At 71.7% G+C, this 56,712-nt stretch carries 52 protein-coding genes and 1 pseudogene (2 of these 53 cut by a window edge); 25 read left to right on the forward strand and 28 right to left on the reverse strand.

Going from position 1 to position 56,712, the window contains the following annotated elements:
• A protein-coding gene (locus tag AMK31_RS31005; RefSeq protein ID WP_385312075.1) for an ABC-F family ATP-binding cassette domain-containing protein crosses the window boundary here: on the reverse strand, positions 1-1,617 show its 5' portion. It extends 150 nt beyond the left edge of the window; only the first 1,617 of its 1,767 coding nucleotides appear in the window; its start codon is at positions 1,615-1,617; the stop codon falls past the left edge of the window.
• A 16-nt stretch (positions 1,618-1,633) separates the two neighbouring features.
• The gene (gene abc-f, locus AMK31_RS31010) at positions 1,634-3,268 is read right to left on the reverse strand and encodes a ribosomal protection-like ABC-F family protein (RefSeq protein WP_073944033.1); all 1,635 of its coding nucleotides are present in this window, start codon (positions 3,266-3,268) and stop codon (positions 1,634-1,636) included.
• A 361-nt stretch (positions 3,269-3,629) separates the two neighbouring features.
• Between abc-f and msrA the strand changes: the two genes are divergently transcribed.
• The 4 genes from msrA to AMK31_RS31030 all read left to right on the forward strand — a co-directional run bounded on the left by msrA (position 3,630) and on the right by AMK31_RS31030 (position 7,065).
• Positions 3,630-4,145, forward strand: coding sequence for a peptide-methionine (S)-S-oxide reductase MsrA (gene msrA, locus AMK31_RS31015; RefSeq protein ID WP_073944034.1), 516 nt, complete (start codon positions 3,630-3,632; stop codon positions 4,143-4,145).
• Positions 4,146-4,386: 241 nt separating this feature from the next.
• A complete protein-coding gene (locus AMK31_RS31020) occupies positions 4,387-4,659 on the forward strand; it encodes a hypothetical protein (protein ID WP_073944035.1) in 273 nt (90 codons plus the stop codon).
• Positions 4,660-4,857: 198 nt separating this feature from the next.
• A complete protein-coding gene (locus tag AMK31_RS31025) occupies positions 4,858-5,769 on the forward strand; it encodes an alpha/beta fold hydrolase (protein WP_241842768.1) in 912 nt (303 codons plus the stop codon).
• Positions 5,770-5,868: 99 nt separating this feature from the next.
• Positions 5,869-7,065, forward strand: a complete 1,197-nt coding sequence (locus AMK31_RS31030; protein WP_073944211.1) for a DNA gyrase subunit B — start codon at positions 5,869-5,871, stop codon at positions 7,063-7,065.
• 9 nt (positions 7,066-7,074) lie between these two features.
• Here the strand turns inward: AMK31_RS31030 and AMK31_RS31035 are convergent, their stop codons facing one another.
• Entirely contained in the window at positions 7,075-7,683 is a 609-nt protein-coding gene (locus tag AMK31_RS31035; RefSeq protein WP_073944036.1) for an SUKH-4 family immunity protein, read from the reverse strand.
• A gap of 140 nt (positions 7,684-7,823) precedes the next feature.
• Here AMK31_RS31035 and AMK31_RS31040 point away from each other — a divergent pair, with 140 nt between their 5' ends.
• Positions 7,824-9,095, forward strand: a complete 1,272-nt coding sequence (locus AMK31_RS31040; RefSeq protein WP_073944212.1) for an ROK family transcriptional regulator — start codon at positions 7,824-7,826, stop codon at positions 9,093-9,095.
• A 33-nt stretch (positions 9,096-9,128) separates the two neighbouring features.
• On the opposite strand, the gene AMK31_RS31045 is transcribed toward AMK31_RS31040, so the two are convergent.
• The 4 genes from AMK31_RS31045 to AMK31_RS31060 are packed head-to-tail and all read right to left on the reverse strand — an operon-like array spanning position 9,129 to position 13,616.
• Positions 9,129-10,517 carry a GH1 family beta-glucosidase gene (locus tag AMK31_RS31045; RefSeq protein ID WP_385312068.1) on the reverse strand — a complete coding sequence of 463 codons (1,389 nt, stop codon included), beginning with the start codon at positions 10,515-10,517 and terminating at the stop codon, positions 9,129-9,131.
• Between the two features lie 28 nt (positions 10,518-10,545).
• The gene (locus AMK31_RS31050) at positions 10,546-11,373 is read right to left on the reverse strand and encodes a carbohydrate ABC transporter permease (RefSeq protein ID WP_073944214.1); all 828 of its coding nucleotides are present in this window, start codon (positions 11,371-11,373) and stop codon (positions 10,546-10,548) included.
• A 5-nt stretch (positions 11,374-11,378) separates the two neighbouring features.
• Positions 11,379-12,332, reverse strand: a complete 954-nt coding sequence (locus AMK31_RS31055; protein WP_073944037.1) for a carbohydrate ABC transporter permease — start codon at positions 12,330-12,332, stop codon at positions 11,379-11,381.
• Between the two features lie 12 nt (positions 12,333-12,344).
• Positions 12,345-13,616 (reverse strand): ABC transporter substrate-binding protein, encoded by a 1,272-nt coding sequence (locus AMK31_RS31060; protein WP_073944038.1) that lies wholly within the window; start codon positions 13,614-13,616, stop codon positions 12,345-12,347.
• Positions 13,617-13,898: 282 nt separating this feature from the next.
• Between AMK31_RS31060 and yicI the strand changes: the two genes are divergently transcribed.
• From yicI to AMK31_RS41125, 3 genes are all read left to right on the forward strand, one after another.
• On the forward strand, positions 13,899-16,169 hold the full coding sequence (gene yicI / locus AMK31_RS31065) for an alpha-xylosidase (RefSeq protein WP_073944039.1): 2,271 nt from the start codon (positions 13,899-13,901) through the stop codon (positions 16,167-16,169).
• Between the two features lie 160 nt (positions 16,170-16,329).
• A complete protein-coding gene (locus AMK31_RS42195; RefSeq protein ID WP_274535982.1) occupies positions 16,330-16,461 on the forward strand; it encodes a hypothetical protein in 132 nt (43 codons plus the stop codon).
• 48 nt (positions 16,462-16,509) lie between these two features.
• The gene (locus AMK31_RS41125) at positions 16,510-17,589 is read left to right on the forward strand and encodes a hypothetical protein (RefSeq protein ID WP_073944041.1); all 1,080 of its coding nucleotides are present in this window, start codon (positions 16,510-16,512) and stop codon (positions 17,587-17,589) included.
• 94 nt (positions 17,590-17,683) lie between these two features.
• Here AMK31_RS41125 and AMK31_RS31080 read toward each other — a convergent pair whose 3' ends face one another.
• Positions 17,684-18,487, reverse strand: coding sequence for a restriction endonuclease (locus tag AMK31_RS31080; RefSeq protein WP_073944215.1), 804 nt, complete (start codon positions 18,485-18,487; stop codon positions 17,684-17,686).
• A 107-nt stretch (positions 18,488-18,594) separates the two neighbouring features.
• Between AMK31_RS31080 and AMK31_RS31085 the strand changes: the two genes are divergently transcribed.
• Complete coding sequence (locus tag AMK31_RS31085) at positions 18,595-19,074, forward strand: hypothetical protein (RefSeq protein ID WP_385312063.1); 480 nt, start codon at positions 18,595-18,597, stop codon at positions 19,072-19,074.
• Here AMK31_RS31085 and AMK31_RS31090 read toward each other — a convergent pair.
• The 5 genes from AMK31_RS31090 to AMK31_RS31115 form a co-directional block, all read right to left on the reverse strand.
• The gene (locus AMK31_RS31090; protein WP_073944042.1) at positions 19,016-19,648 is read right to left on the reverse strand and encodes a glyoxalase; all 633 of its coding nucleotides are present in this window, start codon (positions 19,646-19,648) and stop codon (positions 19,016-19,018) included. The two genes, AMK31_RS31085 and AMK31_RS31090, sit on opposite strands and share 59 nt — an antisense overlap.
• A gap of 128 nt (positions 19,649-19,776) precedes the next feature.
• Positions 19,777-20,709, reverse strand: a complete 933-nt coding sequence (locus tag AMK31_RS31095; protein WP_073944043.1) for an NAD-dependent protein deacetylase — start codon at positions 20,707-20,709, stop codon at positions 19,777-19,779.
• 74 nt (positions 20,710-20,783) lie between these two features.
• A complete protein-coding gene (locus tag AMK31_RS31100; protein ID WP_073944044.1) occupies positions 20,784-21,533 on the reverse strand; it encodes a class I SAM-dependent methyltransferase in 750 nt (249 codons plus the stop codon).
• A gap of 87 nt (positions 21,534-21,620) precedes the next feature.
• Positions 21,621-22,676: a hypothetical protein gene (locus AMK31_RS31105; protein ID WP_143204273.1), complete on the reverse strand. Its 1,056-nt coding sequence runs from the start codon at positions 22,674-22,676 to the stop codon at positions 21,621-21,623.
• Positions 22,677-23,129: 453 nt separating this feature from the next.
• On the reverse strand, positions 23,130-24,089 hold the full coding sequence (locus tag AMK31_RS31115; protein ID WP_073944216.1) for a DUF1152 domain-containing protein: 960 nt from the start codon (positions 24,087-24,089) through the stop codon (positions 23,130-23,132).
• 185 nt (positions 24,090-24,274) lie between these two features.
• On the opposite strand from AMK31_RS31115, the gene AMK31_RS31120 reads away from it, so the two are divergent.
• From AMK31_RS31120 to AMK31_RS31130, 3 genes are all read left to right on the forward strand, one after another.
• Positions 24,275-25,690 (forward strand): FAD-binding oxidoreductase, encoded by a 1,416-nt coding sequence (locus AMK31_RS31120; protein ID WP_241842769.1) that lies wholly within the window; start codon positions 24,275-24,277, stop codon positions 25,688-25,690.
• A 121-nt stretch (positions 25,691-25,811) separates the two neighbouring features.
• Positions 25,812-26,285, forward strand: a complete 474-nt coding sequence (locus AMK31_RS31125; protein WP_073944048.1) for an SRPBCC family protein — start codon at positions 25,812-25,814, stop codon at positions 26,283-26,285.
• Between the two features lie 257 nt (positions 26,286-26,542).
• Positions 26,543-27,193, forward strand: coding sequence for a lytic polysaccharide monooxygenase auxiliary activity family 9 protein (locus AMK31_RS31130; RefSeq protein WP_079186996.1), 651 nt, complete (start codon positions 26,543-26,545; stop codon positions 27,191-27,193).
• A gap of 67 nt (positions 27,194-27,260) precedes the next feature.
• Here the strand turns inward: AMK31_RS31130 and AMK31_RS31135 are convergent, their stop codons facing one another.
• A complete protein-coding gene (locus AMK31_RS31135; RefSeq protein ID WP_073944050.1) occupies positions 27,261-27,488 on the reverse strand; it encodes a hypothetical protein in 228 nt (75 codons plus the stop codon).
• A gap of 320 nt (positions 27,489-27,808) precedes the next feature.
• Between AMK31_RS31135 and gdhA the strand changes: the two genes are divergently transcribed.
• From gdhA to AMK31_RS31155, 3 genes are all read left to right on the forward strand, one after another.
• Positions 27,809-29,155, forward strand: a complete 1,347-nt coding sequence (gene gdhA / locus AMK31_RS31145; protein ID WP_073944052.1) for an NADP-specific glutamate dehydrogenase — start codon at positions 27,809-27,811, stop codon at positions 29,153-29,155.
• 267 nt (positions 29,156-29,422) lie between these two features.
• Positions 29,423-30,238 (forward strand): class I SAM-dependent methyltransferase, encoded by an 816-nt coding sequence (locus tag AMK31_RS31150; protein ID WP_073944053.1) that lies wholly within the window; start codon positions 29,423-29,425, stop codon positions 30,236-30,238.
• A 162-nt stretch (positions 30,239-30,400) separates the two neighbouring features.
• Positions 30,401-30,820, forward strand: coding sequence for a TOBE domain-containing protein (locus AMK31_RS31155; protein ID WP_073944054.1), 420 nt, complete (start codon positions 30,401-30,403; stop codon positions 30,818-30,820).
• Positions 30,821-30,847: 27 nt separating this feature from the next.
• On the opposite strand, the gene AMK31_RS31160 is transcribed toward AMK31_RS31155, so the two are convergent.
• The 4 genes from AMK31_RS31160 to AMK31_RS31175 form a co-directional block, all read right to left on the reverse strand.
• Positions 30,848-32,788: an ABC transporter permease gene (locus AMK31_RS31160; RefSeq protein WP_073944055.1), complete on the reverse strand. Its 1,941-nt coding sequence runs from the start codon at positions 32,786-32,788 to the stop codon at positions 30,848-30,850.
• Positions 32,789-32,863: 75 nt separating this feature from the next.
• A complete protein-coding gene (gene modA / locus AMK31_RS31165; protein ID WP_073944056.1) occupies positions 32,864-33,679 on the reverse strand; it encodes a molybdate ABC transporter substrate-binding protein in 816 nt (271 codons plus the stop codon).
• 88 nt (positions 33,680-33,767) lie between these two features.
• Positions 33,768-34,163, reverse strand: a complete 396-nt coding sequence (locus AMK31_RS31170; RefSeq protein WP_073944057.1) for a TOBE domain-containing protein — start codon at positions 34,161-34,163, stop codon at positions 33,768-33,770.
• 169 nt (positions 34,164-34,332) lie between these two features.
• Positions 34,333-35,271: a DUF2199 domain-containing protein gene (locus AMK31_RS31175; RefSeq protein ID WP_158074560.1), complete on the reverse strand. Its 939-nt coding sequence runs from the start codon at positions 35,269-35,271 to the stop codon at positions 34,333-34,335.
• A gap of 236 nt (positions 35,272-35,507) precedes the next feature.
• Between AMK31_RS31175 and AMK31_RS31180 the strand changes: the two genes are divergently transcribed.
• The 3 genes and pseudogenes from AMK31_RS31180 to AMK31_RS31190 all read left to right on the forward strand — a co-directional run.
• Positions 35,508-36,719, forward strand: a complete 1,212-nt coding sequence (locus AMK31_RS31180) for an NAD(P)/FAD-dependent oxidoreductase (RefSeq protein WP_073944059.1) — start codon at positions 35,508-35,510, stop codon at positions 36,717-36,719.
• Between the two features lie 80 nt (positions 36,720-36,799).
• A complete protein-coding gene (locus tag AMK31_RS31185) occupies positions 36,800-37,753 on the forward strand; it encodes a sigma-70 family RNA polymerase sigma factor (protein ID WP_073944060.1) in 954 nt (317 codons plus the stop codon).
• Between the two features lie 21 nt (positions 37,754-37,774).
• Positions 37,775-37,965, forward strand: a pseudogene (locus AMK31_RS31190) (PPOX class F420-dependent oxidoreductase); the annotation flags it as partial.
• Between the two features lie 23 nt (positions 37,966-37,988).
• Here the strand turns inward: AMK31_RS31190 and AMK31_RS31195 are convergent.
• Entirely contained in the window at positions 37,989-39,545 is a 1,557-nt protein-coding gene (locus AMK31_RS31195; protein WP_073944061.1) for a serine hydrolase, read from the reverse strand.
• Positions 39,546-39,739: 194 nt separating this feature from the next.
• Between AMK31_RS31195 and AMK31_RS31200 the strand changes: the two genes are divergently transcribed.
• The gene (locus AMK31_RS31200) at positions 39,740-40,834 is read left to right on the forward strand and encodes an LUD domain-containing protein (RefSeq protein ID WP_073944062.1); all 1,095 of its coding nucleotides are present in this window, start codon (positions 39,740-39,742) and stop codon (positions 40,832-40,834) included.
• Between the two features lie 47 nt (positions 40,835-40,881).
• Here the strand turns inward: AMK31_RS31200 and AMK31_RS31205 are convergent, their stop codons facing one another.
• From AMK31_RS31205 to AMK31_RS31215, 3 genes are all read right to left on the reverse strand, one after another.
• The gene (locus tag AMK31_RS31205; protein ID WP_073944063.1) at positions 40,882-41,085 is read right to left on the reverse strand and encodes a hypothetical protein; all 204 of its coding nucleotides are present in this window, start codon (positions 41,083-41,085) and stop codon (positions 40,882-40,884) included.
• Positions 41,086-41,528: 443 nt separating this feature from the next.
• On the reverse strand, positions 41,529-42,725 hold the full coding sequence (locus AMK31_RS31210; protein WP_079186999.1) for a serine hydrolase domain-containing protein: 1,197 nt from the start codon (positions 42,723-42,725) through the stop codon (positions 41,529-41,531).
• A 130-nt stretch (positions 42,726-42,855) separates the two neighbouring features.
• The gene (locus AMK31_RS31215; protein WP_073944064.1) at positions 42,856-43,704 is read right to left on the reverse strand and encodes a hypothetical protein; all 849 of its coding nucleotides are present in this window, start codon (positions 43,702-43,704) and stop codon (positions 42,856-42,858) included.
• Between the two features lie 257 nt (positions 43,705-43,961).
• On the opposite strand from AMK31_RS31215, the gene AMK31_RS31220 reads away from it, so the two are divergent.
• Entirely contained in the window at positions 43,962-44,846 is an 885-nt protein-coding gene (locus AMK31_RS31220; protein ID WP_079187015.1) for a universal stress protein, read from the forward strand.
• Between the two features lie 765 nt (positions 44,847-45,611).
• Here the strand turns inward: AMK31_RS31220 and AMK31_RS31225 are convergent.
• On the reverse strand, positions 45,612-46,592 hold the full coding sequence (locus tag AMK31_RS31225) for an alpha/beta fold hydrolase (protein ID WP_073944065.1): 981 nt from the start codon (positions 46,590-46,592) through the stop codon (positions 45,612-45,614).
• Between the two features lie 297 nt (positions 46,593-46,889).
• Here AMK31_RS31225 and AMK31_RS31230 point away from each other — a divergent pair, with 297 nt between their 5' ends.
• Positions 46,890-48,302: an FG-GAP repeat protein gene (locus AMK31_RS31230; RefSeq protein WP_073944066.1), complete on the forward strand. Its 1,413-nt coding sequence runs from the start codon at positions 46,890-46,892 to the stop codon at positions 48,300-48,302.
• Positions 48,303-48,336: 34 nt separating this feature from the next.
• Here AMK31_RS31230 and AMK31_RS31235 read toward each other — a convergent pair whose 3' ends face one another.
• The 4 genes from AMK31_RS31235 to AMK31_RS31250 all read right to left on the reverse strand — a co-directional run bounded on the left by AMK31_RS31235 (position 48,337) and on the right by AMK31_RS31250 (position 50,764).
• Entirely contained in the window at positions 48,337-48,978 is a 642-nt protein-coding gene (locus tag AMK31_RS31235; RefSeq protein WP_073944067.1) for an Rv1733c family protein, read from the reverse strand.
• Between the two features lie 122 nt (positions 48,979-49,100).
• Positions 49,101-49,952, reverse strand: coding sequence for a rod shape-determining protein (locus AMK31_RS31240; protein ID WP_073944068.1), 852 nt, complete (start codon positions 49,950-49,952; stop codon positions 49,101-49,103).
• Positions 49,949-50,320 (reverse strand): TraR/DksA family transcriptional regulator, encoded by a 372-nt coding sequence (locus AMK31_RS31245; protein WP_073944069.1) that lies wholly within the window; start codon positions 50,318-50,320, stop codon positions 49,949-49,951. The genes AMK31_RS31240 and AMK31_RS31245 overlap by 4 nt, the downstream gene beginning before the upstream one ends.
• 114 nt (positions 50,321-50,434) lie before the next feature.
• Positions 50,435-50,764, reverse strand: a complete 330-nt coding sequence (locus AMK31_RS31250) for a TraR/DksA family transcriptional regulator (RefSeq protein WP_073944070.1) — start codon at positions 50,762-50,764, stop codon at positions 50,435-50,437.
• A 376-nt stretch (positions 50,765-51,140) separates the two neighbouring features.
• Between AMK31_RS31250 and AMK31_RS31255 the strand changes: the two genes are divergently transcribed.
• The 4 genes from AMK31_RS31255 (at position 51,141) to secD (ending at position 55,785) form a co-directional block, all read left to right on the forward strand.
• On the forward strand, positions 51,141-52,103 hold the full coding sequence (locus AMK31_RS31255) for a HAMP domain-containing sensor histidine kinase (RefSeq protein ID WP_073944071.1): 963 nt from the start codon (positions 51,141-51,143) through the stop codon (positions 52,101-52,103).
• A 2-nt stretch (positions 52,104-52,105) separates the two neighbouring features.
• Complete coding sequence (locus AMK31_RS31260; protein ID WP_073944072.1) at positions 52,106-52,813, forward strand: response regulator; 708 nt, start codon at positions 52,106-52,108, stop codon at positions 52,811-52,813.
• Between the two features lie 116 nt (positions 52,814-52,929).
• Positions 52,930-53,358 (forward strand): hypothetical protein, encoded by a 429-nt coding sequence (locus AMK31_RS31265; protein ID WP_073944073.1) that lies wholly within the window; start codon positions 52,930-52,932, stop codon positions 53,356-53,358.
• 90 nt (positions 53,359-53,448) lie between these two features.
• A complete protein-coding gene (secD, locus tag AMK31_RS31270) occupies positions 53,449-55,785 on the forward strand; it encodes a protein translocase subunit SecD (RefSeq protein WP_241842770.1) in 2,337 nt (778 codons plus the stop codon).
• A 37-nt stretch (positions 55,786-55,822) separates the two neighbouring features.
• On the opposite strand, the gene AMK31_RS31275 is transcribed toward secD, so the two are convergent.
• Positions 55,823-56,712, reverse strand: the 3' portion of a protein-coding gene (locus AMK31_RS31275) for an MFS transporter (RefSeq protein ID WP_198948604.1). 484 nt of this gene lie beyond the right edge of the window; the window shows 890 of its 1,374 coding nt (coding positions 485-1,374); its start codon lies beyond the right edge, outside the window — the gene reads right to left on this strand; the stop codon is at positions 55,823-55,825.

Consider the following 56,712-nt stretch of genomic DNA (forward strand, 5'->3'; position numbering starts at 1 on the left):
CTCGTCGCACAGTCGTGGGGAGAGGTGGTTCGTCGGCTCGTCGAGCAGCAGCAGCTGGGGCGGGCGGGCCACCAGCAGGGCCAGGGCCAGGCGGCGACGCTGGCCCACGGACAGCTGTCCGACGGGTTTGTCCAGGTCCGCCTCGTGCATCAGGCCGAGCGAGCCCAGCGGCACCCTCTCGGCCCGCGCCGGACCGAGCGACAGTTCGTAGGTGTCGCGGACCGTGCGCTCGGGCCGCTCGAACACGGTGTCCTGGGTGAGCAGGCCCACGGTCAGCCCGCGCCGCCTGCGTACCTCGCCCTCGGCCGTCACACGTCCGGCGAGCACGGCGAGCAGCGTCGACTTGCCCGCCCCGTTGCCTCCCGTGACCAGCAGCCGGTCGGTGGCCGACACGTCGAGGCCGTCCAGCGCGAGCCTGCCCGGCACCCGCACGTCACGCAGGGCCACCAGAGGCCGCTGACTCTCCTCCGCCCGCGGGCTCGCCTCCGCCCGCGAGCTCTCGTCCGCCTGCGCGGCCAGGTCCCCGGGCGCGAAGCGCAGCGGGCGCGGCGGCTCGGCGACCTGGGTGCGTTCCAGTTCCTCCAGCCGCCGGGCGGCGTTGCGCACCCGGCGGGAGATCTGCTTCTGCACCCGGCCCGCCCTGCGGCCGTACCCCATTTTCTCGTTGTCGCGCCGGCCACGGTCCGGTGCCACCCGGTGCGCGGTCACGCCCGCCGAGTGGCGCAGCTCCTCCAACTCCTGCTGCTCCTCGGCGTACCGCCGCTCCCAGCGCTCCCGCTCCGCGCGTTTCTCGGACAGGTAGGCGCTGTAGTTGCCGCCGTAGCGGACCGGGCCGTCCACCGCCGGATCGAGGTCGATCACGTCGGTGCAGACGGCGTCGAGGAACGCGCGGTCGTGGCCGGCGACGACGACTGTCCCGGACAGTCCGCGGACCTGCTCCTCCAGGAAGGCGGCGGCATCGTCGTCGAGGTGGTTGGTCGGCTCGTCCAGCAGCAGCGCCGACGGCCGCCGCACGAGCAGTGCGGCCAGGGCGAGCCGGACGCGCTGCCCGCCGGAGAGCGAGCCGAGTGTGCGGTCGTGCCCGACCGCGCCGAGGCCCAGGCCGTCCAGCACCAGGGCGGCGCGGCGGTCGGCGTCCCAGGACTCACGGTCCTGGGCCTGTTCCAGCCGCCTGCCGTAGGCGTCGAGGAGTTCCTGGTGGAAGGGGTCGTCGTCCGGGACGCGGGCCAGCTCCTCGCCGAGCCGGTCCAGTTCCGCTAGGTCCTCGCGGGCTTCCCGCAAGGCCTCGTCCAGCACCGCGGCGATGGTCGAGCCGGCGTCGTACGGCATCTCCTGGTGGAGGAAGCCGAGGTCGCCCGGGCGCGAGACGCTTCCCGCGTCGGGTTCGTCCACGCCGGCCAGCACCCGCAACAGGGTGGACTTGCCGACGCCGTTCTCCCCGATCAGGCCGATCCGGTGGCCGGGGGAGGCGGTCAGGGAGATGCCGTCGAGGACTCGGCGGCCGCCCAGGGAGCGGACGAGGTCGTGGGCGCGCAAAGTGGTCTGATGGGGCACGGGTGTCCGTCCGGTGTGAGGGATGGTCGGCCCGCCGGGCACGCGGCCTCGGGCGCGGGCCATTGCGCACTCCGGCGGCTCACACCGCTGGGGCCCCGGTCTCCCTGAGGACCCCGTCGGCCAGCCGCAGCCAGCGGCTGATCCCGATCTCGGCGAGGAACCGCTCGTCGTGACTGACCACCATGAAGGCGCCCTGGTAGGAGTTCAGCGCGCTCTCCAACTGCCCTGCGCTGACCAGGTCGAGGTTGTTGGTCGGCTCGTCGAGCAGCAGCAGATGGGGAGCCGGCTCCGCGCACAGCACGCACGCCAGGGTGGCGCGCAGCCGCTCCCCGCCGGAGAGCACCCCGACCGGCAGGTGCGCCCGCGGGCCCCGGAAGAGGAAGCGGGCCAGCAGGTTCATTCGCTCCGCCTCGGGCCGCTCGGGCGCGAACTCGGCGAAGTTCTCCGCCACGGTGCGTTCCGGGTCCAGCAGGTCCAGACGCTGGGACAGATAGGCGATCCGGCCGTCGTTACGCTTGATCTCCCCGCTGTCGGGGGCGAGTTCGCCGGTGACGAGACGCATCAGCGTGGTCTTCCCGGCGCCGTTGGGGCCGGTCAGCGCGATGCGCTCCGGACCTCGCACGGTCAGGTCCACACCGTCCGCCGCGAACACGGCCTTGTCTCCTAGGCGGACCTGCATCGCCTTGGCGAGGAAGAGGTTGCGACCGGCGGGCACCTGGGTTTCGGGCAGTTCCAGGGCGAGGCGCTGGTCCTCGCGCAGTGCCCGCCCCGCCTCGTCTAGGCGGGCCTTGGCATCGCTCACCCGGGCCGCGTGCGTCTGTCCGGCCCGGCCCGCGGACTCCTGGGCACCACGCTTCATGTTGCCGGCGAAGATGCGGGGCAGACCGGCGTTCTTGAGGTTGCGGGCGGCGTTGCTCGCGCGGCGCTCGGCGCGTTCGCGGGCCTGCTGCATCTCCCGCTTCTCCCGCTTCAGCTCCTGCTCGGCGTTGCGGACGTTCTTCTCGGCGACCTCCCGCTCGGCACGCACCGCCTCCTCGTACTCGGTGAAGTTCCCGCCGAACAGGCGCAGTTCGTCGCTGCCGAGTTCGGCGACGCGTTCCATGCGGTCGAGCAGCGCCCGGTCGTGGCTGACCAGGAGCAGACAGCCGCCGAAGTCCGACAGCACGTCGTACAGCTTGTGCCGGGCCTCCAGGTCGAGGTTGTTGGTGGGTTCGTCGAGCAGGAGGACGTCGGGACGCTTGAGCAACTGGGCGGCGAGGCCGAGTGAGACGACCTGGCCGCCGCTCAGCGTGCTCAGGCCGCGGTCCAGGGTGAGATCGGCCAGGCCGAGGCGGTCGAGCTGGGCACGGGTGCGCTCCTCGATGTCCCAGTCGTCGCCGATGGTGGTGAAGTGCTCCTCGCTGACGTCGCCGGACTCGACGGCGTCGAGAGCCCGGATCACTTCGGCGACGCCCAGCACCTCGGCGACCGTGAGGTTCCCGGTCAGGGGCAGGCTCTGCGGGAGATAACCCAGCGTTCCGTTGACGGTCACCGAGCCGCTGACAGGCTTGAGTTCACCTGCGATCAGCTTCAGGAGGGTGCTCTTGCCGGAGCCGTTCGGGGCGACCAGGCCCGTACGACCGGGGGACACGGTGAAGGACAGGTCGTGGAAGACAGGGGTGTCGTCGGGCCAGGCGAAGGACAGGTTCGAGCAGACGACGGCAGCGTCGGACATGGATGGCCACCTCGGAGGTACTGGGGCAGAGCTTGGACCTCTGCCCTGGGCAGACGGGGAAAAGTGGGTACGACGAAACGGACCACCTCAGCAGCGCCCCTTGGCGCCGGCCGGTGGCCGTCAGATCCGGATCTCACCCGGAGATGTCGTCTTCACCCACCACGTCTGTGACTCCTCGATAGACGATCTAGGTCAATCACGAGCGTAGCAGCTTGTGTCCCGTTGCCGGGAGGGAGGCGGTTGCCATGACGCCGCGCCTTGCGTCACCTGTCAAGGCGGTGATGCAGCGATGAGGATCCAGCAGTGTGCGAGGCTGGGTCCGAGCACGAGTGCATGGACACGCAGAGGAGGCTGAAGGGTCATGAGTGACGTGGAGGAAAAGGCACTGCTGGCGGGCGGGTGCTTCTGGGGCATGCAGGAGCTCATCCGGTCGCTGCCCGGCGTGGTGCGCACCCGTGTGGGCTACACCGGCGACAACGACAAGCCCCGTCCCACCTACCGCGATCACGGCCGGCACGCGGAGTCGATCGAGATCGTCTTCGATCCCTCGGCCACCGACTACCGCACGATCCTGGAGTACTTCTTCCAGATCCACGACCCGACCACGAGGAACCGGCAGGGCAACGACGTCGGCCTCAGCTACCGCTCCGCCATCTTCTACCTCGACGACGAACAGCGGCGCGTCGCGCAGGACACCATCGCCGACGTCGAGGCGTCCGGGCTGTGGCCGGGACCGGTGGTGACCGAGGTGGAGCCGGCCGGTGAGTTCTGGGAGGCCGAGCCGGAGCACCAGGACTACCTGCAGCGCTACCCGGACGGCTACACCTGCCATTTCCCGCGTCAGAACTGGCGCCTGCCCAGGCGCGACGAGTCCTGACGACCGGCGCGGCCGGGAGGAGCACCGCTCCTTCCGGCCGTGAGATGACTCTCATGCGCGTGCCGTCACCTGTCAAACCGGTGACGCAAGCTGGTCGCCGTGCCCGGCTGGAGCCGGCTCCTCTCGTTCCCGGCCGGCGCGCGACGCCTGCCGGCCCAGGTCCGCCGGTCTGCCACCTCCGCCGGGCTGCCACCTCATGAGCGGACCCGCACTGTCAGTGGTGCCTGCGAGGCTTGCCGGCATGGACAGCGAGGATGAGCAGCTGCTGCGCGGCCGGGTCTACGGCGCCGACCACGACCACCCGGGCCCGAAGCCGGGCCAGCGCTACGTCGAACTGGTCGGCGGACCGCTGGACGGGCTGCTGCTCGACATCACCGGTTGGACTCAGGACGAGATCGACACCGGCGTCGCCCTCCCCACCGAGCTGGGCCGGTTCGGCGCGGGCGGACGAGCACTGTACGACCCACGCCGCGGCGAGCCCCACCGCTTCGACTGGACCGGCGACACCCCGTGAAGTCCGCCCGTCAGTTCGCGGGGCGTGACCGAGCAGCCACGGCGGGGATGCCGGACGCCCGCAGCCTGCGGGCCAGGAGCTCCATCTCAGGGAGGGTCCCTGAGTAGTCACCGCTCAGCACGCGGCGCAGTACAGAGGGCTTGGACACCGCAGCACTCCAGCTCCGCACCGCAGTCCTGTGGCCCACCGCCGGTGCCGATGGCCCGCATCGCACAGGAGACCTGGTGCGCGGCGGTCTTCGCGTCCCGGCCGGAAGCCGAGATCATGGCGTGGGAGGTGTATTCCATGGGCGAGTACGTCGAAGTCAACGGAACCACGCTCTGGACCGAGACCCGTGGTGAGGGGCCGGACGTCCGGCTGATCGCAGGGCTGAGCGACCCCGCCGAGGCGTGGCAGGCGCAGCTCGACGGGCTGTCGGACCGGTACCGGCTCATCGCCTTCGACAACCGGGGGTCGGGGCGGACGCCGTTGCCCGAGGGGCCCATGAGCGTGGCCATGATGGCGGACGACGCCGCGGAACTGCTCCGGGCGCTCCGGGTCGACAAGGCGCATGTCGCCGGTTTCTCGGGCGGCAGCGCGATCGCTCAGGAACTGGCACTCCGTCACCCGGACGTTCTCCGCAGCCTCGTCCTGATGAGCACTTGGGCGAGGGCCGACGCGTACTTCACCGCCATGACCCGCTTCTGGCACTGGCTGGCGACGGAGGCGCCCGACGAACGCGCCATGCAGGAGGCGTTCTTCCTGTGGATCTACACGCCACGCGCCCACGCCGACGGCACGGTGCAGCGGATTGTCGACGAAGCGCTCGCCTTCCCGTATCCGCAGCCCGCCGAGGCATTCCAGCGTCAACTCGAGGCGTTCGTCCCGCACGACACCCTTGAGCGGCTGCCCACCATCACGGCACCGACCCTCGTCCTGGCCGGCGAACTGGACAGGGCCACGCCGCCTCGGCTCGGGCGGGTCGTGGCCGACGCCATCCCGGGCGCCCGCTTCGAGGTCATGACGGGGGAGGCCCACCAGCCGTTCCAGGAGTCCCCGGACGCTTTCAACGCACGGGTCGACGCCTTCTGGCGCGAGGTCGACGGCGGTCGCGGGACTCTACCGTCCTGATCGCCCACGGGCCCTTTGGCCGACCGGAGTCGGACCGGAGTCGGAGGGGTGCTCACCGGCCCGAGGCCTCCCGCCGGTCCCTTCTCTCAGGGGGCCTTCGTGAGTGAGGACTGGGCCGAGTACGACACCGCCCACATCCAGGTGCTGGAGGGGGCGGCAGCCATCCGGAAGCGGCCCGGGATGTATGTCGGCTCGACCGGCGAACGCGGACTGCACCACCAGGTGTTCGAGGTCTCCGACTGGGCGGTCAACGAGGTTCTCGCCGGTCGTGCCGGCCGCGTCGACGTCGAGCTGACAGCCGACGGTTGCGTACGGGTCGGCCTCGACGGGCCGGGGATTCCCGTCGAGGCCGACGGGGACACCGGCGGTCCCAGTCTCGAAGCGCTGCTGACCCGCGCGCACGCCGGGCCGCCGCCCGGCGGCCGCCACTCCTTGCCCTTGGGCCTCTTCGGCATCGGGCCCCATGTCGCCAACGCCCTGTCGAGCACCCTGACGGCAGAGGTACGGCGCGACGGTGTCCGCTGGGTGCAGCATTACGAGCGAGGCGTCGCGGTCGGCCCGCCCGCCCCGGCCGGGCCGGCGAACGGAAGCGGCACCACCATCCTCTTCCGGCCCGACACCGGCATCTTCGCCACGGTGGATCACTCGTTCGACGCGCTGGCGGAGCGCTTCAGGGAACTGGCCTTCCTGAACCGCGGACTCGCCGTCTCACTGACCGACCGGCGCTCCCCGAGCCGGCCCCGCGAGGCGCGTTTCCTCTTCCCGGGCGGAGCCCGGGACTTCGTCGCCTTCCTCGACGCGTCGGCCGGGACGTCCGCTCAGACGGATGTCCTCGGCTTCGAGCAGGAGTGCCCGCTGATGGCCGGCTCGGTGGAGGTGGCGCTGAGGTGGAACGACACCCCCACGGAACGGATCCGGAGCTTCGCCAACAGCGCACCCACCCCGGACGGAGGGTCGCACGTGGTGGGCTTCCACGACGGGATGGCGGCCGCGATCAACGCCTTCGCCCGGCAGCGACAGCTGCTGACGGACCCGGACCCGGACCCGGACCCGGACCCGAACCCGGCCCCCGACCTCACCGCCGACCGAGTCGGCGCGGGGTTGACCGCGGTCATCTCGGTGAAGCTCGACCGTCCCGAGTACCTGGGCTCCACGCGCGGTGTGCTGGGCAATCCCGCGGTACGTGACTGTGTCGCGCACGCCGTCCGGGAAAACGTGGGCGCTTGGTTGGCGGACGCGCCGCAGCCGGCCGCGGCCGTCGTCAGCCGAATCGTCCGAGGTGCCGACTGCGACTGACCCCTGACCTCACTGGTCCGGTTCCCACCCCAGGTTCTCGAAGATCTCGTCCCAGAACGCGGAATCGTCCACGTTCAGGTCGCGGCGGATCATGCGCTCACGCAGATCGGTGACGGCGGCCGTGCGTACCGCGTCGTCGTCCGATCGCAGGGCGTCGCTCGACTCGGCGATCAGCCCGAGGAGCACGGCCAGCACGGGGAGGGAATCGGCGGCCGGTCCCTGCCACCCTTGCCCGTGGTCCCACCCGTTGGGGTCGTAGTGGGTGATGCCGCCGTCCGCCGCGTCGAGCATCAGATGCTGGTCGCCCGAGGTGGCGACGGCGAAGCAGAAGTTCTCGGGCGGGCTGTCGTCGTCGGGGTAGCGGTTGCCGTAGATCTCGTCGGCATCGAACGCCTCCAGCCCGTCCTTGTGGCGCACGTGCCTCGTGTCGATCCCCGCGACGTCGAGGCGGACGGCGGGAAAGCCGACCTCGAGCAGGAACTCCCTCGACTCGGCATCGGTCAGCTCGGCCGGCAGATCGGCTTCGTCCGGCCGCCAGAGGGTGCCCGCGCCCAGCCGTTCCTCCAGCCATACGGCGTCCGGTATCACCGGTATCAGCGGAGTGTCGTTGCTCTTCACCGCGTGGCCCCCATGAGTTCCGCGTGTTCGATCATTGCCGGCCCCAGTCAATCGCACCGCCGCCGGCCCGCGGCGGGCGGGAGGGCGTGCGCCCCCGGCGCGGCCGTTTCACCAGCCCCGTCGCTACGCTCGACACCGAGATGAAGAGCAACGTGATCCCGCTGGGGCCGAAGGCCGACAAAGTCACCGTCAGACGGCACAACCTGAGCCTGGTGCTGAGGACCGTGCACGACACCGGCGAGGTGACCAGGGCCGGGATCGCCGCGCGTGTCGGTCTGACCCGGGCCGCGGTGTCGTCCCTCGTCGAGCAACTGCTGGACTGCGGCTTCGTCACCGAGTGGGGCAAGACGAGCAGCGGCCAGGCCGGACGCCCCGGCACGGTCCTCAAGGTGGCCCGTACCGGTCCGGCGGGGCTGGGCGTGGAGATCAACGTCGACTACATCGCCGTATGCGTCGTCGACCTCGCGGGCACCGATCGCGTAAGGCTCGTGGAGCACGTCGACAGCCGCGGGGTGCAGCCGTCGCAGGTGCTGGCGCGGGCGGCACGGCTGGCCGCGCGGGCACTGGGCTCGGCCGCCGAGCAGGGCCTGGAGCCGGTGGGCGCCCATGTCGCGGTGCCGGGTCTGGTCGCCGGGGGCACCGTCCGCCAGGCCCCCAACCTCGGCTGGAAGCGGGTCGCCGTCGAAGGTGTCTTCGCCCAGGCACTGCTGGCGCTGTGGCCCGCCCGGGCACTTCCGGTCAGCTCGGACAACGAGGCCAACGCCGCCGCGCTCGCGGAGCTCTGGTACGGCGCCGGGACCGGGGGCGTGCGAAGTTTCCTGTATCTCACCGGCGAGATCGGGATCGGCGGAGCCCTGGTCCTCAACGGGGAGCTGCTGCGCGGCGCCCACGGCTTCGCCGGCGAGATCGGGCACATGGTCGTCGATCCGGACGGGCAGCCGTGCCGGTGCGGGGCCCGCGGGTGTCTGGAACAGTACGCCGGGCAGGCCGCCCTGCTGAGCACCGCCGGCATCGACGCGGACGCGGGCGTGCCGGGCGTCGCCGAACTCCGGCGCATGGCCCGGCAGCAGGATCCGTCCGCGCTGGCCGCGATGGAGGGCGCCGGACGGCAGCTGGGCGTGGCGGTGTCGGGCGCGGTGAACCTCTTCGACCCGGACGCGGTGATGCTCGGCGGTGTATACCGGGAGCTGTACGAGTGGCTTGCTCCCGCCGTCGACCGCGAGCTCGCGCGCCGGGTGGTGTCCGGGCTGTGGAGCGAGGACCGGACCCGGCTGCGGGCGGCCTCCCCGCTGGGCGACGCGGCACGGGGCGCGGCCGGTGTCGTGGTCAGGGAGGTGCTTGCCGATCCGGCGGCCTACGCCGAGCGAGGCGACAGCGGACCGCGGAGCGAAGCGAGCACGGCCGGGGAGTAGGCGGGGGTGGGCGAGCCGTCAGCCCCACCCCCATCAGCCGCCCTGCGCAGCGATCATCGCCCTGTACCAGTGGTAGCTGTCCTTCGGAATGCGCCGCTGCGTCTCGTAGTCGACCCGTACGATCCCGAAGCGCTTGGCGTAGCCGTAGGCCCACTCGAAGTTGTCCAGCAGTGACCACACGTAGTAGCCCCGGACGTCCACGCCCGCGTCCATCGCGGCCCGCAGCGCGGTGAGGTGGTCCCGCAGGTAGGCCACGCGGTCGGTGTCGTGGACCGCGCCGTCGGGGCTCACGGCGTCGTCCTCGGCGGAGCCGTTCTCCGTGATGTGGACGGGGGGCAGCGCGTCGCCGTACTGGTTCTTCAAGCGCACCAGCAGGTCGGTGAAGGTGCCGGGGACGACCGGCCAGTCCATCGCGGTGTGCCGCACGCCGGGGAGCCGTACTTCCTCGTAGCGGTTGTCCGTGGCCACGCGCCGCGCGGGGTCGTGCTCGCGGTGCGGGGCGTCGGCGACGACGATCGGCCGGTAGTAGTTGATGCCGAGGAAGTCCAGCGGCTGGGAGATCAGCTCCAGGTCGCCGTCCCGCCGGAAGTCCTGCCCGTTGATCAGTTCGCCCCAGGTCTCCTCCTCCGTGGCCGGGTAGCGGCCCGCCAGGAGCGGTTCGGTCCACACCAGGTTGTGCTGGGTGTCCGCGCGGACGACGGCCGCCACGTCTGCGGCGGAGTCGGTGGCCGGCAGGTTGTGGTCGAGGTTGAGCGTGATGCCCACCTCGCGTGCTCCCGCCGCGCGCAGCGCCCGTACGGCCAGACCGTGGCCGACGAGGAGGTGGTGGGCCGCGGCCAGCGCGCCCCTGCCCTCGCGGGCACCCGGCGCGTGCCGTCCGACGGAGTAGCCGAGGAAGGCACTGCACCAGGGCTCGTTGAGAGTGATCCAGCGCGGTACGCGGTCGCCCAGGTGCTCGGCGACCACCGCCGTGTACTCGGCGAACCGCTCCGCCGTCTCCCGCACCCGCCAGCCGCCCCGGTCCTCCAGCGCCTGCGGCAGGTCCCAGTGGTAGAGGGTGGCGGCGGGTTCGATGCCGGCCGACCGCAGCTCGTCGACCAGCCGGGAGTAGAAGTCCAGCCCTTTCGGGTTCACCGGGCCGGTACCGTCCGGCACGATGCGCGGCCAGGCGATCGAGAACCGGTACGAACCCACGCCCAGTTCCCGCAGCAGGGCCACGTCCTGCGGATAGCGGTGGTAGTGGTCGCAGGCGACGTCACCGGTGTCGCCGCCCGCCACCAGGCCGGGGGTGTGGCTGTAGGTGTCCCAGATCGAGGGGCCGCGGCCGTCCTCCCGCGCCGCGCCCTCGATCTGGTACGAGGCGGTCGCGGCGCCGAAGACGAAGCCGGGCGGGAAGCTGGGAAAGTCGTTCAGGTCACTCATGTGATGAAGCCGTTTCCAGGAGTGCGGGTCACTTGACGGAACCGCCGGTGATGCCGGCGGCGATGTACTTCTGGGCGAGGACGAGCAGGATCGCCGCGGGCACCGCGGACAGCACGGACGCGGCCATCACCGAACCCCAGTCGCCGACGTGCGCGCCGATGTACTGGTAGATGCCGAGCGTGACCGGCTTGACGTCGTCGGTCGTGTTCAGGGTGAGCGCGAACATGAAGTCGCTCCACGAGAACAGGAAGGCGAACAGGCCCGAGGTGATCAGCGAGTTGCGGCTCATCGGCAACACCACCCGCACGAACGTCCGCACCGGCCCCGCGCCGTCCATCTGCGCCGCCTCGATCACCTCACCGGGGATCGACACCATGAAGGACCGCATCAGCACGATCGAGAACGGGATGCCGAGGGAGGCGTCCGCCAGCATCAGGCCGAAGTAGGAGTTGACCAGGCCCAGGTCGACGTACGAGTTGTAGAGCGCGTTGGCGATGACGATGCCCGGCACCATCTGGGTGATCAGCGTGCCGAACACGATCGTCCGCGAGCCGCGCAGCCCGAACCGTGCGAGCCCGTACGCCGCCGGGGCGGAGATCGCCAGGCAGATGACGACCGCGCCGAGCGACACGACCAGCGAGGTCAGCAGGTGACCGCCTTGGTCGTCCAGGGCCTTGGAGAAGCCGGACAGGTCCAGGCCGCTCGGCACCGGGTCGACCTGGAGCAGACCGGCGGCGGGCTGGAGGGCGGTGTTGAGCATCCAGTACAGCGGGAACAGCATCACGCACAGGATGAGCACCCCGGCGATGGTGGAACCCCAGCGGCGGCCGGATGTCGTGGGCGTGCGAGAGGCCACGGACGTCACTTCCCCTCGGTGCGGTTGGCCCGCAGGTAGAACACCGCGAACACCGCGGAGACAAGGATGAGTACGTTGCCGACGACCGCGCCCGCGCCGAAGTCCAGCTGGACGAACGAGTTCTGGTAGGTCAGCGTGCCCAGGGTCTGGGTGGCGTCGGCCGGGCCGCCGTCGGTGAGGGCGAGGATCAGGTCGAGGATCTTCACCGTCGACATGAAGCCGAGGACGAGGACGACCGTGATCACCGGCTTGAGCATCGGCAGGGTGATGGAGCGGAACGTCCGCCAGGCCGAGGCGCCGTCCAGGGAGGACGCCTCGTACAGCTCCTTGGGGATCTCCTGCAGACCGCCGTACAGGATGACCAAGTTGAACGGGATGCCGATCCAGACGTTGACCAGGATCACCGACAGCAGCGCCATGTCGGGGCTGGTCAGCCACGGGGTGTGGCCGCCGGGGCCGAGCGTGTCCAGGAACGAGTTCAGTACGCCCGTGTCCTGGTCGAGGATCCGCCGCCAGACGATGCCGGACACCACCATGGGCACCAGCCAGGGCAGCAGGATCAACGACCGCAGGACGCCGTTGAGCGGGAAGCGGCGGCTGAAGAACACCGCGAGGGCGAGCCCGATGCAGAACTGGCCGAGCAGCGAGCCCGCGGTGAACACGAGGGTGTGCCGGAGCGCCTTGCCGAACAGGGCGTCCTGGAGGACGTTCGACCAGTTGTCGACGCCGTTGAAGGGCGCCTCACCGGTGAAGAAGGTCTTCGGCGTGTAGTGCTGGAAGCTCATCACGACGTTGCGGACGAGCGGGTAGCCGAAGAACAGCAGCATGAAGACGACCGCGGGGGCGACGAACCCCCACTGGGCCAGCCTGCGGCGGCGGCGCAGCCGGGCCGGGTCGGGCGCGGTGGCCGGACCGGACGCCTTCGCCGGCGCCTGAGCGGTGACGGTGGACGTGGTCATGGGTCGCGTACCTCAGTTCCCGCTCGTGGCCCGCTGCTGGGCGCGCTTCAGGGCGGCCTCGCTGGACTGGCCGGTCAGGGCGGACTGGAAGGCGCTCTGCAGGGCGAGCGACACGCTCGACCATCCGGCGCCGAGCTTGGCGGTACGGGACCTGGCGACGGCCACCTGATCGGCGAGCGCGTCCAGTTCGGGCACCTGCTCGCGCCATACGGCGGCGGCCTCGGCGTTGGCCGGGACCATCCAGCTGTTGAGCGCGTACGTCAGCTGTTCCTTCTCGCCGGCCAGGCAGGCGACGATCCTGCCCGCCGTCCTCTCCCGCTCCTCGTCACCGGTGTCGGGCACGGTGAGCACGGCACCGCCCAGCGGGCCGACCGAGTCGTCACCCGCCTCGGGCACCGGGATCTGCGCGATGCCCCAGTGCAGCGACTTGTCGGTGTTGAGCGTCTCCACCTGCCACGGACCGTTGATCATCATCGCCGCGTTGCCGGCCATGAACTGGTCGTTGACGTCCGCCTGCGTCCAGTTGACCGTCGACTTCGACAGCGAACCGTCCGCCAGCAGGGCCTTCCAGTAGTCGAGTGCCTCCACGACCCGGGGCCCGTCCAGCCGGGTCTCGTCACCGCCGTTGGACCACATGAACGGCGTGAACTGGAAGACGCCGTCCTCCGCTCCGCCCGCGCTGAGCGCCAGCCCGTACCGCTTGCCCCGGGTGAGCTTCCTCGCCGTCTCCCGCAACTCGTCCCAGGTGGTGGGAACCGCCACGCCGGCCTCGTCGAGGATGTCCTTGTTGTAGAACAGCGCGAGGGTGTTCACGGACCGGGCCGCACCGTAGTACGTCCCCTGATAGGAGCCGAAGTCGACGATGCCCTCGGGGATGTCCCGGGTGCTCAGGCCCAGGGTCTCGAGGTCGACCAGGCCGCCCGCGTCGGCGAACGTCGGCATCTCGGAGGCGTCGAACTGGACGATGTCCGGAAGCGACTTCGAGGACGCCATGCGCAGCGCCTTCGTCATCACCTGCGCGGCAGGGACGCTCTGCTGCTCGATGGTGACGCCGAGCCGCTTGCCGCAGCGGGCCATCGCCTCGGCGTCCCAGCGGTGGTAGGACTCGTCGGTCGAGGAGTTCATCACGGTGTAGACGTCGCTGTCGCGCTGCTGACCGCATCCGGTCAGAGCCGCCCCGGCGACCAGGACGGAGACGGCGGCGAGCGGCGCCACGGCCCTGCGGGAGCGTCCGCGGCGCGCGGCAGCCGGTGTGTGTGCTGTCGCGTTGAAGCGCTTCGACATGCTGCGGCCCTTGCTGTCGTATCGCCCGGCAGCGTCGCCGGGCCCTTTGTTTGCTGAGATGACTAATACGTCAATCGAGGGCGTCACGCTAGACCTGTACTCGTGTTCGTGCGGACACTCCATGAAGTGGCACTCCGCGCCCAGTGAGGAATAACCCCTGGTCAACGACTCAGTGTCAGCATGACGTGCTGCGAGCCGTGATTTGTTTTGTGTACGATCAAATTGCCGGGCGACAGTCTCCGCAGTCCGCCTCCGAACAGCCCCGCTCCCCCGAGGAAGACCATGAAGTTCACCAACGGGTTCTGGCGCATCCGCGACGGCGTCCAGGTGGCCTACGCCACCGAGGCACGTGACGTACGCGTCGAATCGAAGCGCTTCACCAGCCATGTCGCGGTACAGAAGGTGACGCGCAGAGGGGACACGCTCAACGCGCCGCTCCTCACCGTCGACTGCTTCTCACCCGCCGAGGGCGTCATCGGCGTGCGCGTCACCCACCACGCCGGCAAGCGGCACCCGGGACCCGACTTCGCGCTGACGGCCGAGCCCGGCGGCGCGGGTGAGGTCCGCCGGGACGGCACCGTCACCGAACTCACCAGCGGCCCGCTGACCCTGCGCCTGGACCAGGCCGCCCCCTGGTCCCTGACCTTCCACGACGCGGACGGACGGGAGCTGACCCGCGCCGGCCGCAAGGGCACCGCCTTCGCCACCACCGACGACGGCGCGCACCACGTCCTCGCCCAGCTCGCGCTCGGCGTCGGCGAGCAGATCTACGGCCTCGGCGAGCGCTTCACGCCGTTCGTCAAGAACGGCCAGGTCGTCGACATCTGGCAGGCCGACGGCGGCACCAGCAGCGAGCAGGCCTACAAGAACATCCCCTTCTACCTGTCCTCCCGGGGCTACGGCGTCTTCGTCAACCACCCCGGCGCGGTCTCCTTCGAGGTCGGCTCCGAGTCCGTCGGGCAGGTGCAGTTCAGCGTCGAGGACCAGACGCTGGAGTACTACGTCGTCGCCGGCCCCACCCCGAAGGACGTCCTCACCCGCTACACCGCCCTCACCGGCCGCCCTGCACTGCCGCCCGCCTGGTCCTTCGGCCTGTGGCTCACCACGTCCTTCACCACGGACTACGACGAGGCGACGGTCATGTCCTTCGTCGACGGCATGGCCGAGCGCGGCATCCCGCTGACCGTCTTCCACTTCGACTGCTTCTGGATGCGCGAATACCAGTGGTGCGACTTCGAGTGGGATCCCGAGGTCTTCCCCGACCCCGAGGGCATGCTCGCCCGGCTGAAGGCCAAGGGGCTGAAGGTCAGTGCCTGGATCAACCCGTACATCGCGCAGAAGTCCCCGCTGTTCGACGAGGCCGCCGCGCTCGGGCACCTGGTGCGCCGGCCGAACGGCGACGTGTGGCAGTGGGACCTGTGGCAGGCCGGCATGGGACTGGTCGACTTCACCAGCCCCGACGCCCGCGCCTGGTTCCAGTCGAAGCTGAAGCCGCTGCTGGACCAGGGAGTGGACTGCTTCAAGACGGACTTCGGCGAGCGCGTCCCCACCGACGTCGTCTGGCACGACGGCTCCGACCCGGAGCGGATGCACAACTACTACACCCACCTGTACAACCAGACCGTGTTCGAACTCCTCGAGAAGGAGCGCGGACAGGGCGAGGCCGTGCTGTTCGCCCGCTCGGCGACCGCCGGCGGCCAGCAGTACCCCGTGCACTGGGGCGGCGACTGCTGGTCGTCCTTCGAGGCCATGGCCGAGTCGCTGCGCGGCGGCCTGTCCCTGTCGCTGAGCGGCTTCGGTTTCTGGAGCCACGACATCGGAGGCTTCGAGGGCACCCCCGACCCGGCGGTCTTCAAACGCTGGCTGGCCTTCGGCCTGCTGTCCTCCCACAGCCGCCTGCACGGTTCGTCGTCCTACCGGGTGCCGTGGGAGTTCGGCGACGAAGCCGTCGACGTCGCCCGGCGCTTCACCCTGCTCAAGCACCGCCTCATGCCCTACCTGTACGGCGCCGCCGTCGAGGCCCGCCACACCGGCGTCCCGATGATGCGGCCCATGGTGCTGGAGTTCCCGCACGACCCGGCGTGCCGCCCGCTCGACCGCCAGTACATGCTCGGTTCCGAGCTCCTGGTCGCCCCGGTGTTCAGCGAGGACGGCGAGGTGGAGGTCTACCTCCCCGAAGGCACCTGGACCCACCTCCTCACCGGCGAACAGGTCACCGGCCCGGTGTGGCGCAGCGAACGGCACGGCTACGACAGCCTGCCGCTCTACGTCCGCGAGGGCGCCGTCCTGCCGCTGGCCGGCGACGAGCGGCGGCCCGACGGCGACTGGCTGGACAACCCGACCCTGCTCGTCCACCCGTCGACCTCGCCCGAGTACACCAGCCAGGTCACCGTGCCCGACCTGACCGGCGCCCCGGCAGCCGTGTTCCACGTCCGCCGGGAGGGCGACCAGCTGCGCATCACCTCGGACGGCACCGACCGGCCCTTCACCGTGCGCGTCGCCGGCGGTGCGAGCGCCGAAGGGACGGGGGAGGTGACCGTACCGCTGCGCTGACCGGGAAGCGGGGCCGCGGGGGGGGGGGGGGCTACCACGACGGCCCCTTCGCCCGCCGCCCCGTGCGGCAGGCGCCGCCGGACGAGCGAGCGGTCAGGCCTTCATGCCGGCGCCGGTGACCATCTGCGATCCGCTCACACGTGGCCGCATCGACTTGGCAGTGCTGGACGGGAGCGGCACCTTCCCGCTGGCGCTGCTCGAGATGAAGGCCGCCTACACCTTCGACTTCTCCTCTGAGGACCTGGGCAGGCCGGTCGCAGGGAACCACCAGGGCCCCCGGCCCACTCTCTGAGTGAGAGTCGGTTCTGGTGAACCGCGCGTAAGCATGGGGGTTGCTGTGATGAACCAGTTGATCTATGGCGAGCGGTCGTGGAACCCGCTGGCGCGAACCGTCGAGCTGACCGAGGACGGGCTGCGCAGGGGCGGCAGGCTCACGCCGCTGAGCGAGCTGAACCTCGCTGCCATGGCCGAGGCGTTCCAGCGCGGGTACTGGCTCGGAGGCGGCGGGACGGAACGCCCGCTGGGGTTCCTGGAGGACGGGCCCGGCATCGTCCCGGTGACCCGCGTGACCGGCACCACCAAGCCGCTGAAGGTGCGGCAGGCCGCGGAGTTCGCCCGTACGCTGGGGGAACTGGCGGTACGGCAGTGCGGCGGGCCGGAGCAGGTGGCCGCGCTCGCTGCCCGGGCCCGGGTCGAGGGCGTACCGCTGTGGATCGCGCGCCGGTTCGCGCCGGGCCCGGCCGGGCCGATCGCCGTCGCCGTGGACCGGAATCTGGTGCGGGTGGACGTGTGGGGCCCGGACGCTCCCGTCGTACGGATACGGGCACCGTACGGCTTCCACCGCGATGCAAGCGACCCGTCCCGCGGACTGCGCCTGACCGTCGGCGATGTCACGGCGGAGCTCAGCCTTGAGATGAGAGTGCGCAAGTCCAAGAGGCGGGTGAGGGTCCGACTGCCCGCAGGGCACTGGGAGTTGCGGCGGGAGAACGCGAAGAGTTCGTGGCTGCTGCGCGACGAGCGGCGGGTCGCCCTCCTGACGCGTCACCGGGGGCGGCCGGAACCCGAGCCCGGCAGCGTCCTGCTGCCGTTGACCCCGGTGCGGTACGAGAGCTCCGACCCGCTGGACGCCGTCATGGCGCAGGTGTTCGCCGTCGCTTTCGGCATCGGAGACACGACAGGAGCGGCACGGTTCCGGGCCGAGCGACGTCGCCGGATGAACGGTGGAGAGCCGATCGCCGCCGACGCGTGGTGGGACCGCCCGTGGTTCAGCAACCTCGGCAGGGGGCGGGACGACAACGAACCCGGCGGCGCCGACGGCTGGGGCGCGGACGGCGGTGACGGAGGGGACTCCGGCGGGGGAGACGGCGGAGGCGGTGACGGCGGCGGTGGCGGTGACGGCGGCGGGGGTGGCGGCGACTAGGGCCCGTCGGCGGGCATGAGCTTCGCGGCTGCTGCTGCCGCTGCTGCGACTGCGGTTGCGGTTGCGGTTGCGGCAGCGTAGAGCGGTCAGCCCCTCATCCTGCCCTGCCCTCGAAGCCGTCGGGGACCACCGCCCAAGGCTCCGCTGCCAGGCCGTCGCTCCAGGCGCGCAGGGCACTCCCGTCCACGCAGACGATGCCGCACTGCTCGGCGTACTCCACGGCCGGTGCGGTGAAGTCGCTGGTGGTGACGACGACGGCCACGTCGGCCTCGTGCACGGTGAAGCAGGTGCCTCCGAAGCGCTGCAGTTCCTGGGAGCCGACCTTGTTCTCGACCCCGTAGCGCTTGCACTGGATGACCAGGCGCCGGCCGTCGGCGGTCAGCGCCACCACGTCGGCACCCAGGTCCCCGGCTCCGCCGACGACCCGCACCTGCGAGCAGCCGTGCCGCACGCACAGCGCGGCCACCGCCTGCTCGAACTCGTCGGGGCTGAGGGCATCGTGGTCGAGGACGAGGGTCGGCTCCGGTGTCGCGTCCCGGTCGGCGGGGAAGGGCATGCCGGGCCGCGCGGGCCGGGGGTCCGTCGCCGGCGCGGTCTCGTCCAGGGCGTCCAGCGCCGTCGTCGTGGCTGCCTGGAGCGCCGCGGTGGTACGGCGTGCCAGCCGCGCCGCGGAGAGGCGGCGCCGGCGTCGTCCGTAGCCGAGGACGACGGCCACGACCAGCAGCGACAGCACGACCGCCCACAGCGGACGCCGCTCCACGACCCGCACCGCCGCGCGCGCGACCAGCCCCACGACGACCAGGATCACCGCGCTGAGACCGAAGAACATGGCTGTCGCGCGCAAGTCGAAGCGGCGCTCACGGTACGCGCGGCGCCCGGGGCGCTCCGGTATGGCCACCACGGTCACTCCTTCCTCCGGACCCTCCGGCGACGGAAACGAAAGATCACCTACGTCGTGTGCCCGCGTATGCTGCCCGTCAACTCCCCTGACCCGCGGAGGACTTCGTGCAGTTGCTGCCCCGCTCCCCGTCCGGCTGGACCATGGCCGTGTTCGGTGTCCTCGCCGCCGCGCTGGGCGTGGTCGGACTGATCGCCCCTGACACCCTGCTCGCGCTCATGGGTTTCACACCCACTGAGGGCTCCCGGCGCGCGGAGGGGGACCACACCCTGGTCTTCCTGACGGCGTCCTCCATGGCGGCGCTCAACATGGGCGTCTACTACGTGCTGGCCTCACTGGCCGACTGGAAGGCGTTCTTCCGCTGGACTGTCCCGTTCCGGCTGCTGACCTGCGTGGTCTTCATCCTGGCGGTGGTCGGCGGCCGTGCTCCGTCCGGCTTCCTCGGGGTGGGCCTGTGGGAGGGCGCCGGCGCGGTCGTCACGGCTGCGGCGCTCCGGTACGAGCGGCGGCGGCGTACGCCGCCTCAGCTCAGTCGGTGCCCTTCACCGGGACCGAGGTCTCCCAGACGAATCCGTCCGGGTCGGTGAACGGGCTGCCGGCGCCGGACAGCACGATCCGGTGCGACCCCGTGCCGTCGGCGGGGACACCCGCGACCTTGGCGAGAGCGCGCCGCTTGTACAGCGACAGCTTGACGGTGCCCGGCCCGGAGGCGAACTCGACGTACTTGCCGCCGAAGCTCTTGGCCACGGTGAGGCCCTGATCGACGTAGAACTGCTTGCTGGCCTTCACGTCCTCGACACCGAGCAGCAGCACGAGTTCGTCGACATCCCGGGTGACCGGGCCGGTGTCCTTCTTGCTCGACGTCGCGATCTGCCAGATCGTGCCGTCCGGTGCCTGCACGACGCCGCCGTATCCCCACAGCGACTTCGACGCGGGTTTGACGACGGCGGCTCCGGCGTCCCGTGCCGCGCCGACGAGCGCGTCGACGTTGCCCGGCTGGGACACCACGAGCGACAGCGTGAAACCGCGGAAGCCGGTCGTGGGGGCCTCGGAGCCGCGCAGGCGCACCCGCGACGGGTCCAGTCCGAAGGCGGTGGAGTAGAAGTGGGCGGCGGCCGCGGTGTCGGCGACCTCGAGGGTGACGGAGTCGATGAAGTTCATGTCTGTGACGGTAGGGGCGACCGGGTCATCGACGCTTCTCGAAAACTGATCAGTCCCTGCGGCTGCCCGGCTGCCCGGCTGCCCGGCTGCCCGGGTGCCTGGCTGCCCGGCTCCCCGCCGTCCCCCTGTCATCCGGAGCCCGGATCGGACCCCGTGGCCGGAGCCGGGCTGGGCGTCGAGCCGACGGGGATGCCCAGCCGGTCCGCCACGGCGGTGAGGGACGGCCCCAGCGGGAGCGCGACCCGCGTGAGGGCGTGCCGGTCGCCCCGCGTCGGGTCCCGGTTGACGATCAGCACCGGCTTCCCGGCCTGGGCCGCCTGGCGAACGAATCGCAGCCCGGACATCACCGTCAGAGACGAGCCCAGAACCAGCACCGAGGTCGCCTCGCGGACCAGGTCACGGCAGTGCTCGACCCGGCGTGGCGGCACGGCCTCCCCGAAGAACACCACGTCCGGTTTGAGGATGCCGCCGCAGAGCGTGCAGGGGACCACGCGGAAGTCCCCGACCTGCTCGTCGGTGAGGTCGGCGTCACCGTCCGGGTTGATGCCCGCGGCCACCGGCTCGAACCCCGCGTTGGCCTCCTCCAGCCGCCGGGCGAGTTCACGGCGCGGGCTGAGGGTGCCGCAGGAGAGGCAGACGACCTGGGCCAGGCTTCCGTGGAGTTCCACGACACCGTCGCTGCCGGCGGCCTGGTGCAGACCGTCGACGTTCTGCGTGATGACCCCCGCGAGCAGGCCGTGCCGCCCGAACGCCGCCACGGCCCGGTGCCCGGCATTGGGGCGGGCCCGGCCGAAGGTGCGCCAGCCGAGGTGGCTGCGCGCCCAGTACCGGCGCCGGGCCTGCGCGCTGCCGGTGAAGTCCTGGTAGGTCATCGGGGTGTGCCGGCTCAGGCTCCCGCCCTCGCCCCGGTAGTCGGGGATGCCGGACTCCGTGGAGATGCCCGCCCCGCTGAGCACCAGCACACCGCCGGTGCTCAGCGCCTCGACGACCGGCTCCGGATCCGTGGTGCCCGGCGGCAGGTCGTCGCCGGGGGTCCAGCTCAGAGTGGGGCGCATGCGCATGCCGCCAGGGTACGCAGTCCGCCGGAGGCGTCCCTGACCCGCACCGTCGACCGAGCGGCCACGCCGGACGCGCCCTAGACGGCCTCGACGACGAAGAACAGGAAGCAGGGCCGGGTCGAAAGGTCCCGGAAACCGTCGGGGAACAGGTCACGGGCGGCCGGGTCGGGCTGCGGCTCGCTGATGCCGGCGACGCGGAAGCCGGCGGCGGTGAAGGCGTCGATCATCGCGTGCAGCGGCTTGCGCCAGAACCTGATCGGGACCGACCGCCCGCCGAACGTCCACTCGAAGGCATAGCTGGTGTTCGCGAAGTAGTCGGGCCGGGGATCCTGGATCGTGTACGCCACGAACGGATGGTCCACCGACGCGATCAGCCGGCCGCCGGGCCTGAGCACGCGCCGCAGCTCGGCCAGCGTCGGCCCCCAGTCCTCCAGATAGTGCAGCACCAGCGACGCGACCACGTCGTCGAACGCGCCGTCGGCGAACGGCAGAGGGTCGCGCAGGTCGACCACGTGCAGGGCGGCGTCGTCCCCGAGCCGTCGCCTCGCCAGCGCCAGCATTTCGGCGCTGGCGTCGATGCCGGTGACGACCGCGCCCCGGTCGCGCAGCGCGGCGGACAGGGGGCCCGAGCCGCAGCCGGCGTCCAGGATCCGACGGCCCGCCACGTCCCCGGCCAGGGCCACCATCGCGGGCCGCGCGTAGTACGCGTTCACGAGGCTGTGCTCGCTCTCCGCGGAGTAGGCCTCGGCGAAGCTGTCATAGTCGTTCACCCGCGCCGGATGCGCGGACTGGGCGAAGCTCTCGGGCACGTCGGTCACTCGGTCCATCAATCGCTCCCTGTCAGTCACACGAGATGATCACACGACCCTGAACCCGCTCACCGAGCTGGTCGTCTCCGGCGGCCACGCGTACGCCTACGAGCCGGCGCGGCTCAGCGTCCAGCGGTGCAGCCGGTCGCCGTCGCGGGTGACCCAGGTTCCGTCTCCCAGTACGGTGACGTCCTCGCCCACCGGCACCGGGTAGCTCAGCCGACCGAGCGGACGCAGTGTGCCGGCGTCGAGCAGCCAGTGCCGCGTCTCCGGCGCCCCTCCCGGGTACACCCGGCCGGGGACCAGCACATGGCGCCCGTCCAGGACCTCCGCGGAGTGGAACTCGTCGTTCTCCGGGTCGACGGCCAGCTCCGCCAGATCCAGCAGCGCCGTCCGCTCCCCGGAGCCGAGGTCGTACGACGCCAGCTCGTCGCGGTCGTCGTCGAGCAACATGTGCTCGGCGTACCGCTGGGTCAGTACCCGGGAGCCGGGGAGGAATCCCGCCAGCGCGCGCATCCACGTGCCGCCGAGGACGTCGAGACCGTCGGCGCGCGGCTCGGCCCACCAGGTCGACCAGCTGTGCCAGGCGGTCCAGCAGGACACCACGACCGCGCCGCCGTCCGGACGCCAGGAGGCCACGGTGGCGGACGCCAGCGAACGGATCTGCCGTCGGCCGAGCACGTCGCCGGTCGCCGCGTCCAGGAGCAGCAGGTCGTCCCAGGTGTAGTTGCGGCCCGGCTCCAGGTCGTACACCAGGGCCGCCTTCTCCTGGTCGGGTTCCAGCGTCGGCACGACGACGCACACCAGCCGCCCGTCCGGGCTGACGGCCGGGGCGGAGTGCGCCCGGGCGGCGCCGTGCCATGGGTCATGGGTCAGTTCCCAGCGCGGGCCGCCGTCGGGGCCCACCGCCCGCACGGACGAGCCCCCGGCCACTACGAATCCGCCGTCGGGCGTGGGAACCGCCCGTTCGTGCTCCTCCGTCCGCAGGGCGGCACTCGGGCCCGCGCTCCTTCCCGCGAGGAAGTCCTCGCGGTCGTGCACCTCCAGCAGCCCGGGCGTGCGGACGACGAGCCGCCCGCCGCCGATCGCCTCGCATGTGCCCCGCACCGGCGTCGTGCCGAGCGGCACCACGTCGACCCGTTCGTCCCCCGTCGTATCCATGACGTGCATGCTCGCAAGCCCCGCGCGGGCCCCGCCAGCCGTTTTGAGTGGCCGGCGGCGGAGTGTACGCACCAGGACGGTCAGTCCAACCACTGCTCCCAGCGGGCACGGGGCGGATCACAATGGCCTGACTCGACGGCCTGCCGGTAGGCGCGGGCGACGAGTTCCTCGTCCGACCGGACTCGGCCGTCGCCGTCGGGGAGACTGTGCCCGTTGCCGTCGGTGAGCCGGGACACGCCGACGACACAGTCGGGGCCCACCGTCCGGGTCGCATACCAACCCAGGACCACGGCAGCCAGGGCGACGATTGTGCAGGCGATGACATGTAACTTTCTCGGCCTGCCGACTTCATGCCAGATCACCGGCGCATCGTACTGAGTGCGGTGGCGGCTGAACGGCGCCTGCGGTACTTATCGGCCGAGTCCGCCCCCCCCCCGGATCTCCCGCCGCGCGTCAGTGCGGGATGCGGCGGGGCGGCCGGGTGACCGTCTCGTCCCTGAACTCCGCGATGACGCCGGCGACCTGGCGCATCAGATGGGTGTTCTCGATCCGGTCGAGATACAGGCAGCGGTCGGCCAGCCCTCTCAGCTCGAAGACGAAGCACAGCGACATCAACGGGTTGACGAACAGCTCGCTGCCCCGGGTGCGCGTGGTGAACCGGACGTCGCCGAAGGAACCGCGGATCGCGGCCGCGACGGAGCCGTTGACGATGCTGGGGTGGTCGGGGGTGTGGTCCTGCGCGTGGGCGACGGCGTCCAGGTAGAGGGCGCCCTCCCGGGTCGTGCGGGATATCGAGAACGCGCCGAGGTAGGCGCCGTCGCGCTCCAGGGCGGCGATGTTCTCCAGCACCAGGCCGTGACTGACCCCGTGGTGCGCGTCCACGCCGAACCCGACGGACACCACGAGCCGTTCGGGTACGTCGTCCAGCCCGGCCAGCGCCGCCACGCTGGTCAGGTCCTCCTCCGGGGTGCCGAGTCCCGCCTCGTCACCGCGCATCAGGATGTCGGTGCCGCCGTCCACCAGGACCACCGCGTCGATCCGGTGATGGTCGATCAGCGCTCGGTACGCCGCACGCAGCGGCTGGACGCCCGTCCGCGGAAAGGCGTGGACGGTACTGGGGTACCGGTGCAGGGCCAGCCACTGGGCCAGGGTCCGCTCGGGGAAGTACGTCTGGTGCGGTGCCGAACGCGGAGTCACCACCGCCACGTCCGGCACGAGCCAGTCCTCCGACGGCAGTCCCTCGACCGCGCTGAACGTGAGGTTGGCCAGATGGACCTCCTTGCCCTGGTGCATCAGGTCGAGGGCGATCGGCAGTCCGGCATAGATGTCGAAACCGCCTCCGGCACCCGAGACGAGTACGCGCTCGGCGCCTTCGAGGCGGGAGAACAGCGGATTGGTGTGCAGGGCCGTCATGATGATCAGTGTGACGGGCCGGCATGGGTGGAGGCCCGCGATTTCGGCGACGCCGACGGCGCTCCGCACCGGTACCTCGGCCGGTCCGGGGCGTGAGAGGTCCCGCATGCGGGCCCCGCGACCCCGCACTAGCGTGGAAGAACAGGGCGACAGCCAGCAGCGCGCACCGGGGAGGGTGAACGCTGATGCCGGAAGAGCACGGCGGCAGAATGTCGGACACCGCGGAGCAGGCGATGGCGGACGACCTGCGCGCCTCCCTCCAAGGCGAGGTGATCGACCGCGGGGACCCCCGGTACGACGAGGCCCGGACCGTGTGGAACGGTCTGATCGACCGCCGTCCAGCGCTCATCGCGCGGTGCTCCGGCACGGCGGACGTGGTCGAGGCGGTGCGGGTCGCGCGGGAACACCGGCCCGCCGTCAGTATCCGCGGAGGCGGGCACCAGGTCGCGGGCAGTGGGGTGTGCGACGACGGACTGGTGATCGACCTGTCCCGCATGAAGGGCGTGCACGTCGACCCCGCCGCCCGGACCGCGCGGGCCCAGGCGGGAGTGAGGTGGGGCGAACTCGACCGTGAGACCCAGCTGCACGCGCTGGCCACACCGGGCGGGGAGATCTCGGCCACCGGGATCGCGGGCCTCACGCTCGGCGGCGGCTTCGGCTTCGTGATGCGGACGTTCGGTCTGAGCTGCGACAGCGTCCGCTCACTGGAGATCGTCACCGCGGACGGCACGGTACGCACGGCGAACCGGGAAGAGGAACCCGAGCTGTTCTGGGCGGCGCGCGGCGGCGGCCGGGGCCTCGGAGTGGTCACGTCCTTCGAGTTCGGCCTCCACGAGCTCGGCCCCGAGGTCGCCGGTGCGCTGGTCCTCCACCCGTGGGAGCGCGCCGAGGACGTGCTGCGGGCCTGGCGGGACGCGGCGTACACCGCGCCGGAGACCGTCACGCCGGAACTCCTGCTGTGGAGCGTCCCTGCGGCCCCCGTGATCCCGCAGGAACTGCACGGAGCCAACTGCGTGATGATCGGCGCCGTGTACGGGGGACCGCCGGACGACGGTGCCACCGCCGCGCTGGCGCCGCAGCGCGAACTGGGCCCGCCGCTCATCGACCTGAGCGGCACCATGCCCTACGTGATGCTGCAGAGCGCCAACACCTGGCGGTTCCCCGACGGCGAGCGCTACTTCATGAAGTCGCACTTCGTGGACGAGCTGAGCGACGAGGCCATCAGGACCCTGGTGGACTGGTACTCCCGGCGGCCCACCCCGGAAAGTCTCATCGTCGTCCGCACCCTCGGCGGCGCGATAGCCCGCGTCGGCCCCGACGACAGCGCGTTCGCGTACCGGTCCGCGCGCCACAACGTGAGCATCGACGCGGGCTGGCAGGACCCGGCGCTCGACGAGACCGCGATCGAGTGGGCGCGCTCGGCGTGGGACGCGATGAAACCGTTCTCCAGCGGCGGGACGTACGTCAACTTCGCCGGCCTCGGCGAGGACGCGGGCGAGCCGCAGGGCACGGTCTTCGGCTCCCACGAGGAGCGCCTGCGACGCACCCGGGCCATGTACGACCCGGACGGTCTCTTCGCCATGGCAGCCCGCAGACCGTGACCACTCGGTACCGGCGCGCTTTCTTTCGCATCGGCTTTCCCGGGTACCCGATGCCTCGCACGGAGGAGGTGGGCGCGCCGGCCGCGGCCGACCCCCGTCAGAGCGGATCAGGAGGGATCAGATGAGCACGGTCAAGGAATCGGTGGACGTGGAGGTCCCGCTGCGCCGGGCGTACGACCAGTGGACCCAGTTCGAGGACTTCCCGAACTTCATGGAGGGCGTCGACGAGGTCAGGCAGCTCGACGACCGGCACAACCACTGGTCCACCAGCATCGGTGGGGTGCGCCGGGAGTTCGACACCGAGATCGTCGATCAGCTGGCGGACGACCGGATCACCTGGCGGACCGTCGGCGGTGAGACACAGCAGCGCGGCTCGGTCCGCTTCGAGCGCCTGGACGACACCCACACCCGGGTGGAGCTCACCATGGACATCGAGCCGACGGGTCTCGCCGAGAAGGGCGCGGACGCACTGGGCATGATCGACAGGCGGGTGAAGGGGGACCTGCGCCGCTTCAAGGACTACGTCGAAGGCGGTGGCGGCGAGGGCGGCTGGCGCGGACGTATCCGGCCGCAGGACCCGGGCACCACCCTCTGAGAGCCCCCTGACACCGACGCGCAGACCGCGCGGTTCCGGCCGGCCCCGTGCCTCACGGGGCCGGCCGGGCCGTTCGAGAATGTGGCGCGATTTGTCGTTGCGTGCCCGCGGAGGGAACCGCAACCTAACACTCGTGGACGCGTGGGAGCGCTCCCAATACCACTCCCCACACCCGCAGCTCCCGCGTCCACATCCCCCCGCATCGAAAGAGGGAGACCGTCGTGCGTCACGCACTCGCTTGTCATGATCGCGACAGATTGAGGATCGGCTTCCGCCCCGCACTCCTCCTGAGTGTGCTCGCCGCCCTGCTGATCAGCCTGATCCCCGGGAGCGGCACCGCATCGGCCCACGGCTCCGTGGTCGACCCGGCGTCCCGCAACTACGGCTGCTGGCTGCGCTGGGGCAGCGACTTCCAGAACCCGGCGATGGCACAGGAAGACCCCATGTGCTGGCAGGCCTGGCAGGCCAACCCCAACGCCATGTGGAACTGGAACGGCCTGTACCGCAACGGCTCCGGAGGCAACTTCCAGGCGGTCGTCCCGGACGGCCGGCTGTGCAGCGGCGGACAGACCGAGGGAGGCCGCTACGACTCACTGGACACCGTCGGCGCGTGGAAGACCACGGACGTCTCGTCCGACTTCACCGTCAAGCTGTACGACCAGGCCAGCCACGGCGCGGACTACTTCCTGGTGTACGTCACCCGCCAGGGCTTCGACCCCGCCACCCAGCCGCTGCGCTGGAGCGACCTGCAACTCGTCGCCCGCACCGGCAGGTACGCGCCCAGCCAGAACTACTCGATCGACGTGAGCACGTCGGGCCTGAGCGGTCGGCACGTCGTCTACACGATCTGGCAGGCGTCGCACATGGACCAGACGTACTTCCTGTGCAGCGACGTGAACTTCCGCTGATCCGTGACCCCCGCCGGGCGGGACGCGCTTCCGACGCGTCCCGCCCCGCTCCGTCGCCGGTGACGGCTCAGCGCGCCGCCTCCGCCAGCGACATCAGCAGGTGGGCGGATTCGGGGTGGAGGTAGTCGGAATGGGCGCCGTGCGGCAGGCCGCCGGTGCGGTAGCGGGCGCTCGCGTCGATGTCGAGCAGGCGTGCGGTGCGCGGGAAACGGTAGCGCCGGCCGGTGGGCAGGAGGGTGAGATCGCGCAGGGCGCCGGCGGGCAGGGCCGGCTGAAAAAGGGTGAGGCTGTCCACCGTCCAGGGGTGGGCGCGGTCGCGCCAGGGCCAGGCGAGGGTGCCGGAGGATAACCCCGAGGGCCGTAACTCGTGGGCTGATGACGTGCCGTCACCGGACGGCTCGGAGCAGGTGCCGCGTCTCGGCACTCCGCTCGCCGACCGGATCGCGGACGGCCAAGTCCGCGACGACCTTCGCGCCGTATGGTGCAAGCGGCCGCGTTTCGTTCCCACGCCTGTCCTCAACGCTCCGGCGCTCCAAGCCGTTCGGGCACTCGACCGGGTGTCGGATCGTCTCCATGCCAGGCAGTTCCGTCAGATCGGGAAAGTGAGACACCGCTATGAACGTCAGCGCGCACATCGAGGCCGTCCACACCGAGCTCCGCCGGCGCAACCCGGGGGAGGCCGAGTTCCACCAGGCTGCCACCGAGGTACTGGACTCCCTCGCACCCGCGCTCGAACGGCACCCCGAGTACGTCGACAGCGGGATCCTGGAGAGGCTGTGCGAGCCCGAGCGGCAGCTGATCTTCCGGGTTCCCTGGGTCGACGACGCGGGCGCCGTGCGCGTCAACCGGGGCTTCCGGGTGGAGTTCAACAGCGCGCTCGGCCCGTACAAGGGGGGCCTGCGGTTCCACCCGAGCGTCAACCTCGGCATCGTCAAGTTCCTCGGTTTCGAGCAGATCTTCAAGAACGCGCTGACCGGGATGGCCATCGGCGGCGGCAAGGGCGGCGCGGACTTCGATCCCAAGGGCCGTTCGGACGGCGAGATCATGCGGTTCTGCCAGTCCTTCATGACCGAACTCCACCGCCACCTGGGCGAGCACACCGACGTACCGGCCGGCGACATCGGCGTGGGCGCGCGGGAGATCGGCTACCTCTTCGGCCAGTACAAGCGGATCACCAACCGCTACGAGGCCGGCGTGCTGACCGGCAAGCCGGTGGCGTGGGGCGGCTCCCACGCCCGTACCGAGGCCACGGGCTACGGCGCGGTGTACTTCGCCCAGGAGATGCTCGCCACCCGCGGCGACGGCTTCGACGGACGCCGCGTGGTGATCTCCGGATCCGGCAACGTGGCCGTGTACGCCGTGGAGAAGGCGCACGCGCTGGGCGGCCGAGTGGTGGCCTGCAGCGACTCCTCCGGTTACCTCGTCGACGAGGACGGCATCGACCTGGAACTCCTGAAGGAGATCAAGGAGGTCCGCCGCTCCCGTATCTCCGCCTACGCGGAGGTGAAGCCGAACGCGCGCTTCTCGGACCGCGGCACGGTGTACGACGTCCCGTGCGACATCGCGCTGCCCTGCGCGACTCAGAACGAGGTGCGGCGCGAAGACGCCGTCGCCCTGGTCAAGAACGGCGTCCTCGCCGTCGCCGAGGGCGCGAACATGCCCTGCACGCCGGAGGCGGTGGAGGTGCTGAGGGAGGCCGGTGTCCTCTTCGGCCCCGGGAAGGCCGCCAACGCGGGCGGCGTGGCCACCTCCGCGCTGGAGATGCAGCAGAACGCGGCCCGGGACAGCTGGTCCTTCGAGGAGACCGAGTCCCGGCTCGCCGCGGTGATGCGCGGCGTCCACGCCCAGTGCCGCGCGACTGCCGAGGCGTACGGCGGCAACGCCGACGACTACGTGCTCGGCGCGAACGTGGCGGGTTTCCTGAGGGTGGCCGAGGCCATGGCCGCACAGGGTGTCGTCTGACGGCATCACTCCGCTGGGCCCGGGAGTCTGGGCCGTCGTCGAGGGCTGACGGCGGCTCCGGCGGCATCGCCCCGCCCGGCCCTGTGGGCCGATCGGCTCAGGCGCGGCGCGCCTCGGCCGCGCGGGCGGCCGCCGATGGAGGATCGGGGGGCGGCGGCCTCGGCACGGGCTGCCCGGCACCGCCCTACCGCGTTCAAGAGGTCCGGCCATGAAACTCTTCGACGACGACCCCCTTCGCGCCTGCTCCGGTTCCGCGCGGGCGGCGGCGTGACCGGCACCGCGCGCGGGGACGCGCCGGGCGGCGGCCGGTACGGTGAGGCGGTCTTCCCTCCCGGACAGGCCGGTGAGGGCGAGCGCATCGATTTCGGTGCCCTGGCCTACGACGACCTCACCATGGCGCGGCTGCGGGCCCTCGGGGCCGGCCCCGGCTGGCGATGCCTCGACGTCGGCGCCGGCACGGGCACGGTCGCGCGCCGGCTGCTGGACGAGGCCGGGGTGGCGAGTGTGCTCGCCGTGGACCGTGACGTGCGATTCCTCGCCGAACGGCGCGTGCCCGGCCTTGACGTGCTGGAGGCCGACATCACCGCGCCCGGCTTCGCCCCGGGCCGGTTCCGGCTCGTGCACGCGCGGTTCGTGCTGATGCACCTGCCCGAACGCGACCGCCTGATCACAGCCCTGGCCGGCCTCGTCGCACCGGGCGGAGTGCTGGTGCTCAGCGACGCGGTCGACCTGACGAGCGAGCGGGCGCCCGGTACGCCGTACACGACGGTGATGAAGGCGATGTGGCAGGGGCTGCGGGACACCATCGGCACCGATGTCTCCCAGGTGCCGGCGTACCCGCACCTGCTGCGTGGGGCCGGGCTCGTTCCGGTCGCCGCCGAGATCCACGTGCCACCGCTGACGCCGGGCAGTCCCATCAGCCGCTTCTGGGCCGACACATGGGAACGGAGCAGAGGGGCGATGCTCGCCACCGGCCTGGTCGACGACGCGGCCGTCGACGCGGCGGTCCACTACCTGGAATCCGACGAATGCGCCGCACTGTCGGCCGGGATGCTCACCGCCTGGGGATGGAAACCCGAGTAGGGCGGCCGCGGGTTCACGCCCGGGCCGCGAGGAGACTGCGTCCATCCGGCTGGCGAACGCGACGCGTGTCGCCGGCCGGATCCGTCCGCCCGTACGGTCGGCCATGATGCAGCCCACAGAAGTGATGACCGTTCCGTCCACCGCTCAGCGAGGCGTGCTTCCATGACCCTGTCCATTCGTAACCAGCTCTCCGGCACCGTCACCGACGTCACCGCCGGCGAGGCCATGGCGTCGGTGAAGGTGCGCCTGGCCGGCGGCCAGGACATCACCGCCGCGATCACGGCCGACGCCGTCAGGGATCTCGGCCTGGCCGAGGGCTCCGCGGTCCGGGCCCTCGTGAAGTCCACCGAAGTCGCCCTCGCGACCGGGCCCGTCGACGGCATCTCCATCCGCAATCAGCTCGCGGGTTCCGTCACCGAGGTGTCGACCGGCGGCGCCATGGGTTCGGTGAAGGTCTCGGTCGACGGCGGTGAGCTGACCGCCGCGATCACGAGGGACGCGGTCGAGGACCTGCGGCTGAGCGCCGGTACCTCCGTCGTCGCGCTGATCAAGTCGACCGAGATCTCCCTCGCGACCGCCTGATCACGGGGCGGCGCCGACGGGTACCGCTCAAAGCGCCACCACCGTCGTCTCGGTGGCCTTGACGCTGGTCCAGACGGACACACCGTCGGCGAGACCAAGTTCGGCGGCGGCTTGAGGGGTGATCTCGGCGACGAGGTCGGGGGCCTGGTCGGAGGTGATCAGGACCCGCAGTCTGCTGCCGCTCGTGGTGATCTCGCGCACGGTCCCGGGCCAGACGTTCCGCGGACTGCCGGCCGGCCGCTCGCGGTGGACGGACACCGCCTCGGGCGCGACGATCCCGAGGGCGGGGGTGCCGGCCGGCGGCGGCTCGGCCGCGACCAGGGTGCCGCCCCCGTCGAGGGCGAGGCCTTCCCGGGTCGCCGTGCCCGGCCAGGCGTTGCGGCCGAGCATGCGGGCGACCCACGGGGAGCGGGGATGCCGGGTGACCTCGGCGGGCGAGGCGTCCTGCAAGGCGCGGCCGTCGTCGAGCACGAGGACGCGGTCGGCGAGCGAGACGGCCTCGACGGGGTCGTGGGTGACGATGAGACAGACGCCGCCGAAGCCGGACAGGTGGGCGCGCAGGGTGTGCCGTACGTGGGCGCGGGTGGTCTGGTCGAGGGCGGCGAGCGGTTCGTCCAGGACGAGGAGCCGCGGCCGGGCGGCCAGCGCCCTCGCGAGGGCGACACGCCCCGCCTGCCCGCCCGACAGCTGGGCCGGGCGGCGGTGGGAGAGGTGGCCGACACCGAGACGGTCGAGCCACAGCCGCGCCTCACGACGGGCCTCGGCGCGCGGGACGCCCTGGGCGCGCAGTCCGTACGCGGTGTTGGAGAGCGCTGTCAGATGCGGGAAGAGAGCCCCGTCCTGCGGCACCCAGGCGACGTGCCGGCGGTGCGCGGGCAGGCCGGTGACGTCCTCCTCCCCGAGGGTGAGGCGGGCGTGGGCGCGGGGGGTGAGGCCGAGGAGGGCCCGCAGCAGGGTGGTCTTGCCGGCGCCGTTGGGGCCCACGACGGCGATGGTGGTGCCGGGTTCGGCGTCCAGGGTGAGACGGGTGAAGCCGGTGACGTCGGCGTGCAGGGGCCACCGCTGCTCGGGCTGGGCGGGGCGGCGGACGTCGGGTGGCGGCACGGCCGTGACGGGGTCCGGGTCCGCCTGGGGAGCGTTGCGCCGGGACCGATCGCGACCGGCGGGGGCGCCCGTCCACCGCCCGCGCAGCGCGATCAGCACGGCCATGGCGATGGCGAGCAGCAGCAGCGACACGGACGTCGCGGCCTCCGGTTCGTCCTGCAGCAGGAGGTACACCTGCAGGGGCAGGGTCTGTGTCGTGCCGGGCAGGTTGCCGGCGAAGGTGATGGTCGCGCCGAATTCGCCGAGGGCCCGCGCCCACGTGAGAGCCGCGCCCGCGATGACCCCGGGAGCCACCATGGGCAGGGTGACCGTGAAGAACACCCGTACCGGTGAGGCGCCGAGGGAGGCCGCCGTCTCCTCGTAGCGCGGCCGCAGCCCGCCGAGGGCGCCCTCCAGGCTGATGACGAGGAACGGCATGGCGACGAAGGTGGCCGCGAGGACGGCGCCGGACGTGTGGAACGGGAGCGTGATGCCGAAGGTGTCCTCCAGCCAGGGCCCGAGCAGCCCGCGCCGGCCGAAGGCGAGCAGGAGCGCGACCCCGCCGACCGTCGGTGGCAGCACCATCGGCAGCAGGACGAGCGAGCGGACGAACGCCTTGCCCGGGAAGGGCACCCTGGCGAGCAGCCAGGCCAGCGGCACGCCGAGCAGCAGCGACAGACCGAGAGCCCAGAAGGAGACGAGGAGGGACAGCCGCAGCGCCTCGACGGTGCCCGGCGAGCCCAGATGGCCGGCGAGCTCACCCCACTCCGTCCGCACGAGGATGCCGATCAGGGGCAGGGCCAGGAACGCCACCGCCGCCACCGCGGGCAGCGCCAGCATGAGGGGCGGACGGCCGCCGGACTTACGTATGCCAGGTGATTGCATCACTGTGTTCCCGAAGACATGAGGAAAGGGGGCTGTCCGTCCGCTCCGGCTCCCGAGACGGACGGCCCTCGTCGGCTACGGCTTCTGGAAGCCCGAGTCCTGGAGGATCTTCTGACCCTCGGGCGAGCTCAGCCATGCCACGAACGCGGCGGCGGCCTCGGCGTTCTCCGAGTCCTTCAGCGTGGCGGCCGGGTACTCGGCGACGGCGTTCTGCGCGTCGGGGATCCGGACGGCGTCGACCTTGTCCGCGGCGCTCTCGGCGTCGGTCTTGTAGACGAGGCCCGCGTCGGCCTCGCCCAGCTCGACCTTGCTGAGCACGGCGCGGACGTTCGGCTCCTGGGAGACCGGCTTCACCGCGATCCCCTGCGCGTCCAGGATCTGCCGGCTGTACTTGCCGACGGGCACCTCGGGCGCGGCGAGGACGACCTTGAGATCGCCGTCCGCGAGGTCCTTCAGCTCGTCGACCTTGTGGGGGTTGCCCTTGCCTGTGGCGATGACGAGCCGGTTCCTCGCGATGATCGTCGGCGTGCCGGCGTCGGCCTTCACCTTGTCCATGCTCTTGGTGTCGGCGGTGACCAGAACGTCGGCGGGGGAGCCCTGGGAGACCTGCGCGACGAGCTCCTGCGAGCCGGCGAAGGAGAAGGTGATCTTCGTACCCGGGTGGGCCTTCTCGTACGCCGTCGCCGCCGTCTCGAAGACATCGGTGAGCGAGGAGGCGGCGAGGACCGTCAGGTCGGCCTGCGGCACGGCGTTCTCGGCCCCGGGGGCCGTGGAGGCGCCGGTGTCCTTCTCGGAGTCGTCGTCGCCGCAGGCGGCGAGCGCGGCGAGCAGGGCCGCGGTGAGGACGGCGGCGGCGGTACGGCGTCCGATGACGGTCGGGGTGCGGGACATCAGGATCTGAACTCCTTGGGGACGAGCGGAACGTCTGGAGCGAGCGGCCGGTCGCGCCCACGGCCGAGGTGTCTGTACGTCGTACGGTTCAGGTGCGGTCGATGTGCACGCTGGTCGACTTCACACGGGCGGTGGCCTGCATGCCGACTTCCAGTCCCAGTTCCTCGACGGCCTCGCGGGTGAGCAGGGAGACGAGGCGGTGCGGCCCGGCCTGGATCGTGACCTGGGCCGCGATGTCGTCGAGCTTGATCCCGGTGACGATTCCGGGGAAGGCGTTGCGCGCCGACGTGTACGGCGCGTCGTCGTCGCCCGTACCGGCCTGGGCGATCTCCGAGGAGAAGGCGGCGAGAGCCCTGCCGTCGATGAGCCGGCGGCCGCTCTCGTCGCGGTGGGTCGCGACCCGGCCCGCGTCCGCCCAGCGCCGCGCCGTGTCAGGGCTGACGCCCAGCAGACGCGCGGCCTGACCGATGGTGTAGGACTGCATGTGCGACACCGTAGGGCGGATACGCTCTCATCTGCAACAAAGTGGTGGGTCTCTCCATGGCGGATGAGAGGGGGGTCGTATGAAGGGACAAGAGTGCCTGCCGCGAGGAGATCGCCTCCGGTCGGCCGACCGTGCGGCAGTGCGCTGCCGAGGACTTCGTCCCGCTCCTCTACGGGAGTCGGATGTGCTCAGGTGATCCTTTCTGCGCGGGGTCGTTCCAGGACAGCGATCGCCACACGTGCTGGGCCCAGGCCAGGTCCTCCGGCGCCTGGTGGGAGCAGAACACCCCGGCGGCGGTGCCGGAGGCCGGCACTGTGAAGCCCCAGAGTTCGTGACGCTCGCGGCCGTGGTCGCGCGGGGTGAGCCAGAAGGCGTGCCGTACCCCCTGCGGGAGGCGTTCCGTGAGCCGCTGGTCCGGTGGCGGGACGGGCGCGCCGTCGAGCAGCGCGGCCAGGAAGTCCTCGGGAGCACGATCCGGGGTGTCGTCCTCGAAGACCGTGACGGCCACGCCTCGGTCCGGCCCGGTGAAATGGTCCGCGCCGTCGGCGTAGCGCGCCGTCAGACCCGCGGTGCGCTCGACGGACCAGTGCGACCCCAGGTCGGTGCGCACGGCGACGGGCAGCTCGTGCGGGAAGCGGCTGAGGACGTGGTCGCGGTCCCAGACGTTCTCCAGCAGGCGGGCGGCCGTCGGGTCATGGCCGGCGACGAGGTACGGCAGTTCCTCCGGGTCGCGGACCCGGGCCGTGACCGGGGCGCCCAGCAGCGCGTCCCCCCAGGGGCGTATCGCGTTGGCGAGCGTCCCGCGCAGGGACAGCCGCGCGTAGGCCGGGTCGTCCCACACGGCGTGGGCGTGCCGGAGCGTGTCGTCGTCGACCCGCACCCAGGTGCCCACGACCAGTTCGGTGTCGCCGGTCAGCCGGACGGGCAGCAGGCAGCGCAGGAAGGAGCCGACACCGTCCACGCGGAGCAGAGCGGACGGCCCCAGGAAGTGCCGGGCCTCCTCCGGCGCGGTGAGGGCCGCGTCCGGGAGACCGAACCGGACGTCGACGCGCCGCTCGTCGGTGAGGGGTTCTCCGCAGCAGGAACAGGAGGTCAAAGGGGTGTTCACGGCTCGCAGCCTAGACTCCGCCCCGCGCATCTCGTACGCGCCGACGAGGAGGCCCGTCAACTCGATGCACCCGGGAACCAGCGCCCGGGGACTCGACGCGAAAGCGAATCAGGGGCCTTGCCTGCCTCAGACCGAACCCGTCGCCCTGTGACTCATGCCACATGCGGTTCCTGTCAGCAATCGGGGCGCTGTCCCGCTCAAGTCACCGGGAGCAAGCGAACCGACGGGAGCGACACATGAAGCAGCACCGCAAGCACCGCATCGTCGTCCTCGGCGCCGGCTATGCCGGGGCCTACGTAGCCGGGAACCTCGCCCGCCGGCTTTCCCCGGCGGACACCGACATCACCGTGGTCAACGCCGAGCCGGACTTCGTCGAGCGGCTGCGGCTGCACCAGCTCGCCGCCGGCCAGGAGATCGAGGCCCGGAAGCTCACCGACGTCTTCGCGGGCACGGGGATACGGCTGCGCCTGGCCCGCGTCACCGCCGTGCACCCCGAGCGGCAGGTCGTCACCGTGGCCGACGCCGACGGCGGCGGCGACCTCGGCTACGACACGCTTCTCTACGCGCTCGGCAGCCACGTCGCCGACCACGGCGTACCCGGCGTGGCCGAGCACGCCTTCGACGTCGCCGGCCGGCCCTCGGCGCTGCGCCTGCGCGAACACCTGGACGGCCTGGGCAGGCGGGGCGAAGGCGGGCGTGTGCTGGTCGTCGGCGAGGGCCTGACCGGCATCGAGACCGCCACCGAGATCGCCGAGTCCCGGCCCGGCCTGTCCGTGACGCTGATCGCCGGCGGCGAGTTGGGCGCCCGGCTCTCCGCCGGAGCCCGCGGCCACCTGCGCCAGGCATGCGAGCGGCTGGGCATCACCGTCCTGGAGCACACCAGCGTGGCAGCCGTCGAAGCGACACGGGTGCTGTGCGCCGACGGCACCGCCCTGGCGTCCGACGCGACCGTGTGGACGGCCGGGTTCGCGGTCGGCCCCATCGCCGCCGCCGGCGGGCTGGAGGTCACCGACAGCGGCCGGATCGTCATCGACCGCACCATGCGGTCGGTCTCGCACCCGAACGTCTACGCCGCCGGCGACAGCGCCTACGCCATCGGCGTCAACGGCCGCCCCCTGCCGATGTCCTGTGCCTCGGCCGGCTACACCGGCCGGCAGGCCACGGACGCGATCGTGGGAAGCCTGACCGGCCGCGGCATCGCCGACACCAAGCTGGTCTACGTCGGCAACCACATCAGCCTCGGGCGGCGGGACGGCATCCTCCAGATGGTCGACGGCGAAGCGCAGGCGAAACCGAAGTACGTGGGCGGCCGGAAGGCCGCGCGGATCAAGGCGGGCATCCTCAAGGTCTCGCTGTGGGGCGTCTCGCACCCGACCTTCGGGATGCCCAAGCGGAAGCACCGCCTGGCCGCCGAGCCCAGCGCGTCCGCCAAGAGCGCCGTCGCCTAGCCGACCAGCCGACCAGCCGACCAGCCGAACCAGCCACCAGCCGAACCAGCCGACCAGCCGCCTAGCTCCAGGGGACCCGCGTGGACCGCACCGCCACTGATCGCTTCGACACCAGCCGGTTCGAGGCCGGCCGGAACCGGCTGGCCTCGCTGGCGTACCGGCTGCTGGGCTCCGCCGCCGATGCCGAAGACGCCGTCCAGGACGCGTTCCTGCACTGGCAGGCCGCCGACCGGCAGCGGATCGAGGTGCCGGAAGCATGGCTGACCAAGGTCGTCACCAACCTGTGCCTCGACCGGCTCCGCTCGGCACAGGCCCGCCGCGAACGCACCGTAGGCGCCTGGCTGCCCGAACCGCTCCTCGACGGCGACCCGATGCTCGGCCCCGCCGACACCTTCGAGCAGCGCGAATCGGTCTCGCTGGCCGTGCTGACCCTCATGGAGCGCCTGTCACCCCTGGAGCGGGCGGTCTACCTCCTGCGCGAAGCGTTCTCCCACAGCCACGCCGAGATCGCGGGGATCCTCGACATCACCGAGTCCGCAAGCCAGCAGCACCTCCACCGGGCCCGGCGCCGCATCACCGCCGCCCGCCGCCGCGGCGGCGAAGTCGACCCGGCAGCCGCCCGCAGGATCGTCGAGGAATTCCTCGCCGCCGCATCCTCGGGCCGCACCGAGGAACTGGTGGCGCTGCTCACCGACGACGCGACCGCGATCTCCGACGGCGCCGGCCTGACCGCGACGCTGCTGCGGTACGACACCGCGCAGCGCATCGCCGTCGTCGCACGGGCCGGCTTCAAGGCCACACCCGCGAAACGGCGCCTTGCGGGCGGCACGCCCGCCGTCCACTACGCCCTCGTCAACGGCGCCCCCGCCATCCTCTTCGTGCTCGGCGACCGGGTCGTCGGCGCCGTGACGTTCGACATCGCCCACGGCAAGATCGCAACCGTACGCGGCATCGCCGCCCCCACTCGCCTCACCCGTGTCACCGAAGCCTGGCGGCGGCACGAACCGGACACGCCGCTCATCAGCCAGTGGTGACGGACGCCGACGATGAGAACGCTGTACGCCTGGGACCCCGAAGCCCGCATGGTGCGGTTCTCGACGACGGCCGACCGGGTCAAGGCCGGATCCCGGACGCCGCGAAGCCCGAGGACGAAGCCGCGTTCCTGGAGCAGCTGGTCGCCGAACGCCGGGTGGTCGTCCGGCTGAAGGTGGGCAGGCTGTACGGCACAGCGCTCGACATCGACTGACCCGCCCCCCGGCGGCCGACGGATCATCTGGACGCCGAGTCGGTACGGGTGAACGTACCCAGTCCCTCAGCGTCCAGGTATTCGACGGTGAAGGACTTCCCGTCCGGGGCGAAGGTGACCCCGGTGAGACCGACGGCGTTCTCGCCGGCGGTCGGGAAGCTGAAGGTGTCGCCGTCGTAGTGCGTGAGCCGGTACGTCTGGGGCTCCGGCCCCAGCCGGAGCGTCAGGGTGCCGTCGGCACCGGCGACGACCTGCGCCCGCCCGTAGTAGTCGCTCTCGTACGTGCCCGTGTAGGCGCCGGCGGCCTTCGCGGGCGCGGCGTCGGAAGGCGGGTGGGCGTAGTCGGTCTTCGACCGGCCCGCCTCCATCTCCTGCTGGTACAGCGCGTCCACGAGGGGGATCCAGTCGCGGCTGATCTCGCCCGTCTGCGCGATGTCGAAGAAGTCGAGGGCGACGGCGTCGGCGACGCCCACCGGTGAGGTGTTGGTCAGGACGACGATGCCGAGCTGCTCGCCGGGCAGCATCGTGACGTTGGTGTGCGCGCCCTGCGCGAACGCTCCCGTGTGCGAGAGTCTGAGCCGCCCCTGGTCGTCGTAACTCACGTTCCAGCCGAAGCCGTAGAAGCCGGTCCGGCCGGCCGGGGCGTGAGGCGGGTTGGCGACCGACTCGGGCCAGTGAGTGCGCTCGAGCGCCTCGGCGTCGATGATCTGCCTGCCGTCGAGCTTGCCATTCGCGAGCTGAAGCCGCAGCCAGATCGCCATGTCCCGGGCGGTCGAACTGACGCCGCCGGCGGGGGACTGCGCGTCCGGGTCCCGTACGAACTCCGTCTTCCAGGTGCCGTCCGCCGTCCTGACGTGGCCCCAGGCCCGGTTGGCGGAATTCGCGTAGTCCTCGAAGCGTGAGCTGGTGGAGTTCATGCCGGCCGGCTTGTAGAGGGTGTCGGCGGCGAGCTTCTCCCAGGGCACGCCCTTCTCGTCGGCGACGGCCTGGGCGGCGGCCGTCAGACCGAAGTTGGTGTAGGCGTAGCTCGCGCGGAACGGCTCAAGGGGCTCGTAACGCAGGTGGGAGAGGATGTACGCGCGGTCGTAGCCGAGGTCTTCGAGGAGGTCCCCGGCGTGGTCGGGCAGGCCGCTGCGATGTGCGAACAGGTCGGCGACCGTCACGTGGGAGGTGACCCACGGGTCCTTGAGACGGAAGCCCGGCACGTTCGGGGCGACGGGCTTGCTCCAGCCTTCGACGCCCACGGCTCCGGAGACGACGGTGGACGCGATCGGCTTCGAGACGGAGGCGAGCTGGAAGACCGTGTCGGCGTCGACGGCGGCCCTCTCGCCGGCCTTCCGCACGCCGTACCCCTTCAGGTGGAGCACCTTGCCGTCGTGGACGACGGCGACGGCCACGCCCGACGCTCCGGTGCGCTTCATGGCCGCCTCGACCACCCCGTCGAGCCGGTCGACGGCCCGCTTCACATCCGCGTCGTCCAACTGGGGCGGCGGCTGCGGCGGGGGCGGCGAAGGCCCGGGCGCGGTGACGCCAAGGAGCGCCGTCAGCCCGGCCGCGGCAAGCGATCGCAGAGTGCTCACGTCTCCATTGAACGGCCGGCGACGAGGTCTGTCGCGGGCTGCCGGACAGGCCCAGTTCTCACTCTGTGTCGCGCGTCGGCTACAGCCGGCCTGGAGCGGTGAAGCGCGAGATCGGCGGCTCGCCTCACATTCGGGCGGCTGCGTTGTCGTACTGGTGAAGCCCGATACACCAGCCACAGGACAGGACACTCAGCATGAACGACTTCGCGGAGATCGCCGACCGAGTCGAGATCGACACACTGCGCGCCGAGTTCACCGACGCGGTGATGATGCGAGACTGCGCTCGCCTCGCCGAGCTGTTCACCCCCGACGGCGTTCTGCGCATGCCCAACATCCCGGTCGAGCTTGTCGGCCGGGAGGAGATTGTCACGGGACGCGAACGCCTGCAGAGCCAGTGGGACTTCTTCGTGCAGAACAGCCACCCGGGCACGATCCGGATCGACGGCGACACCGCCACCGGCCGCACCTACATGCAGGAGGTCGCGCGCCTGCTCGACGGCCGCTCAGGCACGAACTTCGCCGTCTATCACGACACTTACCGGCGTACGCCGGAGGGATGGCGGTTCGCCGAGCGGGTCTACGAGGTCCGGTACCTCGACACCACCCCGCTGGCGGGTTCGGCCCCCGGCGGTCGGGCAGCGGACGTCGGCGGGGCGGACGCGTCGGCCGAGGGGATGGCCGACGACTTCACCGCACCGGCGTCCGCCGAACGGCTGGACCGGGTGATCGCGGCGCTGCGGGCCAACGGCTTCACCGCCGAACTGCTCGACGACGCCGCGGCGGCCCGCGCCCGCATCAAGGATCTGATACCGGAGGGCGCGAGCGTGTTCACCGGGGCCAGCGAGACGCTTCGGCTCTCCGGCATCGCGGAGGACATCGAGGCGGGCGACCGCTACGACGCCGTCCGGCCGCGCGTGCTGAAGATGGACCGCGCCACCGAGTCCGACCGGATGCGCCGGATGGTGGCCACCCCCGACGTCTTCGTCGCCAGCGTCGCGGCCGTCACCGAGACCGGCTCGCTCGTCATCGCCTCCGGCAGCGGCAGCCAGCTGCCCGCCTCCGCCGGCGGCGCCGCGAAGGCGATCTGGGTCGTCGGGGCGCAGAAGGTGGTACCCGATCTGGACACGGCACTGCGCCGTGTCGAGGAGCACGCCCTCCCCCTGGAGAACGTGCGCGCCCAGGCGGTCTACGGGCAGCCGAGCGCGGTCAACCGCCTGCTCGTCCTCAACGCCGAGCCGCAGCCCGGACGCGGCACCGTGCTGCTGCTGCGCGAGGCCACCGGATTCTGACGTCCCGCGCGGTGAGGATGTGAGAACGCCGTGTGTGTGCCGGGGGCTCAGCGTCTGACGTGCACGGTGATCTGGACGGTGCCGGTCGCTGCTCCCAGGGTGGCGGTGGCGGCTGCGGCGGCCTCGTTGCCGGTGAGAGCGAGGATGAGGATGGTGCCGAGGATCGCGAGGGTGGTGACGACCGGCAGCCACGCGTAGGAACGGGCGGCAGACGGCTTCGTACGGGAAGAGGCGCGGTGCAGGGAGGTCATGGTTTCGGACTCCTTTCGACGACTGATAGGGCAGGCCAGCAGCCCGGTACGTCAGGTGGAGGGGGAGATCCCGACCCGTGAGTGACTTTCCTTGAGCACGTTTTCGCAGGGGACTTCTTTTGTCGAACGACGGCCTTCCGGACCGTCGGGGAAGCAACCGGGGCCGTCACTTGTGACTGGCCCCGGCGGAATGCCCGGCTGCTTAATCAATCCCGCACATCAGAGCCTGGCAGCCTGGCGATTCGAGGAGACGCATCCTGATCGCGGATGCTCTGATTGCGTGCTGTCGCACGGAGCTCTTCTGGCGTTTTAGGAGTGTTTCCATGACTTATTCTAGCTGGGGCTGATGGTTCGCCAGGCATATTCACAGGGTGTGTCGGACCGGTCCTTGACTACCTCGTTCCGGTCCATTACCGGGCTTATTCAGCGGTGATTGAGTCAAGTCACCGACCGGCTTGCGTCGTGCCGCAAAGGGCGTGGTCGATGAGGTCGTTCAGAGCGTCTTCCTGGCGAGCGGCGCTCTGAGGATCGGCGGAGCGGCTGTGCGCGGAGACGGTGACGGTGCGTCGGCCGTCCGTGGTGGTGGCGCTGCGGATGACGTATCCGAAGCCGCTTCCGCCGTGCCCGATGTAACCGCTGCCGCAGGACAGGGGCGTGAAGAACAGCCCGAGGCCGGCCTCGGTGCCCGCTGGGTGGCCGCTGTCCTGCGGTACTGGCACGGTGGCCCGCATGACGGCGAGTTCGGCGCGCTCCAGCAGCTTGCCGCCGGCCAGGGCGGCGAAGAAGCGGTTGAGGTCGCGGGCAGTGCCCGTCATGGAGCCGTCGGCCCCGCTGTCGAAGGGCCGATAGGGGATCGTGGTGTCGGCCAAGGGGCCGTCCACCGCGAATTGCTGGTAGTTGGACGCATGCGGATGCGGCAGGAAGGGATCGGTGCCCGGCGTGTCCGTCTGCCGCAGCCCGAGGGGGCTCAGGATGCGCTCGTGGACCTGCTGTTCCCAGGTGCGGCCGGTGACCTTCTCGATGATCATCGCGGCGAGTACGTAGTTCGTGTTGGAGTACGCCCAGCGGGTGCCCGCCGGGAAGGCGGGTTCATGGCGCATGGCCAGGGCGACCAGTTGTTCCGGCCGGTACGAACGCCACCGGTTGGCGAAGTAGGTCTGGGCACTGGGCTCGGGGAAGACGTCGTAGACGTAGTCAGGTAACCCGCTGGTGTGCTGCAGCAAGTCGCGGACCGTGATGGTCCGGCCGTCGTTTCCGGCTCCCGACACGACTCCGGGCAGCAGCTGTTCCACCGTCTGGTCGAGGGACAGCCGCTTCTCACCCACCAGTTGCAACGCGACGGTGGCGACGAACGTCTTGGTGGTACTGCCGAAGCGCACGTAGCCGGCCTTCGGAACCGGGCGGCGGCTGTCCAGATCACCCACACCCGAGCGGACAGTGGTGACCCCGCGCGGGGTCTCCAGCCGGACCGCCACGCCGGTGACTCCGGCGTCGCGCAGCGCATCCGCGTCCCGCTGCACGGCCTCGGTCACGGCGGAGGGACGTGGCGTGGCCGAGGCCGTGGCCGCCGGGAACGGCAGAGCTGACGCGGCCAGCGTCACGAGTACAGCAGCTGACAATCGGTAACGACGAAAGATCATGACCCGAGGCTAGGAACGGTACGTCGCCACTGGCCATCCGGGATGCGCCCCTGCTCGAACGGGTGCCAGCAGGATGGACGGCGGCTTCAGCGACCCTCGTCGCGCTCGTGGCCTACTGGTACCTGGTCGGTCAGTCGCCCGGTGTGGGGGAGGCGGCGGGTGTGCGGCCCGCCAGGACGTCCTCCAGCCGTTCGGTGCCCTGCTCCACCGCCGCGTTGACGGAGTCCTGAGCGCCACCGTCCAGGCCGCCGCCGGCCACGATGATCGCGTCCGTGCCGACGCGTACGACGGCGACGTCCATGGTGAGCGTGGTGGGTTCGCCGTCAGCCGTGCCCTTGACCGTCACTTCGAGCCCTTGCCGGGCATCGCCTTCGTCGGGCAGCGAGGTCTCGATGACCTCGACCGTGCGTTCGTCGCCCTCGGAGCCGGTCACGGTGAACTGGTCGCACTCGTCCGGCAGGGACGCGAGCCACTTCATGGAGTCGTCCAGGTCGGACTGGTCGTAGGTGCCGACCTGGTACAGCAGACGGGAGTTGCCTTCCTCGAAACCGGTCACCGCGAACGCGCCCGAGGGCTTGCCGAGCAGGTCCTCGCCGTAGAGGCCGTCGAGCAGGCGCTGGCATTCGGCGGCGTCCGCCTTGCCGGTGACGAACTCGTGGACGTCGACCGTGCCGATGAGCAGGCTGTCACGCCACTTCTCGGCGTCGTCCACCTGCGTCCAGTCCTCCTCGATGTCCGCCTCCGTGATCAGCGCCGTTTTCGCGCCGGACTCGGTCAGGGTGGCGGACGGGGAGGGGGAGGGGGAACGCCGGGCGGCGGGTGCGGCGGCCCGGGACTGCCCTGCGGTCGGCGACGCGGAGGCGTCCGAGCTCTGGTTCGCCTTGTCGTCACGGTCCGAGCAAGCCCCGGTGGCCAGCAGGGCGCCCGCCGCCATGGCGGCGGCGAGGACACGGGCGGGGCGGGACGGGCGTCGTGGCATGGCACGGCCTCCTAGGAGCGGAAACGCAGGAACAGAAACGCAGGGGAGTGGGGGGCGCAGGGGCGGGGGCGTAGGAGAAGGGGCGTAGGAGCAGGGGTGTTGCCCCCAGCGCACCACCGGACCGGACCGTCCACCAGCGCACACGGCCGTACGGGTGAGGCCGCGGCGCCCCGCCCGGTGGTCTGGTCCACGAGCCGCGCGGGCCGGGCGGAGAGAGAATGGGAGGGCACTTCGGCGCGCCGGAGGTGGTGGGAACCATGGTGCTGCCCTTGGTCGTGGGCGTCGACGGCTCGGAGCCCAGCCTCCACGCCGTGGACTGGGCCGCGGACGAGGCGGTCCGCCACGATTGCCCGCTGCGGATCGTCCACGCCTCACTGTGGGAGCGGTACGAGAGCGAGGCCCTGGCGGACGCGCCCGGGACCGGCCCGGACGTGGTGACCGAGCGCGACCTCGTCGAGGGCATCGTGGCGGGAGCGTCCCAGCGTGCCCGGCAGCGCGCGCCGACGCTGGAGATCAGCACCGACGTGGTGCCGGAGGATCCCGCGTCGGCACTGCTGAGCGAGGCGCGCCACGCCGCGGCCGTCGTGACCGGGGTGCGTGGCAGGGGCCCGATCAGGGAGCTTCTGCTCGGCTCGGTCAGTCTTTCGCTGGCGGCCCGGTCTCCCTGCCCGGTCGTCGTGGTGCGCGGGCGGGAGCAGAACCGACAGGCCGTCAACGGTCTTGTCGTCGTGGGCGTCGGCGGCGGCACGGACCGGCCGGCGATCCGGTACGCCCTGCGGGAGGGCGCGGTGCGCGGGTGCGAGGTCGAGGCCGTACGGGCCTGGCGTCGCCCGGCGCACGGGACCCCGCCGCAGTCGCAGCCGACCGGGGAGCCCGCCCGTGGCGAGGAGGAACAGGCGTCGCTCCTGCTCGCCGAGGCACTGGACGGTGCCGACGAGGAATACCCCGGTGTTTCCATGCATCACACGTTGTTCGAGGGTTCCGCACGCCATGCACTGGTCGCCCGGTCCTCGGCGGCCGACCTCGTGGTCATCGCCGCCCGCCGGCCCCGTGGCCATCTCGGTCCGCAACTCGGGCTCGTGGGACACACGGTGCTGCACCACTCGGAGTGTCCCGTCGTGGTGGTCCCGCACCACGAGTGACACCGGCGATCGGCGCTCCTCACTTCCCCCTTCTTTGCATTCGTCCGCCGTGAGGTGAAGACTGAGTGGTCTGAGGATCTGGGTGCATCCTCACGAGTCCTGGGTGCGCAGGTCCCCGAGGTCAATACGGGTATCCGATGCCCGCATGCAGGATCAAACACTTCTGTTCCATCCGGGAACAATCATGACCAGCACCCCGCGTCGGCGGCTCAGCCGCTATTTCGGCGCGTCATGTCTGGCTGTTGCGCTTTCCTTCTCGGTGACCCCGGCCTTCTCCGAGGCAGCCGCCGTTCCGGCTTCCGCGGTCTCGGCAGCCCCGGTGCAGCAAGACCCCGGTGGCGGCGATGGCGGATCAGGGGATTCGGGATAGCATCAGCAACAACAATCGCCGCAGTCCGAGGGCGGCGGCGACGGCGGCGGCTCGCACGAACCGCAGTCCGAGGGCGGCGACGGCGGCTCCGACCGCAACGAGTCCGGGACCGACTGGAGCAGTGACGGCGACGACTTCTCGAACAGCAACTCGCAGGACGGCACTATCAGGCAGAACAACGGGAACGTCCAGAACACGGGCGACTACGACCCCGACTCGTGCGAGTTCGACATCCAGCAGAGTGCCGAAGAGCACGGGCCGTGTGAACAAACGATTGAACAAAGCGCCGCAGCATCCGGGTGACCGGCAGGGGAGGTGAACGCGGTCCGGATCGCGTCGGCGTCCATCGCGCCCACGGCGGCCCGCGGTGCGCCGGTCGGCGGTGCCCGCGTGCCTCAGACGGGCAGGGCGGCCAGCCAGTCGGTGAGGATCCGGTTGACCTCGGCGGGGCGTTCCTGCTGGATCCAGTGGCCGCAGCCGTCGAGGAGGTGGGAGGAGACCAGGTTCGGCAGGGTGACCGGGTACGCCTTGATAGCGTCGGCCAGCCAGGTCGTGGAGGCGTCCAGGCTGCCGCCGATGAACAGTGACGGCTGGGTCAGGGGAGCGCCGTCGTAGGCGGCCAGGTCCTCCCAGTCGCGGTCCATGTTCCGGTAGCGGTTGAGCGCTCCGGTGAAGCCGGTGCGCTCGAACTCCCCGGCGTACACGTCGAGATCCCTCTCACTGAGCCAACCGGGCAGCCGGCCGCTGGGGAACCGGTCCCGCAGCGTCCCGGCCCTGCCGACGAAGTGCGGGTCGGGAGCGCCTGGTCCCGGCATGGTGTCGGCCGACAGGGCGGCGTAGAAACCGGCGAGCCAGCCCCGTACGTCGGGTTCGATCTCGGCCTCGGCGCGGCCCGGCTGCTGGAAGTACGAGACGTAGAACTCCTCGTCCCCGCCCAGCCGGGTGAAGACGTCGCTGGGGCGGGGTCCGCCGCGCGGGGTGTAGGGAACGCTCAGCAGCGCGACCGCCCGGAAGAGCTCCGGCCTGAGCAGAGCGGAGTTCGCGGCGATGGCCGCGCCCCAGTCGTGGCCGATGACCACCGCCGGCTCCGCGCCCAGCGCGTGCACGACCGCGGCGTTGTCCTCCACCAGGTCGAGCATCCGGTACGCGTCCGCGGAGGACGGCTTGGAGGAGCGGCCGTAGCCACGGACGTCGATCGCGACCGCGCGGTATCCCGCCGCCGCGAGGACCGGCAGCTGGTGGCGCCAGGAGTACCAGGATTCGGGGAAGCCGTGGATGAGCAGCACCAGCGGCCCGGTTCCCTGCTCCGCGAGGGCGATCCGGCCCCCCGGCGTGGAAACCGACCGGTGCGTGACCTCCATGACGTGCTGAGACATGCGCTCCTCCACCGACCCGTGGTCTGCCGTGCGCCGCGACGACCCGTTGCCGCCGCTCCGCCGCTGTGTTGGCTCGACGCCAATCATCCGGAAGGTCCTGCCGTGAGGACGAGGCAGTTTGCCGAATCGGCAAGTGCCCGGTAACCGGCCCACTGCGAGCTACTCCGGGGCGGGCGGCTCCCGTTCGGTGGCGCCGGATCCTCAGTACAACCATTGCGCCTGGTCACGGGTCTCCTTGATCGTTCGGCCGCCAGGTGCGGCCACTCGCTCGACGCAAGTACAAGCAGGAGACCCAGCGTGCCCCAGCACCTTCGCACCACCCTGGCCGTCGCCGCCGTCGCGGCCCTGACGGGCGGGCTGCTCACCGTCACGGCCGGTCCGGCCACCGCTGCCGGATCCAACGTGCCCGGCGACTTCAACGGCGACGGCTACCGCGACATCGCGGTCTCCGCGCCCGGCGCGTACGTGGCCGGCAGGTCCGCCGCCGGGCAGGTCGTCATCCTGTGGGGCGGTACGACCGATCCCGGCAACGCCCGGCGTACCGTCATCAGCCAGGACAGCCCCGGCGTCCCGGGCGGGGCCGAGGCCGGGGACCGGTTCGGTGACGCCGTCGTGGCGCAGGACTTCAACGCTGACGGCTACGCCGACCTCGCCGTGGGCGCCCCCGGCGAGGACGTCGGCAGCGATGCCGACGGCGGTACGGTCGCCATCCTCTGGGGCTCCGGCGCGGGCCTGACCAGCGGGGTGACGGTCGCGGACCCGGCGCCGGGCTCCCACGACAAGTTCGGCCGGGTGCTCGCCGCGCTGGTCGACAGCGACCAGAAGCCGGACCTGGCCATCGGCTCGAGCAATCCGACCATCGACGTCTACCGCGGCGGCTTCACCAAGACGGGCGGTCACGGCGGCGCCTACCGCTTCGTACCGCCGTCCTCCGTCACGGGCGCCCCGACGGCCATCGCCTCGGGCAACTTCGGCGGCGAGGACCTGATCGCCGACATCGTCGTCACCGGCACCAGCACCTACTACGCGCTCGGCTCCACCGACGGCCTGAGCCCCGCCGGCACCGTCAAGCTGCCCACCAGCACCTCCGTCGCGATCGGCGACTTCGACAACAACTTCTACGAGGACATCGCCCTCGGCGCCCCGAACGAGGGCGGCGGCGTCGTCCGCGTCTTCAACGGCGACGCGAAGGGCCCGTCCGCCACCGTCTCGTACACCGTCACGCAGGACTCGCCCAACATGCCGGACACCAGTGAGCCCGGCGACCGCTTCGGCGCCTCGCTGGAGGTCGCGGCGTACCGTGGGAACGGCTCCCAGCTCCTCGCCGTCGGCGCCCCCGGCGAGAGCCTGGGCAACGCCACCGGTACCGGTGCGGTCACCCTCGTCTTCGGCGGCGAGAAGGGCTTCGACGCGATCGGGGCCGACAGCACCACGTACACCCGGTTCTTCGCCCAGAGCACACCGAACGTGCCGGGCAACGACGAGACCGGCGACCACTTCGGCAGCTCCCTCCACCTCGCCGACACCCACAACGACGGGGACTGGGACCTTCTCGTCGGCGTACCGGACGAGAACGCGGGCGACGGGGCGGCCGTCTACTTCCGTGGCAGCAACGGTCCCAGCGCCACCGGCACGCCCGGTGTCAGCGCCTCCGGCGCCGGTGTCTCCACCTCCGGCTCCCCGGTGTTCGGGGTGCGCCTCACCGGCTGAGGCCGAGCGCCGAAGGCTCCGGCGAGCCCTGGGCTCAGGGTGACGCGGTCCACCGTGGCGCGGTCTCGGCCCACTGGTTCGCCCACTCGGCGAGATTGCGCCGGTACAGGACCAGGGCAGCGGCGCGATAGGCGCCGGCACCGGCGAGGGCGACGGCCAGGAAGGTCAGGATCGCCCAGCCCATGGTGCGGCTGCGGATCTGCTCGTCAGTCATGGGCGGCTCGGTGATCGCTCCGTCCGAACCGACCCAGACGTCGACGCCGCTGCCCTCGGTCAGCCCCGGCAGAACGTCGGTCCTCGCGGTGCGTGTCAGGCCGTCCGGGCCGGGGAAGCGGACCGTGACCGGATAACGGGTCTTCCTCGCCTCCGCCGAACCGGGCTCCGGATGACGCGGGGCGTCCTCGGCGAGTACGGCCGTGGTGAGGTGCCGCGTCCGTGCCTCGTGCTCGGCGGTAGCGCGGTAGTGCCGGTAGGCGGCGTCCCCGACGGCGAACGTGGCGGCCAGACCCAGGAAGGGCACGAGCACGCACAGGCCGAGCGCGATCCAGCCCTGTAGGCGGTCGGAGCGCCGGCGCAGTGGATTGCGTCGGCGGCGCCACAGTGCCAGGGGATGAGCCGACGCGTGCCGGGGGGAGCGGGTCGGGGGCGGCTCCGCGGGGGGTGTCGCGCCGGACACGGTGGTTCTCCTTCCGGGGGCGGAGGGGCTGCCGGGTGCGGCCGGGACGGCACCACCCGCAGCGGTGGCACGGCACCGGCGGGGCGGTGGCGCGGCACCGGCCGTGGCGGTGAGGACGGGGTTCAGCAGGAGTGCGGGCCGGATCCGGGCGGGGACGTACCGCCGGTCGAGGGATGGGCGTGTGCGGCTTGCAGGACCCTGGCGGCACCGCGGATCGCGGCGGTGTGCGGGGCGGGGACGGGGCGCAGAGGCGCGTGCAGGCCGCCGTTGAGCCGGAAGGTGAGGTCGGGGCGCAGGGCGCCGCCGCCTGCCAGGAGGGCTCCCCGGCTCAGGGCGTCGGCCGTGAGGGGGCTCCGGTCCTGCCGGAGCATCGAGGTGATCATGGTGGTGATGGCTTCGCAGAGCTCCGCCGTGGCGCCGGGGCCGGCGAGATCGGTGGTGCCCAGGGCGGTTCCCCGGGCGTCGAAGACGGCGCCGTCGACGAGCAGGACCACCTCGGTGAGGTGGGCGCCGACATCCACGACGAGCAGTGGCCGGGAGAGGTCGGCGTTCGCGCCCAGAGCCACGGCGCGCGCGGTCGGCACGGTCAGCGTCGCGCGCGGGTGCAGCACGTCCACGGCCGCGCGCGCCCGTTCCCGGTAGGTCGGGCCGTCCAGCACGGGCGCGGTGACGACCACGAGCGGGCGGGTGTGGCGGGGCAGCCGGTGGCCGAGCAGCCGTTCGAGCAGGCGGGACGTCTCCGGAACGTCGACGATGGCGCCGCGCTGGATCGGGGACACCGCCCCGGCATCGGGGGAGGCGGTCGTGGGTACGTCGAGGATCGTTCCCCGGCCGGCGATCCAGGCGCGGGTGCGGGCACTGCCCATGTCGAGGGCGAGGCCGCAGCACCGCCGGCAGAGAGCCCAGGGCCAGGGCCCGTGCCGGTGCCCGTACCTGGCGGGAGAGTCGGCCCCGGGGTGGCGTACGGCGGTCATCGGCCGGCCTCCCGTACCTGCTGGCACCGTGCGCAGTAGCGGGCCTGCGGCACGATCATCAGACGCTCGCGGTCGATGGGACGCCGGCACAGGTGGCAGACGCCGTAGCGGCCCTCGGCGATGCGCCGCAGCGCCGCCTCCACGTCGCTGAGGAGCATACGCGCGGACGCGGCGAGCTTGACCCGCACTTCTGCCTGTGCCGTGGAACGGCGCCGGCGCGAGGTGCCGGCTTCGGGCGGCGCCGCGGCGAGCTGCCGAAGCTGCTCCTGGCGGAACAGGCGCTGCTCGTGCAGGTTCTCCTGCAGCGCGGCGAGGACCTCGGGGGACAGGTGTGTGGCACGGTCGCCGATGATCTGATGGTTCACCACTTCACCCCTCTGGCAGGGCGGGAGATCTGGGCAGGGCGGGGGTTCGGGCACGGCACGAGCGCGGGAGCCGGGCGGCCGGATCGCGTCCGGCGCGACGCGACGCGGCGCGGCCGGTCAGGCGGTGGTGTGCCGCTGGCAGGGGACGCAGAACCGGGTGTAGGGCAGGATCTCCAGGCGCTCGGCGGGCACGGGCCTGGAGCAGCCCAGGCAGGTGCCGTAGGAGCCGTCGTCGATACGGGCGAACGCCTCGTCGATCTCCTTGAGGACCCGCCGAATCGCTTCCGCCTGGGCGGACATCAGGTGGTCGGCCGCGCTCTGACCGGTCTCCTCCAGGGCCTGCAACTGGGCCATCCGGCTGCCGCGGGCGTGCTCGAGACGCTGGCGGGCCTCGTGAGCGGTCAGCCGGCCGGGGCGGGGGTCGGTCTGGGAGGTGTCGAGCGTCATGACGAGGTCCCTTCTCGGGGCGTGAGCAGGCGCGGTAGTGGCCGCCCGGTCCGTCCGTGTGCCGTCCGCACGACTGCGGGCACCGGCCGGTCCGGGCGGCTCGGTCACCTTCGACTCTGCTCGGCGCGGCCGTGGAAACCCATCGGGCACAGACCCCATTCGCACTGGGTCGCGATGACCACCCGGCGACCACCCGGGACGGTGCATGGGTAACCGGTGACCTGGGAAATGGGGGTCGGACCCCATCGACCGCGCGCGCCCGGTGGAGGCAGGCTGGAGTCGGATCGATCACGACCGGGCACCGCGGCTCCCGCCGGGGTGTGATGTGCGCGAGCAGAGTCGATCGAGGTGGTTCGCAGAAGGAGGAGTTCTCCCCGTGTCGCTGTTCTGGCGGATCTTCGGGCTCAACGCCCTGGTGCTCGGCGCCGCCACGGCACTGCTGCTGTGGGCGCCGGTGACGGTGTCCGTGCCGGTGCTGCTGACCGAGGCGGTCATCCTGGTCGGCGGTCTGGCCGTGATGCTGGTGGCCAACGGCACCCTGCTGCGCTGGGGTCTGGCCCCGCTGGACCGGCTGACCAGGCTGATGACCACCGTCGACCTGCTGCGCCCCGGCCAGCGACTGCCCGTGCCCGGCGCCGGCGGCGGCAGAGAGGTCTCCGAACTGATCCGCACCTTCAACGCCATGCTCGACCGGCTGGAGCACGAACGCGCCACCTCCAGCGCTCGGGTACTCCTGGCCCAGGAGGCCGAGCGCCGCCGCATCGCCCAGGAGCTGCACGACGAGGTCGGGCAGAGCATGACCGCGATACTGCTGGTCCTCAAGCGCGCCGCGGACGACGCCCCCGAGCCGCTGCGCGAAGACCTCCGACAGGCCCAGGAGATCACCCGGGAGAGCCTGGACGAGGTCCGCCGCCTGGTACGCCGCCTGCGGCCCGGCGTCCTGGACGACCTGGGCCTGGTCAGCGCACTGACCTCGCTCACGCAGGACTTCGCCGTCCACACCGGACTGCATGTCGTGCGCCGCCTCGACACCGACCTGCCCGCCCTCGACGAGGGAAGCGAACTCGTCCTGTACCGGGTGGCCCAGGAGAGCCTGACCAACGCGGCCCGACACGCGGACGCGCGTCGGGTCGAGGTGAGCCTGCACCGCTCGGGTGACGCGGTGACGCTGGAGATCACCGACGACGGCCGCGGCATCGAGGCCCCCTGCGAAGGCGCCGGGATCCGCGGCATGCGGGAACGGGCGCTGCTCGCCGGGGCCGGCCTGGACATCACCTCCACACCCGGCACCGGCACCCGCATCCGCCTCGTCACCCCCGTCTCCAGGAAGCAGCCCTGACCATGCCCGAGCCGATCCCCCTCGAACCCGCCACGGTCGTGACACCGCCCCCGGCCGGGTCGACGCCGATCCGTATCCTCCTCGCCGACGACCACGCCCTCGTACGCCGCGGTGTACGGCTGATCCTCGACCGGGAACCCGACCTGCGTGTGGTCGCCGAGGCCGGGGACGGGGCCGAGGCCATCGAAGAGGCCCGGCGGCATGAGATCGACCTGGCCGTCCTCGACATCGCCATGCCGCGCCTGACCGGCCTGCAGGCCACCCGCGAGCTGGCGGCGCTCAAACCGGGCCTGCGGATCCTGATACTGACCATGCACGACAACGAGCAGTACCTGTTCCAGGCGCTGAAGGCCGGGGCCTGCGGCTACGTACTGAAGTCGGTCGCCGACCGAGACATGGTCGCCGCCTGCCGGGCCGCGATGCGCAACGAGCCGTTCCTCTACCCCGGCGCGGTCACCGCCCTGATCCGCAACTACCTGGACCGCGTCCGGCACGGTGAGGAGAACGCCGAACACCTGCTCACGCCGCGTGAGGAGGAGGTTCTCAAGCTGGTCGCCGAGGGCCACTCCTCCAAGGAGATCGCCGAGATCCTGTTCATCAGCGTCAAGACCGTGCACCGTCACCGGGCCAACCTCCTGAACAAGCTCGGTCTGCACGACAGGCTGGCGCTCACCCGGTACGCCATCCGCGCCGGCCTGATCGAGCTCTGACGCCCCTCCGCCCTGCCCCCTCCCCGCCACCGTCCGGGGTCCGGCCGTCCCCTACCCGGCCGGAGCCCCGGCCCGGCACCCCGCCCATCCGAGCATCCAGAAGAAAGGGACGGTGCATGCGCCGGGCGTTCCGCACCATCCCGCCCCCCGTCGCCGCCGCCGGTCACCGGCTGGCGACGACGTTCACCCTGCTCCTCGCCGTCCTGCTCGCGGCAGTTCCCGCCGATACCGTGCACACCGCTGCGGCCCCGGTGCCCGACCCGGCCGCGGTGGCCGCGGCGGCCACGGGCGCCGAACGTCCTGACACCGGTCCACGCGTGGACGACGCGTGCGCGGCGGGTTGCACGGCCCAGGCCAGAACCCGGCACGACCACCTCGGGGAGCGCCCGAACCTACCGGATCACCACGCCACCGACCCCCGCGGCAGCGCCGCAGCCGCAGCCGCCGGCGCGGGCACGTCGGCGCCGTCCGCGCACTCACTTGTCTCTCCCGGCCGGTCGGCGCACGACCGCGGCCGGGCCCCTCCGGCGCCCGCAGGTACCTGAGACAACCTGCCCGTTCCCTTTTCTCCCCTTCCCTCTTCCTCGTCGCGGCCGCGCCCGCCGCTGCCGCGACGTGCCTGCCGGAGGCTCGCGTTGAAACGCCGCAAGAACTCCCTGCGCACGCGTGCGCTGCTCGCCCTCGCCGTGATCGCCGGATCGCTGGCCGTCGCCCTCACCACGCCGATCCGCCTCGGACTCGACCTGCGTGGCGGCACCCAGATCATGCTGGAAACCCGCCCCACCGACACCGCCGACGCCGACCGCGCGGCCACCGACCGCACCCTGGAGGTGCTGCGGGGCCGTATCGACGCGCTCGGTGTCGCCGAACCCACCCTCGTCCGCTCCGGCGACCACCGCGTCCTCGTCGAGCTGCCCGGCGTACAGGACCCGAAGAGGGCGGCCGACGTGCTGGGCCGCACCGCGCAGCTCACCGTCCACGAGGTCCTCGGCACGGCCGAGACTCCCGACGGCACCACCACGCCGGCCCCGCCGGCCGACCCGGCCGGGGAGCGGACCCTGCCGGACGAGTCCGGACAGCTGCTGCGGCTGAAGGCCGCCGACCTGAACGGACAGGACGTCGAAGGCGCCGACGCCCGCTTCGACCAGCAGAGCGGCACCGGATGGCATGTCACCGTCGACTTCACCGACAGCGGCCGCGACCGGTGGACGCGGGTCACCGCACAGGCCGCCTGCCACCCGGCCGGCGATCCGCAGCGCCGGGTCGCCATCGTCCTCGACGACAAGATCATCTCCTCGCCGCAGGTCGACCCGTCCGTGACGTGCGGTGCGGGCATCCCGGGCGGCACCACCCAGATCACCGGCTCCTTCGACGACTCCGAGGCCCGCGAACTGGCCCTGCTCATCTCCGGCGGCGCCCTGCCCGTACCGGTCGAGATCGTCGAACAGCGCACCGTCGGCGCCACCCTCGGCGACGCGGCCATCGAGGCCGCCGCCTGGGCCGCCGTCATCGGCACCACCCTGACCGCACTGTTCGTCATCGCCGTCTACCGGCTCATGGGCCTCCTCGCCACCGTGGCCCTGGCCTGCTACGGCCTGATCTCCTACGCCGCCCTGGCCCTGCTCGGCGCCACCCTGACCCTGCCCGGCCTCGCCGGGTTCGTGCTGGCCATCGGCATGGCCGTGGACGCCAACGTCCTCGTCTTCGAACGAGCCCGCGAGGAACACGCCGCCCGTACCCGGCCCAGCCCCCGCTCGGCCCTGACGGCCGGATTCCGCGGCGCGCTCAGCGCCATCGCCGACTCCAACATCACCACGCTGATCGCCGCGGCCCTCCTGTTCGTCCTCGCCTCCGGCCCGGTCCGCGGCTTCGGCGTCACCCTCGGCATCGGCGTCCTCGCCTCCATGATCAGCGCACTGGTGATCACACGGGTCCTCGCCGAGTACGCGGCGGGCCGGCCCGCGGTCCGGCGCCGCCCGCACCTCACCGGCATCGCGAGCACCGGATGGGTCCGCGACGGACTGCTGCGCCGCGACCCGTTCCTGATGCGCCACCCACGCCGCTGGCTGGCCGTCTCCGCGGCCGCCCTGGTCATGGCCGCCTCGGGCATCCTGGTCCGCGGCCTCGACTTCGGCATCGAGTTCACCGGGGGCCGGCTCATCGAGTACTCCACGACCACCGCCGTCGATCCCGACCGGGCACGGGAGGCCCTCACCCACGCCGGATTCCCCCGTACGGTCGTCCAGTCCTCCGGCGACACCGGCCTCACCGTGCGCACCGAGAACCTGACCGACACGGAAGAGGCCACCGTCACCGAGACCATCGGCGGCCTCGGCGGCGAGACGAAGAAGATCCGCGACGAGCTGATCGGCCCCAGCCTCGGCGACGAACTGCGCCGCAACGCCCTCATCGCCCTCTGTCTCGCCCTCGGTGCCCAGCTGGTCTACCTGGCGGTCCGTTTCCGCTGGGTGTTCGGAACCGCGGCCGTGGGCGCGCTCGCCCATGACGCGGTGATCCTCATCGGTGTCTTCGCCTGGCTGGGCAAGCCCATCGACGGGCTCTTCCTGGCCGCCCTGCTGACCGTCATCGGCTACTCGGTCAACGACTCCGTCGTCCTGTTCGACCGCATCCGCGAACTCATCGCCCGCGACCGCACGACACCGCTGTCCCGGCTGACGAACCAGGCGATCCTGCAGACCCTGCCCCGCACCGTCAACACCGGCATGGGCGCGGCCCTCATCCTCACCGCCCTGGCCGTCCTCGCCGACAACACGCTCACCGACCTCGCCCTGGCCCTGCTCATCGGCCTGGCAGTCGGCACGTACTCCTCCGTCTTCACCGCGGCCCCCCTCACCATCACCTTGTTCCCGCACGGGAAGGCGCAGCGGCCGCCGCGCCCGCCCCGGCCGGCCGGTGACGGCGACTCCACGCTCCCGGGCGTCCGACGGCCGCGGCAGCACGAGCGGCGGTGAGACGCGCGGCGGACGAGGAACGGAACTCTCGGCGGCGCTACGCCCGTTCGGACTTCGCCGGCACGCACAGCCACGCGAGGCCCGCGGCGGTCAGATAGGCGAGTGCGCCGACGGCCATGCTGGTGCGCAACCCGGTGTCGTAGTCGGTGGCCGAGGCGAGCAGGCTGCCACCGAGCGCGACGCCGGTGGCACTGCCGATCTGCCGGGTGGTGTTGAAGAAGGCCGAGGCGGTCCCGGAGTGGCCCGGGGGCGCGGCACCCATCACCGTGGCGGTCGAGCCGGTGAGCGCGAAGGAGGTACCGAATCCCGCTGCCATCATCGGGGCCACCAGCAGCGGGTAGGCGAGGGCGGATCCGCCCGCCGCCCAGACGGCCAGCCCCAGGGAGGCCAGGAGCATGCCGGAGATCACCAGCGGGCGGTCACCGGTACGGCGGCTCAACCGCCCGGACAGGACGGAGGCGAACATCGTCATCGCCACCGCCGGGAACAGGGCCAGCCCGGTGCTGAGTGCGCTGAACCCCCGCTGGTGCTGGAAGTCCAGGCTGGCGGCGAACACCATGCCGTAGAAGCCGAAGTTGAACAGCAGGCCGATGACGGCTCCGCCGCTCATCGCACGCGAGCGCAGCAGGCTCAACGGAAGTACGGGGGACCGGGCCATCCGCTCGCGCATCACGAACGCCGCGGCCGCCAGCACGGCCAGGCCCACGCCGGCGAGTACCGCCGGATCGGTCCAGCCGCGGCGTCCGGCCTCGTTGAGCGCCGAGGTCAGCAGCGCCACCGTCGCCACGACAGCGCACTGCGCCGGCCAGTCCAGGCTTCGGGCGGTGAGCCGAGGGGACCGTGCCACGTGCCGCAGCGTCAGCACCAGGCAGGCGGCACCGACGGGCAGGTTGATGATGAACACCCAGCGCCAGCCCACCGTGGACA

The organism is Streptomyces sp. TSRI0107 (assembly GCF_001905845.1).
In the GTDB taxonomy this organism is placed as follows: domain Bacteria; phylum Actinomycetota; class Actinomycetes; order Streptomycetales; family Streptomycetaceae; genus Streptomyces.

Bases quoted from the DNA above. Each gene is read 5' to 3' on its own strand.
- abc-f (WP_073944033.1), bottom strand. From the start codon at position 3,268: ATGTCCGACGCTGCCGTCGTCTGCTCGAACCTGTCCTTCGCCTGGCCC.
- msrA (WP_073944034.1), top strand. From the start codon at position 3,630: ATGAGTGACGTGGAGGAAAAGGCACTGCTGGCGGGCGGGTGCTTCTGG.
- AMK31_RS31020 (WP_073944035.1), top strand. From the start codon at position 4,387: ATGGACAGCGAGGATGAGCAGCTGCTGCGCGGCCGGGTCTACGGCGCC.
- AMK31_RS31025 (WP_241842768.1), top strand. From the start codon at position 4,858: ATGGCCCGCATCGCACAGGAGACCTGGTGCGCGGCGGTCTTCGCGTCC.
- AMK31_RS31040 (WP_073944212.1), top strand. From the start codon at position 7,824: ATGAAGAGCAACGTGATCCCGCTGGGGCCGAAGGCCGACAAAGTCACC.
- AMK31_RS31045 (WP_385312068.1), bottom strand. From the start codon at position 10,517: ATGAGTGACCTGAACGACTTTCCCAGCTTCCCGCCCGGCTTCGTCTTC.
- AMK31_RS31055 (WP_073944037.1), bottom strand. From the start codon at position 12,332: ATGACCACGTCCACCGTCACCGCTCAGGCGCCGGCGAAGGCGTCCGGT.
- AMK31_RS31060 (WP_073944038.1), bottom strand. From the start codon at position 13,616: ATGTCGAAGCGCTTCAACGCGACAGCACACACACCGGCTGCCGCGCGC.
- yicI (WP_073944039.1), top strand. From the start codon at position 13,899: ATGAAGTTCACCAACGGGTTCTGGCGCATCCGCGACGGCGTCCAGGTG.
- AMK31_RS41125 (WP_073944041.1), top strand. From the start codon at position 16,510: ATGAACCAGTTGATCTATGGCGAGCGGTCGTGGAACCCGCTGGCGCGA.
- AMK31_RS31090 (WP_073944042.1), bottom strand. From the start codon at position 19,648: ATGAACTTCATCGACTCCGTCACCCTCGAGGTCGCCGACACCGCGGCC.
- AMK31_RS31095 (WP_073944043.1), bottom strand. From the start codon at position 20,709: ATGCGCATGCGCCCCACTCTGAGCTGGACCCCCGGCGACGACCTGCCG.
- AMK31_RS31100 (WP_073944044.1), bottom strand. From the start codon at position 21,533: ATGGACCGAGTGACCGACGTGCCCGAGAGCTTCGCCCAGTCCGCGCAT.
- AMK31_RS31105 (WP_143204273.1), bottom strand. From the start codon at position 22,676: ATGGATACGACGGGGGACGAACGGGTCGACGTGGTGCCGCTCGGCACG.
- AMK31_RS31115 (WP_073944216.1), bottom strand. From the start codon at position 24,089: ATGACGGCCCTGCACACCAATCCGCTGTTCTCCCGCCTCGAAGGCGCC.
- AMK31_RS31120 (WP_241842769.1), top strand. From the start codon at position 24,275: ATGCCGGAAGAGCACGGCGGCAGAATGTCGGACACCGCGGAGCAGGCG.
- AMK31_RS31125 (WP_073944048.1), top strand. From the start codon at position 25,812: ATGAGCACGGTCAAGGAATCGGTGGACGTGGAGGTCCCGCTGCGCCGG.
- gdhA (WP_073944052.1), top strand. From the start codon at position 27,809: ATGAACGTCAGCGCGCACATCGAGGCCGTCCACACCGAGCTCCGCCGG.
- AMK31_RS31155 (WP_073944054.1), top strand. From the start codon at position 30,401: ATGACCCTGTCCATTCGTAACCAGCTCTCCGGCACCGTCACCGACGTC.
- AMK31_RS31160 (WP_073944055.1), bottom strand. From the start codon at position 32,788: ATGCAATCACCTGGCATACGTAAGTCCGGCGGCCGTCCGCCCCTCATG.
- modA (WP_073944056.1), bottom strand. From the start codon at position 33,679: ATGTCCCGCACCCCGACCGTCATCGGACGCCGTACCGCCGCCGCCGTC.
- AMK31_RS31170 (WP_073944057.1), bottom strand. From the start codon at position 34,163: ATGCAGTCCTACACCATCGGTCAGGCCGCGCGTCTGCTGGGCGTCAGC.
- AMK31_RS31180 (WP_073944059.1), top strand. From the start codon at position 35,508: ATGAAGCAGCACCGCAAGCACCGCATCGTCGTCCTCGGCGCCGGCTAT.
- AMK31_RS31200 (WP_073944062.1), top strand. From the start codon at position 39,740: ATGAACGACTTCGCGGAGATCGCCGACCGAGTCGAGATCGACACACTG.
- AMK31_RS31205 (WP_073944063.1), bottom strand. From the start codon at position 41,085: ATGACCTCCCTGCACCGCGCCTCTTCCCGTACGAAGCCGTCTGCCGCC.
- AMK31_RS31210 (WP_079186999.1), bottom strand. From the start codon at position 42,725: ATGATCTTTCGTCGTTACCGATTGTCAGCTGCTGTACTCGTGACGCTG.
- AMK31_RS31215 (WP_073944064.1), bottom strand. From the start codon at position 43,704: ATGCCACGACGCCCGTCCCGCCCCGCCCGTGTCCTCGCCGCCGCCATG.
- AMK31_RS31220 (WP_079187015.1), top strand. From the start codon at position 43,962: ATGGTGCTGCCCTTGGTCGTGGGCGTCGACGGCTCGGAGCCCAGCCTC.
- AMK31_RS31225 (WP_073944065.1), bottom strand. From the start codon at position 46,592: ATGTCTCAGCACGTCATGGAGGTCACGCACCGGTCGGTTTCCACGCCG.
- AMK31_RS31240 (WP_073944068.1), bottom strand. From the start codon at position 49,952: ATGACCGCCGTACGCCACCCCGGGGCCGACTCTCCCGCCAGGTACGGG.
- AMK31_RS31250 (WP_073944070.1), bottom strand. From the start codon at position 50,764: ATGACGCTCGACACCTCCCAGACCGACCCCCGCCCCGGCCGGCTGACC.
- AMK31_RS31260 (WP_073944072.1), top strand. From the start codon at position 52,106: ATGCCCGAGCCGATCCCCCTCGAACCCGCCACGGTCGTGACACCGCCC.
- AMK31_RS31265 (WP_073944073.1), top strand. From the start codon at position 52,930: ATGCGCCGGGCGTTCCGCACCATCCCGCCCCCCGTCGCCGCCGCCGGT.